We start from the raw sequence: 57,041 nt of genomic DNA, 5'->3' as shown, positions 1-57,041 counted from the left end.
CCGGCAGATGACGGCGCAGCCGAGGGTGACGAACGCGTGGTGGATGTCGTCGCGGATCTCCCAGCGGATGCGCAGGCGGCGGAACCTGCCGACCAGGCCCGGGTGGCGCTGTGCGCCGCGCTGGAGGCAGCGCGCAAGAACGGCGGCAGCGGTCGTGCGGTGAAGCCGAAGCCGCGTATGGCGTCGGCCGTCCGGCACAGGGGGCGTGAGCCGCTGGACCCGGGCGCCGCGATCGGTGCGCTGGTGACCGAGCGGGCCTGGGAGCTCCCGGCGGCCGGCGCCACCTTGCGCGAGCGGTGGGAGGCCATCGCCCCCGAACTCGCCGGGCACGTCGTCGCGGTCGGCTGCGACGCCGATTCCGGCCGGCTGACGGTGTGCCCGGAGTCGGCGGCCTGGGCGACGAAGACCCGGCTGGAGCAGGCCCGGGTCATCGCGGCCGCCAACGCTTCAGCGGGCCGGACGGTCGTACGCCACCTGCGGATCCTTGCGCCCGGCTCGGTGCCCGCGCGCGCCGGACGACGTTGCCTCGGAGCCGGCGGCCGTGTCCAAGGGGCCAGTACGGACACGGAGTTGGCCAGCGACGGCTACCGTTGCGCGCTTGCCGCGCACCGGCAGACTGCCCCGCGCAGCCTGGTCGACCAGGACATTGTGGAGGCGGTCGAACGGCGGACCCGGGCGATGCGCGAGCTCGGCGCCCGGGCGTTCCGAGCCGAGGAGCGCGCCGGACGATGCTCCGGCTTCCATCGAGACGGCCCACGCCCGGCGGCGGCGTGAGGGCCAAGCCTCGCGCGCGGCGGCCCTGCGTCGGGCCCGCGAAGAACGTGCGGCACGGGAGACGGGTGCGGTCGCCAGAGGGCAGGGAGTAAGGCGGAAGGTCGGTCGGCCACCGGGACAGACCTGACACTGGGCCGGCGCGACGGAGGAAACACGCCGGACCATCACGGGACCGAGCCTCGCTCCCGCCTTACTCGGGGCTCAGAGATCGACCCCATAATGGTCAAGCAACCTCGTGATAGCGGACCAAAGAGCTCGCGCCCCCACGGCAACCACTATCCGCGAAGCCACCTTACGTAACCGGCCAGATCTCACCTGGCCAGACTCCGCAGTGACCATCCCTGCACCTCATCTCATTGGGCCGGAACCTACGCGGACGACGCAGGCTCCTCCTGGTTGTCCTGGGCCTACGTATTCCGCTCGTCCATAGGCCCCGGCCCTGCCTTGAGATGAGGCTCCATCAGGCTAGCTTCAAGAGCATGATCACGGGGAGAGGTTTGCCAGTATTCGGGTCGGGGCCCTTCGGGGCTCGGAACCGGAGAAGTTCGAGGGGGGCACCCTGCATGGGCGTCCCTCCAGGGGGCTACACCCAAATCGGTTCCGGGATCAGTGAGCTCTTTCGGAGTTGCCGCTCCAGTGTGAGGACGGCTCCGGCGATTGACGACATTCGATTCGGTCTGCACCGGGCTCTTCGGAAGATCCGCCAGGACTTCAGACAGGCCACACCCTGCTCCACGGGCGCCCGTGCCGCGGAAAGCGCGCGGTTGACCGTGCGCTGGGCCGGCGACAAGTCGCCGCCGGGTGGGCGCCTGACCGGAGTCGTCACCCATGGACCGGTACCCAGGTAGGCGCGGTGGGGACGGTTCCGTTGCGGCCTGACAGACGCCCGGCTGGGAGGCCCGCTACGCGGTCCGCTCCGGAGTGGAGGGCACCAGCACCGAGTTCGCCCACGGACACGGCATGCGCCACCGCCGATACCGAGGACAGCCGAAAGCCCAGCTGCAACAGGTACTCACGGCCATCGCCGTGAACATCGAACGCCTCAGCAGCCGGTCAATGACCGAGGAAACCCCGTCACCGAGACCGCCGACCGCCTGCCAGACCTTCCTGGACCAGCAGGGGGTCCCCCGGTCGAAGTCCCGGCGGACCTTCGGCAGCCGACCTCGACGATCAAGAGCCCCGGCAGAGTCAAGCTAGCCCCGTCCCGAGGCCCGCGAGCGGTAGTCGCTGGGGGTCTCCCCGGTGTGGTGCCGGAAGAACTTCGAGAACGCCGTGTGATGGGGAAAGCCGAGCCGCTCGCCGATCGCCGAGGTCGGCAACTCGGTGTGGAGGAGGAGGCGTCTGGCCTCCAGGACGATCCGCTCGTCCAGATACCGCTTCGCGGTGACCCCCGTGGCCGCGAGGCAGGCGCGGGTCAGCGTCCGTGAGCTGTATCCGAGCGCCCGGGCGTAGTCGGCGACGGTGCGGCTCTCGGCGAAGTCGCGCTCGACCGCCGCGTGGAACGCTCGGAACGCCTCACTGGCCTCGCGCGCGCCCCGCTCGCGGACGTAGAGGTGCGAGAGCCGCAGGACCAGCGCCGCCAGCAGGTGCCGGACGAGCTCAATCTGCGCGTCCAGCCGCAGCGCGCCCGTCTCCCCGTACGCCTCCATGAGCAGCCCGAGCGTCCGGTCGATCGGCTCGGCCTCCTGCGCGGTCGGCAGCAGCGGGCCCCGCGAATAGGGCGGAACGATGCGGGCCGCGGCGATGGTCGCCGGGTCGAGGAGGCCAGGCTGGAAGAGGATCAGGGTGCCCTGCGCATGCTCGAGACTCTCGTCGAAGCGGTACACCTGTTCGGGCCGGATCCACAGCCAGGCGCTGGGCGGCACCGGCAGCGGCTCTCCGTCCACGGTGAGCCGGACGGTCCCCTCCTCGACCGTCAGCAGATGGTGGAAGTCGGCCCGCCCGGGCGTCCGCGGATCCAACCCGTGCTCAGCGGCCCGCCGAGGCAGTCGGGCCAGCGGCAGCACCTCCAGGCCGGGCAGCGCCCCGGCTGCCGGACGGAACGGAACTTCGGCAATCCTCAGCTGTCCGATTTTGAACACCTCCTGCCCAGACCATAACCCGAATGACCTGCGAACACGCCCTAGCGTGGAGAGCGAGGCAAGAATCGACTGACTGGTGAAGGAGGGCAGCGGCATGCGGCTGATCGTGGGGATGACCGGGGCGACCGGGGCACCGTTCGGGGTGCGGCTGCTGCAGGCGCTCAAGCAGCTTCCCGAGGTGGAGACCCATCTGGTGCTGTCCCGCTGGGCGCGCACCACCATCGAGCTGGAGACCGGCTTCTCGGCCCGCGAGGTGGCCGCGCTGGCCGATGCAGCGCACAACCCGGAGGACCAGGGCGCCACGATCTCCTCGGGCTCCTTCCGCACCGACGGCATGGTGATCGTGCCCTGCTCGATGAAGACCCTGGCCGGCATCCGCGCGGGATTCGCGGAGGGGTTGGTGGGGCGCGCCGCGGACGTCGTTCTCAAGGAGCGGCGCAAGTTGGTGCTGGTGCCCCGGGAGACCCCGCTGAGCGAGATCCATCTGGAGAACATGCTGGCACTGTCCCGGATGGGTGTGCAGATGGTGCCGCCGATGCCCGCCTTCTACAACCACCCGCAGTTCGTGGACGACATCGTGGATCACCTCACCGCCCGCGTGCTGGATCAGTTCGACCTGCCGTTCCCGGCCGCCAAGCGCTGGGAGGGGATGCGCTCAGCACGCGCGACCACGCCCGCTGCGGCTCCCACACCCAACGGTGTTCGCGCGTCCTGACACCTGACACCACCATTGGAGGAGAGACATGGCCTACGACGACCTTCGCAGCTTCCTTGACGCCTTGGACAAGGAAGGCCAACTGCTGCGCATCACCGAGGAGGTGATGCCGGAGCCGGACGTCGCCGCCGCCGCGAACGCCGCCAGCCGCATGGGGGAGGCGGCACCGGCGCTGTACTTCGACAACATCGCCGGTTTCGACAGCGCCCGGATCGCGATGAACGTCCACGGTTCCTGGGCCAACCACGCCCTGGCACTGGGCATGCCCAAGAGCACCGGCACCAAGGAGCAGGTGGACTAGTTCATCAACCGGTGGGCGGAGTTCCCGGTCAAGCCGGAGTGGCGGGACAACCCGCTGTGGGCGCAGAACTCCGTCGAGGGCGAGGACGTCAACATCTTCGACATCCTCCCCCTGGTCCGGCTCAACGACGGCGACGGCGGCTTCTACATCGACAAGGCCGGCATCGTCTCCAAGGACCCTGACGACCCGGACAACTCCGGGAAGCAGAATGTCGGCATCTACCGCATCGAGGTCCTGCCCACCGTCCTCGCCGACCCCGCCTGCCTCGACGCGGGCACCTACCTGGGCGGCCAGGACAGAGTCGTGCTCATCGCTCACTTCACCAGCGCCCCACCGCCCCTGCCCGCCCCACCGGACGACCTGCTGCTGCGCTCCGTCCACCAGTGGCCGTTCCGTCGGCACGCAACATGCCGTGGGTCTGCGGCTCACGCGTCGGCCGCCTCGGCCGCAGGATGACGACTGCAACGGGGAAGCAACAGGTCCGCCTCATAGGCTGTTGACGCCTCTGCCGTCGGGTCCGCGATCAGTGACGGAAGGCGTAAGGTCATCGCGGCCTGTTCGTCGGTCCCGGCGTCCAGGCGCGTCGCCTGGCTGACAGGCGCCCTGCCGACGGGATGCCGCCTTGCGTGACGAAGCCCTGACGGTCCTCGCGGCCGGCATCCGGCTGGTAGACCGGAACGATGCGACCGCGGCCCGGTCGTCCTGGGCGCCCGGGCTGGGGCCCGCATCCGCCAACTGCCTTGCGACACCGCAGGTTCGCACCATGACCGCGATAGACCTCGTCCACGGCCTGTGGGCCGGCGGCTCCTGCTGGAGCGAGACGGTCACCGAGTTTCACGCGCTCGGCCATGAGTCCGTTGCCGCGCAACTCCCGCTGGAGTCCAGGGCGGACGACATCGCAGCCAGACGGCGGGCACTGTCCACCCGGTGGCTTTGTCAGCGGGGCCTCACACCGACGTTCGCTCATGATCATGGACCGAGGTGGCGCCTCCGCATGGCGTCCGGCGAATCGCATGGTGCCGCGTATCCGACACCCCCCCGCATCCGGCCGCCCGTTCACGGACGGCCGGATCCGCGTCTGATCACTCCGTGGCGGCGGCGAGGGCGGCCAGTTCGCGGTTGACGGCAACTTGGTGGGCCTCAGCGTCCATGCGCGCCTTCTTCGGGCTCCAGCGACCCGCCATCACGAAGACGAAGGGCAGGAAGAGCACTTGGCCGCCGACGCAGATCCACCACCAGGTGCGCCATTCACCAGGCCCGTCCTTCGACGCCTTCTGGACCTTGGCGCCGTACTCCTGCAGCAGCTTCAGCTGCGGCGCCGCCTTCTGCACGACGGCGAGGTTCTCCGCGCCGACCTCCTTGGCGGCGCGGGCACCCAACGCGGGCGGCACGGTGGCCGGGGTGTACTTGTTCAGCTCGGCGAAGAGGTCCGGGTGCGCGTTGACGATGGCCAGCGCGGGCGCCGCCTGCGCCGAGGCGACCTTGACCTCGGCGCCGTGCTCCACCAGCGGGGTCACGGAGGTGACCAGTACCGGGATGAAGGCCGCGGACACGGCGACCACGATGCGCACCGTCCAGCCCCACACCGCCAGACCCGCTGCGGTCGCCGCCGGGTTGTGCTTCTCCACCGTCTCGGTGAAGCTCGCCATCCACGGCGCGTAGGCGATGCCGCTGAAGACGCCGATGCCGATGAACAGCCAGGCGAAGGTGTAGTAGTCGGTCGTCAGGTGGGTGGCGCGGGTGGCGAAGACCGCGGTCACCACGATGGAGCCGACCGCGCCGACGATCATGAAGGGCTTGCGCACCTTCAGCCGGTCCGAGAGCAGGCCGACCAGGACCAGGGCGATGGCGTTCGCGCCCCAGTACCAGTTGGCCAACGCGTTGGTGCGCTGCTCGCTGTAGCCGTAGACGGTCGAGAAGTAGACGACGAAGTTGCCGACCGCCGCGTAGTACAGCAGCAGGAACACGGCGATGGCGAAGGCCGATCCCAGCACGTCCAGGCGCATCATCTGCCGCCACTCGCCGCGGCGCAGCGCCTCGGTGTCCAGCCCCTTGGCGCGTGCCTCTACCAGCGCCCGGTCCCGCAGCGTCACCATGATCTGGTCGCGCAGTGCCGGGGACAGCTCGCGCAGTGCGAAGACCGCGATGACGAAGACGACGAACCCGGCGATCGCCGAATAGCGCAGTTCGTCCTGCCAGGTGGCGCTGTCGAGGGTGTTGCTGGTGACGGTGGTGACCACCAGGGAGCCGATGACCGGGCCCATCGTCCAGTACCCCATCGCGGTGGCCCGGCCGAGCTGCGGGGAGAAGTCCCTGATCAGCGCGGGGGTGGCGACCAGCACAATGCCCTCGATGAAGCTGACTAGCGCGAAGAGCACCAGATAGGTGGTCTTGTTCGCCGCGTTCGGCAACCCGAAGAAGACCAGCAGCGCGGCGATCAGCAGCCCGTAGACCACCAGATTCGCCCGGCCCCAGCGGTCCGCCAGACCCGCCACGAGCGAGGCGAAGGCCCCGACCGCGTTGCCGATCACCGAGACCCAGATGAAGTAGCGGTACGTCATACCGAAGTGCGTGATGATCGACGTCGCCACCGCGTACTGGATGTACAGCATGTAGTACAGGACGACAGTGGTGACGACCACGATCGCGAGGTAGGCCATACGGCGACCGGTGGGCGGGTAGTCCGTCAGTTCGCGGCGGTACAGCCAGGCCAGTGGCCCGCGGGCGTCCGCGGAGGGCACATCGGGCGCGGGTCTGTCGGCGTCGGACGGTGTCGTGGCGGCGGACATACGGCTCCTCCCAGGGATACCCGGAACCGGGTGCTCGCGTCGGTGCGACGAGGGTGCGCGGCGGCCCGGCTCCGAGAGCGTGGCCAGAGGCTAGTACCGACTAGTCGGTACGCCTAGGGGGTCTGCACGAGATCATGCACGGGGTTCATGCACGGGGTTCATCCCGAGCCTCCGACGGTGCGAGTGCCACTCCACAGAACGAGATCTGCGTGCAAGGAATCGACAATCAATCGCAGGATCCGTACTGATCGATGGAAAGAAGCGTCCGATGTCTTGTCCGGCCATCCTGCCGCGCCCTAATGTCCCGGTACGCAGCGGCACCGCCTGTTCCCGCCGTGCTGCCGTGCGCCGAGCTGCCCTCGGTGACCTCCGCTCCTAGAGAAACGAGAATCCGATGGCGCGGTACACCAACCACGAGGCTGCGGAGCGGCTGAGGGGCCGTGCGCGAAGACCGGCTCGGACCCTCGTGGCGCTGACCGCGGCCGCCGCCGGACTCGTGCTCGGGCTCGGCGCTCCGGCCCCGGCGGCGTCGGGGCACGGTGGCCGTGCGGGCACCCCGGCGGTGACCCGGGCCGGGCTCGATCCCGCCCTTGTCACGGGGCGTGGCGCCGCGGTGGACTTCGACGAACAGGAGGCGGAGAACGCGGCGACGAACGGCACCGTCATCGGCCCGGACCGCACCGCGTACACGCTGCCCTCGGAGGCATCCGGCCGCACGGCGGTGCGCCTGATGCCGGGCCAGTACGTCGATTTCACCCTGCCGCGCGCGGCCAACGCTCTCACCGTGCGGTACAGCATCCCCGACGCTCCCGAAGGCGGCGGCATCACCGCGCCCCTCGATGTCTCCGTGGGCGGCGGCCGCCGCACCACGATGACCCTCACCTCGCAGTACTCCTGGCTCTACAACCAGTACCCGTTCAGCAACGACCCCCACGGCGACCTGCTGCACCCCGACTGGTGGATCACCGAATGCGGTTGCGTTCCCGCTGCCACCACCCCGGCGCCCACCATCGACAAGCCGTTCAGGCCGAGCCACTTCTACGACGAGCAGAGACTGCTGCTCGGCAAGCGGTACGCGGCCGGCGACACCGTCCGCCTCACCGCGCCCAAGAACAGCACCGCGGCCTGGACCGTGATCGACCTGCTCGACACGCAACTCGTGGGCGCGCCCCACGTCGAGAAGCATGCCGCGAACGTCGTCGCGTTCGGGGCCGATCCCACCGGTCGGCGTGACGCGGGCGACGCCTTCGACCGGGCCATCGCCTACGCCAAGAAGCGGCACCTCAAGGTGTACCTGCCGCCGGGCACGTACCAGGTGAACCGTCACATCACCGTGGACGACGTGACGATCGTCGGGGCCGGCAGCTGGTACACGATCGTCAAGGGCCACCAGGTCACCCTCGACACACCCGCCCCCGACGGCTCGGTCCACACCGGGGTGGGCTTCTACGGCAAGGACGCCGCGGACGGCGGCAGCCACGACGTCCACCTGTCGGGCTTCGCCGTCGAGGGTGACGTGCGCGAACGCATCGACACCGACCAGGTCAACGCGCTCGGCGGGGCGCTCAGCGATTCGACGATCGACGGCCTCTACCTCCACCACACCAAGGTCGGCATGTGGTTCGACGGCCCGATGACCCGTCTGCGAGTCACCCGCACCCAGATCGCCGACCAGATCGCCGACGGCCTCAACTTCCACACCGGCGTCACTGATTCGAGTGTCTCCAACACCTTCGTCCGCAACACCGGCGACGACGGTCTGGCCATGTGGTCGGAGAAGACGGGCGACGCGCGCAACGTCTTCGCCCACAACACCGTGCAGACCCCGGTCCTCGCCAACGGCATCGCCTTGTACGGCGGCACCGACAACACGGTCACCGGCAACCTCATAGCCGACCCCATCAGAGAGGGCAGCGCCATCCAGGTCGGCTCCCGGTTCGGCGCGCAGCCGTTCACCGGACAGCTGAAGATCACGGACAACACCACAGTCCGTTCAGGGCCGTTCGAGCTCAACTGGAAGATCGGCCTGGGAGCCATCTGGTTCTACGCGCTGGAGCGGGACATCGACGCCGACATCCAGGTCACCGGCGACCATTTCCTCGACAACACCTACAACGCGATCATGCTGGTCTCCGACTTCCCGGTGAAGGACAAGTACGCGATCCGCGGCGTCCGTTTCAAGGACATCCGCGTGGACGGCACCGGCACCTCCGTGCTCAGCGCCCGTTCCGCCGGATCGGCGTCCTTCGAGAACGTGGACGCCCGTAACGTCGGCGCGGTCGGCATCAACAACTGCGGATCCTTCAACTTTCCCTCCTCCGGCTCCGAGTTCGCGGTGAACGACCTCGGCGGCAACGACGGAGGTGGCACGACCGGCCCCTGGCTGGCGACCTGGGAACTGCCGAACACCATCACCTGCGACGACCGTCCCCCGGTGGCCCCGCCACCGGCGCCGGCACCTTGGTGAGGCACGGCGGGCGAAGTAGTCACAGCATCGCTGGGAGAAGAACCGTGCCCACCGGTGGGAGGCCGACCGCGGCGCCGGGGGTCCTGCGAGACGAACCGGAGCAGGCCGCCGTGGAACCCCGCAGCCGATGCGCGCAGCTCCGCCGCCGGGCGGGTCGCAGGCGGCGGAGTGGTGACACGGCGCCTCGATGGCGCCGCGCGGGCGGTCAGTCCCGTCCGGTGCGTGGCAGGACCTGGACCGTGTCGCCGACGGCACGCTCGCCGGTGGCGTCGGACGTGACGTTGACGAGGCTGCCGTCGACGGCCATGGCGCTGGAGCCGCCGCCGTCCAGGTTGAGTGCCTGTACCGCACCGAGTGAGCGCATGAACCGGGCGGCCTCGGCGAGCGTGAAGCCCTCGCTGACACCGGGCTGCCGGCCGTCGACGGTCACGAGGAGCAGCCGCCCGCGACCGTCGACGCCGGCCAGGGTGCGCGGCTGGCGCACGTTGGACCAGGCGAACCCGAAGGAGAGGTCGAGCGGGTCGAGTGTGCCCTCGGCGGCCGCGTCGATGTGGACCCGGCCGTCCTCGACCAGGGTCGGGGCCGCGCTGACGACGCTGTCGTCGGGACCGAGCCGGACCTGCCTGCCCGAGGCGTCCCGGACCGTCTCCCGCAGCTCCAGCCGGCTGCCCGTTCCGGCGTGCTCGGTGAGCCAGGCGGCTGCGGCCCCGGTGCCCTGGAGGACCGAGCCGCCGGCGGGCACGGAGCCGCCCCGGTCGCCACGGGATACGACGACACCATGCCGGTCGAGGGCCACCTGGACGCCGGCGCCGGTCGGCAGTCGCGCCCCGAACTCGGAGGTGAACTTCACCAGGTCGACCGCGAGCGAGCAGGTGACGTCCTGGCGGGGGAGTTCGGTGGGCACGGCGCCGGGGCGGCCGCAGTTGCGTACCTTGCCCGGGACCCGGTTGATGCCCTCCATCGCGCGGACGGCGGAGCCGGACCCGACGGTCACGGTGGTGGACAGGTCCGCGACCCGGGCGTGCCGTCCACCGTCGGCGAGGATCAGCGCGGCACGGGAACCGGCCGCCATGGACTGCAACTCACCGCGCACCGCGGACAGCCCGGCCGAGGTGCCCTGGACGCCGTCCGCGTCGGAGGTGACGAAGAATCCGCCGTTGACGCCGACCAGGGAGCCCAGACGTGCGGCCACCGCCGAGGTCTTCTCGCGGTCGGCGGTGTCGCCGCCGTCGCTCACCTCGATCGTGCCGCGCAGCCGGGCCGGATCGACGACGGCGACGTGGATGCGTTCCGCGTCGGCGCGCTGGCGCCCGTCGTAGCCCGTCCACTCGACAGAGGTACGGAAACCGGCGGCCGACACCGCCGAGGCCAGTGTCCCCGCCTCGGCCTGCGTGGCGTACCGGCCGACTCTGACCTGCCACCCCATCGTGCCGTGCGGCGTGTCGGTGTACTGGTCCCACGTCACCCGCTCGACGCGCGGCGCGAGCCCGGCGGCCCGCAACTGCCCGGCGGTGGTGTCGGCCCAGCCGCGGTCACCCAGCGGGGCCCAGGTGGCGGCACCCGTGAGGCGGTTGACGGCCGGAGCCTGGACGGTGACCGTCCACACGCCGGCGGCCCGAGGGTCACTGAGCACCCCGGTACGGACCTCGACCCCGGGCGCCACGTACCGAGTGGTCCACGCGACGGCGTCCGCGGCGGTGTCCCCGGCCCGGGCGCTCGCGTCGGCCGGCGGAACGAACGCGACCAGGGCCAGCACGGTCCCCAGCGCGAATCCCCGTCCCGCCCTCCGGCGCACACCCCGTACCGCGCACCCGAACGTCTCGGCTCTGACAGACATGCCTCTCCTGACGTACGACTCGCCTGCGCGGCGCCACCCGTCATACCCGCACCGCCCCGCCATCCCACGCCGACACGAAGACCCCTGCGTGAAGCGGCGGACACCTGGTGGAAAAGCCTGTACGACATCCGACACACCCTCGTGTCCTTGGTGGGTTCGGGTGGCGCGCCGCCGTGCGTACGTGGCCCTGGAAGGACTCACTCCCAGATATGGACGGCACGTTCATTTCGTGGTTATATGAACGTGTCGTTCATTTGGACGCACCTGAAAAGGAGACCCCCATGAGCACCCCCACCACCGACCGTGTCGCCCTGGTCACCGGAGGCTCGGGCGGCATCGGCCGCACCGCGGCCGAGCGGCTCGCCAAGGACGGTTTCGCGGTCGCCGTGCAGTACGCGGGAAACAGGACCAGGGCCGAGGAGACCGTGGCCGTGATCACCGCCGCCGGCGGCAGGGCCCTGGCAGTGGGAGGCGATGTCGCCGACGAGAGTGCGATGAGCGCGGCGTTCGACGCGGTCGAGTCGGCCTTCGGCGGCATCGACGTGGTCGTGAACACCGCCGGCATCATGATCCTGGCACCGATCGCGACGTTCGACCTCGCCGACCTGGACCGGATGCACCGCACGAACATCCGCGGCACCTTCGTCGTCTCCCAGCAGGCGGCGCACAGGCTCCGCCCGGGTGGCGCGATCGTCAACTTCTCGACCTCGGTGGTCCGCACCCAGCTGCCGGGCTACGGCGCCTACGTCGCCAGCAAGGCCGCGGTCGAGGGCCTGACCCTCGTCCTGGCCCGTGAGCTGCGCGGCCGGGACATCACCGTCAACGCCGTCGCGCCCGGCCCCACCGCCACACCGTTGTTCCTGGACGGCAAGGACGACGCCACCATCGCGAACTTCGCCAAGGCGACCCCGCTCGAACGGCTGGGCCGGCCCGAGGACATCGCCGAGGTCGTCTCGTTCCTGGCCGGCCCCGCGCGCTGGGTCAACGGACAGGTCCTCTACGCCAACGGCGGACTCGCCTGACCCCCGCCGCACCCGCACCACCCCGCCCCTGCACTGTCATCGCGGAAAGGAACCACGTCCATGTCCACCACCGGCAACGTCGTCGTCATCACCGGCGCCTCCAGCGGTTTCGGAGCACTCACCGCCCGTGCGCTGGCGGACGCCGGCCACACCGTCTACGCCGGCATGCGCCAGACCACCGGCCGCAACGCGCCCCAGGTCCGGGCCGCCGCCCACTACGCCGACGAGCACCACGCCGACCTGCGGCCCATCGAGCTCGACGTGAACTCCCAGCTTTCGGTCGACACCGCCGTCGCCCAGATCGAAGCCGAGCACGGCCGCGTCGACGTGCTGATCCACAACGCCGGGCACATGGTGACCGGGCCGGCCGAAGCCTTCACCTCCGACCAGCTCGCCGAGCTCTACAACGTGAACGTCCTGTCCACCCAGCGCGTCAACCGCGCCGTGCTGCCGGGTATGCGCCGGCGCCGGCAAGGACTGGTGCTCTGGGTGTCCAGCACCAGCGTCAAAGGCGGCACACCGCCCTACCTCGCCCCCTACTTCGCGGCCAAGGCGGCCATGGATTCCCTCGCGGTGTCCTACGCCGGCGAACTCGCCCGCTGGGGGGTGGAGACTTCGATCGTCGTCCCCGGCTCGTTCACCAGCGGCACCAACCACTTCGCTCACTCCGGCCACCCCGACGACACCGCCGTCGAGGCCGAGTACGAGAGCCGGTACCCGGGCCTCATGGACCAGATGGCGACAAAGCTCGCCGCCCTCGCCCCCGAGGACGCACCCGCGTCGCTCGTCTCCGAGGAGATCGCACGCATCGTCGCCCTGCCCGCCGGAAAGCGCCCCTACCGCGTGCATATCGACCCCGCCGACGACGGATCCGAGGAGGTCTCCGAGACCGCCGACCGTATCCGCCGCGGCTTCCTCACCCGCATCGGCCTTGCCGACCTGCTCGCCGTTCGGAGCTGATAACCCCTGACCCGGGGCGGCAGGGAGACGTCAGGCCTAGCGTCCCCGCCCCACTCACGGAGGAGGCGTTTACCATGAACATCATCGAGATCCCCGCCGCCATCCAGACCTTCGTCGAGGCGACCAACCGAGGTGACGCCGCCGCGTTCGCCGCCGCGTTCACCCACGACACCGAGCTCAACGACTGGGGGCGTGAGTACCACGGCCGCGACGGCGTGCGCGCCTGGGACCGGACCGACAACATCGGCGTACGGACACACTTCGCACTGGACGCGGTCGAGCCCGGCGCGTCATCCGACACCTATGTCGCCACCCTGACCGTGACCGGCAACGGCTGCAACGGCACCGGCCCCATGACCTTCCGCCTGCGCGACGGGCTGATCGCGAGCCTGCGGATCGCTCCGTGACACCGCGCGTGACATGACACGCGCAGACTCGACGCGGGCAGTCCCACCTGGAAACCGACACGACTCGACCCCGGCAACCGAGCAGGAGCACACATGGCGAACGATGCGAACCGACCCGCTGCCGGGGAGGGCAGCGGTCGCGGACGGGGGCGCCGGCCCGCGGACGAGGTCCGTGCAGACGTTCTGCGCACCGTCGGGAACCTGCTGCTCAGCGAAGGCGTCGGCGACCTCACCTTCGAACGTGTCGCCCGGGCATCGGGCGTCAGCAAGACCACCCTCTACAAATGGTGGCCCTCCAGAGGTGCGCTCTCCCTGGACGGCTACTTCCACGCCGTCGAGGACACGCTCGCCTTCCCCGACACCGGGGACATCCGCGCCGACCTGCTCGCCCAGCTCCGCGCCTTCGCCCAGGTCATGACCCAGACCCCGGGCGGTCGCATACTGGCCGAGCTCATCGGCGAGTCACAGACGGACCAGGACCTGGCCACCGCCTACCGGAAGCTGTACTCGTCGCAGCGGCGCCGGCTGGCGGGAGAACGCCTCCACCGAGCCCAGGAACTCGGCCAGATCCGCGCCGACATCGACGTGCAGATCCTCGTCGACCAGCTCTGGGGCGCCGTCTACCACCGACTGCTCATCCCCGACGAACCCGTCACCGACGACTTCATCACCGGACTTGTGAACAACCTGCTGGACGGAGTGCGCCCGAAGTAGTCCGGTGATGACTCCGGTGACTGCGGCGAGAGCGCGGTCCGCCGCCGTTCGGACGGCGGCGGACCGCACCCCTTTCAAGGACGGCGCAGGACACTCGGCACAGCGCGGGGAGGCGTTCGCCGATTCAGGGCGGGTGTCAGGCGCACCCGGCCGGGGTGGCCCGTGAGGCGTCGGAGATCAGCGCCTGCTGGGCCGTCCTGAGCCGCTGGACGTCGGGCTTGACGACCCTGCGGTCGTACGTCAGCAGGCCGTTGAGCTCACCCTCGACGTCCGAGATCTGGGTGTACACCGCGCCGTTGCCGCCCTGGCAGGCCAGCGCGTGGACCTCGGCGAGCTTGGCCAGGTAGTCGTCGGTGTAGGTCGCCGGGTCGACGTCCACGTACGACTGCTGCACGGACCAGGCGTGTCCCGGTACGGCAAGACCGAGGCCGCCGTACTCACCGCTGACCAGGGCACGTCGGCCGTCGGGGTGGGGCGGCAGGGCCGGACTGGGATAACCGTGTTCGTCCATGATGTCGCCGGTGCCGCCGTCCTCGCCGAGGTTGAGCCCGGACATGGAGTTGACCAGCCGGGTCGGGTCCCAGGACTTGGCCTGGTCGGCGATGCGGGCCATGTCGTACTGGCCCCAGCCCTCGTTGAAGGTGACCCACATGACGACCGACGGGCTGCTGTAGTGCTCGTCGATCATCTGCTTCATCTCGTGCTCGTACTCGGCGCGCGCCTGCGCGGACGGGTTCACCCCGGCCGTCATCGCGGGCATGTCCTGCCACACCATCAGTCCGAGCCGATCGGCCCAGTAGAACCAGCGGTCGGGCTCGACCTTGATGTGCTTGCGCACCGCGTTGAAGCCCATGCTCTTGTGCATCTTCAGGTCGTAGGCGAGTGCCTCGTCCGTCGGGGCGGTGTACAGGCCGTCCGGCCAGAAGCCCTGGTCCAGCGTGGCCATCATGAAGACCGGCTTGCCGTTGAGGAGGGTGCGCGGGACACCGTTCACCTTCTCGACCTTGACCGACCGCATCCCGAAGTAGCTGCCGACGCGGTCGGCTCCGACGCTCACCTTCAGGTCGTAGAGGAACGGGTCGTCGGGCGACCACAGACGCGGGTTCCGGATGCGCAGGGTCAGAGGTGTGCCGCTGCGGCCGGAAACGGTGCCCACCTTGCGCTTGCCCTCGTAGGCCGTCGCCGTGACCGGCAGGCCGTCGCGGACGCCCTGCGGCTCGACGGTGAGAGTGCCGGCGTCGACGTCCGGGGTGAGCCTGAGCTGGTCGACGTGGTCGGCGGCCACCGGCTCCATCCACACCGTCTGCCAGATACCGGAGGTCGGCGTGTACCAGATGCCGCTGGGGTCAAGGCGCTGCTTGCCGACCGGCGGGTTCTCGCCGTCGGCCGCGTCGGTGGGGTCGTAGACGCCGACGATCAGCTCCTGGGTGCGGCCGGGCTTGAGGGCGTCGGTGACGTCGGCGCTGAACTTGTCGTATCCGCCCTGGTGTTCGGCCACCTTGGTGCCGTTGACATACACCTCCGCTCGCCAGTCGACCGCGCCGAAGTTCAGCTGCAGCCGCTTGCCGGAGCCGATCTTCCAGCCGGCCGGGACGGTGAAGGTACGCCGATACCACATGCGGTCCTCGTGCCGTTCGAGCCCGGACAGCTGCGACTCGACGGGGTACGGGACGAGGATCTTCTCGCCGAGCTTCCTGCCCACCGGCGGCTGCTCGCCCGCCGTGGCCGCGGCGAACTGCCAGGTGCCGTTGAGGTTCTGCCAGGCACCACGCGTGAGTTGGGGCCTCGGATACTCCGGGTGGGCGTTGCCCGGCCCGACCTGGTCGGCCCACTTGGTGCGCAACTCGTACGTCGACCTGTTGGCACCGCTGCTCCAGAAGGAGCTGACAACGTTGCCATCCGTGCCGGTCAAGCCGCCTTGACCGTCGTAGCGCAGGTCGGCGAGACCGGACGCGGTGCCGGTCTTGTTGCCGACGACGGGCTCCTTCAGCGTGATCAGCAGCTTCCGGGGGTCGGCGGAGTCCAGCCGGGCCTTCCCCAGGGGCCAGGTGGCGCCCCCGATCACGGCGTCGAGGTGCTCGCCGAGACCGGCCGGCGGCGCGCTGAGCGGCTGTGCGAACTCGAGGGCGAGGGTACGGCCGGTCGCCAGGACTGCCGTCGAGACGGCTCCGTCGTAGTCGTAGCCGTCGGGCAGGCGGAACGCGGACTGCGGTACGGCGGTCTTGGTGCCGCCGGGCGGGGTCCAGCGCAGGTGGAGGTTGGAGCCGCCGTAGTGCTCGAAGTACTCGACCTTGATGTCGTAGGCCTTGTTCGCTGTCAACTCGACCGGCTGGCCCGTCTGTTCGCGGTCCCAGTCGTCCACCCAGTGATCGATGACCGCCTTCCCGTCGACCCACAGCCGGAAGCCGTTGTCGCCGATGATCGAGAAGGTGGTCGGACCGGTCTTCTCCGGGACGATCTTCCCGGTCCAGCGGACGCTGACGTCGTCCGACTGGCCGGTGGCGAAGTTCAGACGCGGCTCCAGGGTGTCGAAGTCGAGGTTCGGGTCGAACCCGGTGGCTTTGAGCTCGTGGAAGTCGAAGGCGCCGGGGGCGGACTGGGTGTAGTACTCGCCCTTGAGGCCGTGGACTTCGACGGGATCGTCGGCCGCGGTGGCGGCGGGTGCCGCGGTGAGGCCGGCAAGGCCCAGTGCCGCGGCGAGCAGCAGGGCGAGGCGCTGTGCGAGAGGTCTGATGCGCACGAATCCTCCTTGGGTGAGGAAGGGTGGCGGCTCGTTGCTTCAGTCTGTACAACGTTGGAAGGAACGGCAGTTGGCATGAGAGCACGGCTCTCGGTCTCTGTCCAGGGCCATGACAATCCCCGGGGTACGGGACACTTATCGATGCTGAGGAGATCCCTTGCGGGTCAGCCTGAGGGACGTGGCGGAACGCGCGGGCGTTTCGATCAAGACCGTGTCCAACGTTGTGAACAACTATCCGCACGTCACCCCGGCCACGCGCGCCCGGGTGCAGGCGGCGATCGACGAGCTCGGCTACCGGCCCAATCTGACCGCGCGACATCTGCGCAAGGGCCGGACGGGGATCATCGCGCTCGCCGTTCCCGAGCTCGGTAACCCGTACTTCGCGGAGCTGGCCGGCGCCGTGATCGACGCGGCCGCGGAGCACGAGTTCACCGTCCTGCTCGACCACACGGGGGGCGAGCGCGAACAGGAGATCCTGGTCAGCCAAGGGTTCCGGGGCGGGGTGATCGACGGGCTGATCCTCAGCCCGCTGACCCTGGAGGCCGAGGATCTGCGGGGCCGGTCCGGCGACGTACCGCTGGTCCTGCTCGGTGAGCGCGAGTACGGCCTGCCCTTCGACCACATCGCGATCGACAACGTGGCGGCGGCCCGGTGCGCGGTGCGTCATCTGCTGGGCCGCGGCCGGACCCGGATCGCCTACCTCGGCGTGCGCACCGACTCCGTGAACCAGCCCGCCCACCTGCGACTGGACGGCTGGCGCGCGGAGTTGGCGGCGGCCGGGGTGCCCGCGCCGGACAGCCTGGTGGTGCCGGTCGGCGGCTGGGACCGGGACGACGGGGCGCGTGCGATGGCCGAGTTGCTGGACTCCGGCGTACGTCCGGACGCCGTCTTCGCCTTCAACGACCTGATCGCGATCGGGGCGATGCGGGTGCTGCACGAGCGGGGTCTGCGGGTGCCCTGGGACGTGGCGGTGGTGGGTTTCGACGACATCGCGGAGGGGCGTTTCGGTGCCGTCACCCTGACGACGGTGTCGCCCGACAAGCAAGCCATCGCGAAGATGGCCGTGGCCTCGCTGCTGCGCAGCCTGTCGGGCCGCGCGGAGCCCGGCGGCCGCGAACTGACCGCGAAATTCGAGCTGGTGGAGCGGGAGAGCACCTTGGGCCGACGGTGACGAGATTTCGGACGGAAGGCTTTACACGCCTCTTCCAACGATGTAAAAACCTCCCCTGAACGACGAGCACGCCGAGTTGACGCAAGAGCAAGCCTCCCCGAGAGCGCTCTCAGCTCCGGGGCCGTGCCGTTTGGGGACACTCATGAAGCCCACCGCACTTGCCCGTCGCACCTCCGCGCGAACGCTTCTCGCCGCCGGCCTGGTGACGAGCCTCGCGCTCGCGACCGGATGCACCAAGTCCGAGGACGACTCGGGCACGAAGCCCTCCGCCTCGAAGCAGGACGATGCCGGCCAAGTGGTCGCCTCGCCCGGCACCGCCTCCGGCCCGACCTGCACCATCGACGCCTACGGCGGGCGGAAACTCGATCTGAAGAGCGCCACCGTCGGCTTCTCCCAGTCCGAGAAGGAGGCCAACCCCTTCCGTATCGCGGAGACCGCCTCGATCAAGGCCGAAGCCAAGGCGGAGGGTGTCAAACTGCTCACCGCCAACGCCCAGTCGCAGTTCTCCAAGCAGATCAGCGACGTGCAGGACCTCATCGCCAAGGGCGCGAACCTGCTGGTCATCGCCCCGCTCAACTCCGACGGCTGGGAGCCGGTGCTGCGCGCCGCGGCCGCCAGGCACATCCCGATCGTGACCATCGACCGCAAGATCAACGCAGCGGCCTGCAAGGACTATGTGAGCTTCATCGGCTCCGACTTCACCGAGCAGGGCAGTCGGGCCGCGGACCAGATGATCGAAGCGACCGGCGGCAAGGGGGAGATCGCCATCCTCCTCGGCGCGGCCGGCAACAACGTGACCACCGAGCGCACCAAGGGCTTCGAGGACCGCATCAAGGAGAAGGCACCCGGCCTGAAGGTCGTGTTCCGTCAGACCGGTGAATTCGCCCGCGAGAAGGGCCAGTCGGTCACCGAGAACCTCATCCAGTCCAAGCCCGGCATCACCGGGATCTACGCCGAGAACGACGAGATGGGCCTCGGCGCCGTCAACGCCCTCAAGGGCGCGGGCAAGAAGGCCGGCGACGTCAAGATCGTGACCATCGACGGAACCCGCAACGCCGTACAGAGCATCGTGGACGGCTGGATCTACGCGGTGATCGAGTCCAACCCGCGCTTCGGGCCGCTCGCCTTCCAGACCCTCGACACCTTCACCAAGGGCGAGAAGGTCGGCCAGGACATCGTTATCAAGGACAGCGCATACGACAAGAGCAACGCCCGGTCGGACCTCGGCAAGGCCTACTGACGTGCTCTCGGTCACCCAGCTGTCCAAGACATTCCCCGGCGTGCGCGCGCTGTCCGACGTGGACTTCACCGCGCGCGCCGGCGAGGTGCACGCGCTCGTCGGCGAGAACGGCGCGGGCAAGTCGACGCTCATCAAGGTGCTCACGGGGGTCTACCGGCCCGACCACGGCGAGGTGACGTACGACGGAGAACCGGTCCGCTTCACCACACCGCTGCAGGCCCAGCGGGCGGGCATCTCCACCATCTACCAGGAGGTCAACCTCGTCCCGCTGATGAGCGTGGCCCGCAACCTGTTCCTCGGCCGCGAACCGCTGGGCCGGCTGGGCCTGATCGACTTCCGGCGCATGCACCGCGAGGCCGACGAGGCGCTGCGCGGACTCGGCATCCGGGTCGACGTGCACCGGCCGCTGCGCGAACTCGGCGTCGGCGCCCAGCAGATGGTCGCGCTCGCCCGCGCCGTCGCCGTCGAGGCCCGCGTCGTCATCATGGACGAGCCGACCTCCTCCCTCGAACCACGCGAGGTGCAGACCCTGTTCGAGGTGATCCGCATGCTCCGCGAACGCGGCGTCGCGGTGATCTACGTCAGCCACCGCATGGACGAGCTGTACGAACTCTGCGACACGATCACCGTCCTGCGCGACGGCCGCGTCGTGCACACCGGCCCGCTCGCCGAGCTCGACCGGCTGCGGCTGGTGGCGATGATGCTCGGCCGGGAGATCGGCGAGGTACGCGCGGAAGGCCTGACCAGGTTCTCCGGCTCGCACGACACCGACGCCGAACCGGTGCTGACCGCGACCGAGTTGACGGTACGTCATACTCTGCGGAACGTGTCGCTGTCGGTCCGCCCCGGCGAAGTCGTCGGCCTGGGCGGGCTGCTCGGCTCCGGCCGCAGCGAGACCGCGAAGGCCGTCGCCGGGGCCCTGCCCACCGACACCGGCCGGGTCGTCGTCGCCGGCGTCCCGGTACGGGCGGGCTCGACCGCCGCCGCGATCCGCGCCGGCATCAGCCTGCTGCCGGAGGACCGCAAGAGTGAGGGCATCATGCCGGGTCTGTCGGTCCGCGAGAACATCGCGCTCGCCGCGCTGCCCGGACTGTCCCGCTTCGGCCTCGTCGACGACGCCCGCGTCGACCGGATCGTGGACACGTTCATGAAACGGCTCCGCATCAAGGCCGCGGGAGCGCACCAGAAGGTCGGTGAACTCTCCGGCGGCAACCAGCAGAAGGTCCTGCTGGCCCGCTGGCTCGCCCTGCACCCCAAGGTCCTGCTCCTGGACGAGCCGACCCGCGGCATCGACGTCGGCGCCAAGGCCGAGGTGCAGGCACTCATCGACGAACTCGCCGACGACGGCCTCGCCGTGCTGCTGATCTCCTCCGACACCGAGGAACTGATCGAGGGCAGCGACCGCGTGGTGGTCCTCAAGGAAGGCGTCGTGGTACGCGAGCTGACCGGTGACGCCGTCACCGAGGGCGATCTGATGCGCGCCATCGCCGCCGTACCCGCTGGAGAAAGCGATGACTGAACTCACCCTCGCGCGCGGCACGTTGGACCGTGCCCGGCTGCTGCGCCTGCTGCAGGACTACGGCGTGTACGCCGGCGTCCTGGCGCTGCTGTTGTTCAACTTCGCCTTCACCCCCCACTTCGCCTCCGCGGAGAACTTCCGCACCCAGGCCGTCCAGGTCGCCCCCGTCCTGATCGTCGCGCTGGGCATGGCGCTGGCGATCGGCACCGAGGGCGTCGATCTGTCGGTGGGCTCGGTGATGGCCCTGGCCACCTCCCTGCTCTCGCTCTACCTCGGCTACGGACCCTGGATCGCCACGCTGATCGCGGTGATCGCGGGCGCGGTGGTCGGCGTCGCGAACGGCGCGCTGATCGCGTTCGTCGGCGTCCAGCCCATCGTCGCCACCCTCGCCCTGATGGTCGCCGGACGCGGACTGGCCCTCGTCCTGCTGCCCCAGCTCAAGGACGTACGCGATCCGGGCCTCGCGGCACTCGGCTCCGGCGCCGTCCTCGGCGTGCCCTATCTGGTCCTCATCGCCGCGGCGCTCGCGGTGCTGGTCGCGTTCGTGATGCGCCGCACCACCTTCGGACGGCAGGTCCTGGCCATCGGCGACAGCCGGCCGGCGGCCCGGCTCGCCGGACTCCCGGTACGCCGGGTCCTGGTCGTGGTCTACGTCTGCTCCGGCGCCCTCGCCGCGATCGCGGGCGTGCTCGCCACCGCCCGCCTCGCCGCGAGCGACCCCACCTCCCTCGGCACCCTGATGGAACTGTCCGCCATCACCGCCGTCGTCGTCGGCGGCACCCCGCTCAGCGGCGGACGGGTGCGCATCGGCGGCACCGTCGCGGGTGCCGTGCTCATCCAGCTGCTCACGACCACCCTCATCAAGCACGATCTGCCGCCGTCGTGGACCCAGATCGCCCAGGCCGTGGTGATCGTCCTCGCCGTCTACGCGGCCCGGGAACGAGGCAGGCGATGACCACCCAGACCGAAGAGGCCGGCGTGCCGACCGACACCGTGGGCCGCAAGGGCGCCGGTCCCGGGCGCGTGAACCGCTCCGAGCGGCTGAGCGGGCTCGCGCAGCAACACGGCGCCCTGGTCACCCTCGTGATCGCCATGACCGTGGCGTCGCTGAGCTTCGACACCTTCCTGACGGGCGACAACCTGGAGAACATGGCGCTGTCCTCGGCGTTCCTCGCCGTGGTCGCCCTCGGCATGACGTTCGTGATCGTCACCGGCGGCATCGACCTGTCGGTGGGCTCGCTGTTCGCCCTCGGAGGCGTCCTCGCCGCCTGGGGCTCGCAGTACGGCACGGCGGTGGCCCTGCTGCTGCCGCTCGCCGTCTGCGGACTGATCGGCCTGGTCAACGGAGTACTGATCGCACGGTTCCGGCTGGCGCCGTTCATCGTCACCCTGGCGGCGATGCTGGGCGCCAGGGGCATTCTGCTGGCCATCACCGACGAGGGCTCGAAGACGTATCTCGTCGACAAGGACTCCTTCTTCGCCACTCTCGGACAGGGCTCCCTGGGCGGCATCGGAGTGCCCGTGTGGATCACCGTGGCGCTGTTCGTGCTCGGCGCCGTCGTGCTGCGCCGCACCAGATTCGGGCAGTACGTCTACGCGGTCGGCGGCAACGAGGACGCGGGAGCCCTGATGGGGGCACCGGTGGCCCGTACGAAGATCTCCGTCTACACGCTCTCGGGCCTGTGCGCCGGGCTCGCCGGCGCCCTCAACGCGGCCTGGCTGCTGTCCGGCGTGACCATTCTCGGCAGCGGCATGGAGCTGGAGGCCATCTCGGCCGTGGTCATCGGGGGCACCCTGCTCAGCGGCGGTTTCGGTTTCATCAGCGGCTCCCTCGTCGGGGTGCTGCTGCTGAAGGTCATCCAGAACGTGATCAACCAGATCGGCTCGCTCGACTCTGCCTACCAGCAGGTCGTCAGCGGAGCCTTCCTGGCCGTGGTGGTGGTTGCCCAGACATGGCTGGGCCGGAGACGGAGAGTGCTGTGAAACCATCCTTGCCGAGATTTCGCCGCAGACTGGACCGCCCCGTCGTCGTCGGGACGGTGGCCATAGCGGCACTGGGGCTCTGCCTGGCCACGCCGGGCGTGGGGGCCGCGGACGCCGGGAGCCGGCCGGCCCACCGCTCCGCCGTGACCGTGCAGGACGCCCGCTTCGAAGTCCTGTCACCGACGTTGATCCGGACGGAGTACGCGGGCGACGGCCGCTTCGAGGACAGCCCCACCTTCAACGCCGTCGGCCGGGACTCCTTCACCCCGCCCCCCTACTCCTCGTCCGTCAGCGGCGGCATCCTGACCATCACCACCAGCGCGATGACCCTGCGCTACCGGGTCGGCTCCGGCCCCTTCGACGCCGACAACCTGACGACCTCCTTCAAGGCAGGGCCGACGCCGGTGCTCGCGGCACCCTGGCAGCACGACGTCTGCACCGTCGGCGCCCTGTGCGAGGCGGAGGACCAGCTGTACGACGGTCCAGGCCTGGCCACGGACCACAGCGGGTTCACCGGCAAGGGCTTCCTCGCCGGGTTCGAGGTGGACAACAACTCCCTCGCCGCGGACGTGCAAACACCGTCCGCCGGCGCCTACGACCTCTCCGTGCGCTACGCCAACGCGGTGGGCGGCGACGGCCACCACGAGGCACGCACCCTCAGCCTCAGCGTGGACGGCGGCGCCGACAAGACATTCACGCTTCCCGCGACATCGGACTGGAACACCTGGGGCGTGGCCCGCCTGCCGCTGACGCTCGGCGCCGGTCCGCACACCGTCAGACTCCACCGCGCCGCCACCGACTCCGGCAGCGTCAACGTCGACAGCCTCGCCCTCCTCGCCACCGGAGCCACCTACCCCACCCGAGCGCGGACCACAGTCAACGGCTGCCGTTTCGGCACCAGTTGCGAGGCCGAGGACGCCCTCCTGTCGGGCTCCGCGATCATCGCCACCGATCACAAGGGCCACGCCGGCTACGGCTTCGCCGCCGAACTCAACCAGGGATCCGCCGTCTCGGACCGGATCACCGGCGTGCCCGCCGACGGCACCTACCTGCTGAACCTGCGCTACGCCAACGGCACCGGCGGCGACGGCCTGCACCAGTCACGGACGATCGAAGTCGGCACCGCCACCGGCGCCTCCCACGCCCTCACGCTCCCGGCCACCGACAACTGGGACACCTGGCAGTCGACCTCCGTCCCCGTCGAGTTGAAGGCGGGCACCGACCAAGTAACCCTGAACTGCCCGGAGTCCACCAGCTGCCACGTCAACCTGGACACCCTCGCCCTGAGCCGGCAAGGAGAGGCCGCCCCCGCACCCCACCTCGCCCTGGGCGGCTACCGCCGCAGCCTCGACGGACTCAACGGCGACAACGACCCCACCCCCTGGACCACACCCGGACTCCTGCACCGCGACGGCTGGTACCTGCTCGACGACACCCCCTCCGCGGTCTACGACACCGCCACCAAGAAGGCCACTCCACGCCCCGCCCACGGCGGCCGCCCCTACCAGGACGGCTACCTCTTCGGCTTCGGACACGACTACCAGCAGGGCCTGTCCGACCTGGCCACCCTGACCGGGCCGTCACAGCTGCTGCCCCGCTGGGCCTACGGCGTCTGGTACTCCGAATACATCGACCGCACCGCGAGCGACTACGAGAACACCATCCTGCCCGCGTTCCGCGCCGCGGACGTCCCGCTGGACGTGCTGGTCACGGACACCGACTTCAAGTCGCCCAACACCTGGAGCGGCTGGAACTTCGACCCGGCCAAGTTCCCCGACCCCAAGGCCTTCTTCGACTGGTCCACCGGCCAAGGGCTGCACAACACCCTGAACGTGCACCCGAGCATCCTCGGCACCGACCCGCAGTTCGCGAAGGCCCAGAGCACGGCCAAGGGCAAACTGAGAAAGGGCGGTTGCGCAGGCAGCGCCGGCTCGGACTGCTACACCTTCGACTTCGGCGACCCCGACCAGCTCAAGGCCTACCTCGACCTGCACCGGCCGATGGACCAGGCCGGCAACGACTTCTGGTGGCTGGACTGGTGCTGCGACGCCTCCCGCTCCTCGCAGTCCGGAACCACCCCGGACGCATGGATCAACCAGGAGTACGCCGACCTCACCTCCTCGGAGACCGGCGACCGCGGCTTCGTCCTGTCCCGCGCCTACGGCTCCCTCCAGGCCGGCGGCTACAGCGGAGGCGTAGGCCTGCCCACCGGCCCCTGGGCCGACAAGCGCAGTACCCTCCACTTCACCGGGGACACGACCTCGAACTGGGGCACCCTGCGCGCCGAAATCGGCTACACGCCGGGGGAGTCGGCCGCCACCGGCCTGGCCGCCGTCAGCCATGACATCGGCGGCCACAACGACGGATACGGCATCCCCGGGGCCGAGACATACACCTCGAACGGCCAGACCCACCGCACCACCAAGCTGCCCGACGACCTGTACGCACGGTGGGTGCAGTTCGGCACCTTCCAGCCAGTCGACCGTCTGCACAGCAACCACAGCGACCGTCTGCCGTGGCAGTACGGCCCCGAAGCGCAGAAGTCCGCGGAGAAGTTCCTCCGGCTGCGCGAGGCGCTCGTGCCGTACACGTACACCCTGGCGCACGAGGCCAACACCACCGGCACCCCGATCGTCCGCCCGCTGTACCTGCAGTACCCGGAGGAGGAGAACGCCTACACCAAGGCGGACAGCGAGTACCTCTACGGCCCCGACATGCTGATCGCACCCGTCACCACACCCGGCACCGACACCACCACGTCGGTGTGGTTCCCTCCCGGCCAGTGGACGGACTACTTCACCGGCCGCACCTACACCGCACCCGCCGGCGGAGCCACGCACGACATCACGACCACCCTGGACACCATGCCGGTCTTCGTCCGAGCGGGCGGCATCGTCACCACCCGGTCCGACAACGTGCCCAACGACGGCCAGAGCCCGCTCGACAAGGTCAGCGTCACGGTGGCCCCAGGAGCATCCCGCGCCTTCTCCCTCTACGAGGACGACGGCACCGGCCCTGCTTCCGGGCGTACGGCAACCACCCGCATCCGCTACACCGAGCACAAGGGCACACACCTACTGAAGATCGCACCTGCCAAAGGAACCTTCCGCGGACAGGCGGCCCACCGAACCTGGACCGTGTCCTTCCTCGGCGTGACCGAACCACCCAGGCAAGTAACCGCGGGCGGCACCCGGTTGACCGCCTCGGCCTGGCACTGGGACGCCGACAGCCACGTACTCCGGATCACCATGCCCACGCGGAGCATCCGCGCTGCCACGGCCGTCGCGTACAAGTAGAAGGCCGGGACTGGTGCAGGCCCTGCCGCGCATGTCGTGCTTGGCGGCAGGGCCTGGTAGACCTCGTCATCACCCCTCGTCGGCCAGGGGTTTCTCCTCGGGGGCGGCCTCGGTGCCGGTGACGATACGGCGGATCGTCTCCAGTGGCAGCTTCGGCGAACCGTCCGTGTAGAGGAGGCCGTTGGTCTCCTGGGCGGTGTCCATGAACTGCGTGTAGCAGAAGCCCGCGACGATCGGGCTCGTGTGCAGTACTCCGAAGATCTCGGCGAGCAGGGCGGCGTACTGCGTGTCCGAGCTGGTCCGGGTGTAGGAGAACTCGTCCTCCTCGGCGCCCACCGAAAGACCGCCGAACTCCGTGACCATCAGAGGGACTTCACCGGCGCGGTAGCGCTCCGTCTGCCGTGCGTCGAGGGAGAGGGTCCGCCCGGCCGGGCCCGGCGAGGCCAGCAGCGCTTCGAACCCGGCGACGTCGCCGTAGCGGCGGGTGAGCAGCTCGGGGTCGGAGGAGTAGTCGTGCACACCCATGATGTCGCTGTCGGTGTGCTCCCAGCCCTCGTTGGACATGACCGGGCGGGTCGGGTCCAGGGCGCGGGTCAGGTTCGCGAGCGCGATCGTGTAGGCCTGCTGCGCCGGGTCGTTGGCGACGTCGGAGCAGCCCCAGCTCTCGTTGACCGGCACCCAGGTGACGATCGAGGGGTGGCTGCGGTCACGCCGCACCATGTCCAGCCACTCACGGGTGAGCAGCTCCACGGCCTCGGTTCCGTACTCGTACGCGGCCCCGGTCTCGCCCCACACCAGCAGGCCGAGCCGGTCGGCCCAGTACAGGAAGCGGGGATCCTCGGCCTTCTGGTGGATACGGACCGCGTTGAAGCCCATCGCCTTGATCAGCTCGACCTCGCGGCGCAGTTCTCCGGTGCCGGAGTTCGCGATCAGGGTGTCGGGGCGGTAGCCCTGGTTGAGGACCGAACGCACGTAGTAGGGGCGGTTGTTGAGCAGGAAGGCGCCTCGGCCGACGCCGGCGCTGCGCAGGCCGACGTAGCTGGCGACGGTGTCGAGCACCTGGGAGGTGGCGGCGTCGCGGACGGTCACCCGCGCGTCGATCAGCGTGGGCCGCTCGGGGATCCACAGCAGATCCTCGCGGTCGATGCCGTTGCGCAGGGCGGGTACGACGAGGTCGATGCGGCTGCGCGGAGTGCGGACGGCGGTGGTGCACTCGGCGAGCACCTCTCCGTCGTGGCTGAGGACGATGTCGACGCTGACCGGGGCGGCGGGCACCGAGGCGAGGGTGATCTCGGCCTCGACACCGCGCGTCGGGTCGGGGATCCAGGCCAGGTCGGTGACGTGCTGAGCGGAGACGGTCTCGGTCCACACGGTCTGCCAGATGCCGGTGGTCCGCTCGTACCAGACCGCGTGCGGCCGGTCCTGCCAGTCCTGCTTGCCGCGCGGCTGTGCCAGGTCGGCCGGGTGGTCCTCGGCACGGACGACGAGGACGTGCTCGGCGGTGCCGGGGCGCAGGGCGTCGGTGACGTCGGCGGTGAAGGGCGTCTGACCGCCCACGTGCTCGGCGACCAGGCGGCCGTCGAGCCAGACCCTGGCCCGGTGGTCGACGGCGCCGAAGTGCACCAGGGCCCGGTCGTCGCCGCTGACGGCGAGGACCTCGTGGGGTATGCGGCGGCGGTACCAGACCACCGCGTGCGGCGCGGTCTCGCCGATGCCGGAGGCGGGGGCCTCGGGCGGGAAGGGCACGGTGATCTCCCGGTCGAACGCGCCGGCCGTCTCCTGGGAGAACCATGCGTCGCGCTCGCCCTGGCCGGCGTCGTCGTACCCGAAGTCCCAGACGCCGTCGAGGCTGTGCCACCGCTCCCGCCGCAGGATCGGCCTCGGATACGTCCCGTCCTGCTCGCTCGCGCTCACGGACCCTCCTCCTGCCTTTTCCGGAATTCCCGGCATAGGCGTTTCTACGACTCGAAGCCCTGCCATCATGAGTGATCATTTGCATCGATGCAAGGACCTGACGGGATGCGAGGCTGAGACGGGCCCCGGTGCGGCAGACTCTGAGGGCCTGCCGGGCGCCCGACCCGGGCCACCCGGCAGGCCCTGAGAGTGCCGGCACGACGGGAAGGAGGCCCCAGTGGCCAGAGTGCGGATGCGGGACGTGGCCGAGCACGCCGGGGTGTCGGTGCGGACGGTGTCGAACGTGGTCAGCGGCTACTCGCACGTGAGCCCCGAGACCCGCGCCAAGGTGCAGCGCTCGCTCGACGAACTGGGCTACCGCATGGACTACCTGGCCCGCGGCCTGCGCTCGGGCCGCACCGGCTTCATCGCCCTCGCCGTGCCCTTCCTCGCCGAGCCCTACTTCGCCGAGCTGGCCCAGGCCGTCATCCGGGCCGCGGGCCGGCGCGACATCACGGTGCTCGTCGAGTCGACGGCGGGCGACCGCGAGGTGGAGCGGCGGATCATCGAGGGCGGCCTGACCAATGTCGCCGACGGGGTGCTGCTGAGCGCCCTGACCCTGCCGGCCAGCGACATCGCCGCCAAGAGGCCGGACTTTCCGCTGGTCATGCTGGGTGAGCACAGCGTCGGCGACCAGTTCCCGCGGGTCGGCATCGACAACGTGGCGGCCGCGCGCACCGCGGTCGAGCACCTGCTGGAGCAGGGCTGCCGCTGGATCGTCGCGCTCGGCCGCAACGGCAGCGAGAACGGCCGCCAGCGCACCGAGGGGTACGAGCAGGCGATGTCGGCGGCCCGGGTGCGGCGGGTGAACTGGCTGGTCGTACCGGTCGAGGACTGGACCAGGGAGCAGGGCTACGCGGCCGTGCGGGACCTGCTGGAGGGCGACGGCCCGCTGCCCGACGCCATCTTCGCCTTCAACGACGCGCTCGCCGTCGGCGCGCTGCGGGCCCTGGACGCCTCCGGGGTGCGGGTGCCCGAGGAGGTCGCCGTCGTCGGCATCGACGCCATCCAGGAGTCGGCCTACACCCACCCGCCGCTCACCTCCATCGCCCCCGACCTCGACGCCATCGCCGAGCGTTCGCTGGCCCTGCTGGAGGCGCAGATGCAGCCTCCAGCGGAGCCCGAGGAGACCGAGCCGGGCAAGGACGCGCAGGTGGGAGCGGCGGTGGCGGCTCCTCAGGAGGCCACGCCGTACCGGCTGGTCGTGCGGGAGTCCTCGCGTCGCGAGCCCGCCCGGGAGTGACCGGGGCCCGGCGCGCAATGTGACACCTGTCGCTGTGTGAACCCCGTCGCGGTGGACGACGGTCCGACGGGTGCAGGGTGGGATCCGGCATGTCGAAGCTTCTTCCGAACGATCTATTGCATCGTTGCAAAACGTATGCGAGGGTCTGCGCCATCGAGTTCACATCGATGTAACGAGGTGAATACCCCCATGAGCGGAGCGATGGCGCGCCGACGGTTTCTGGCCCTCGGCGGTGGCCTTGCCCTGACCGGAGGGCTCGCGGCGTGCTCCTCCCCGCTCGCGTCCGGCCTGACGGGTTCGCAGCCGAACACGGCGGATGTCATCTTCTGGAACCTTTTCACCGGTGGTGACGGCGCCAACATGGTGCTGATGGAGAAGGCGTTCCAGAAGGCCAACCCGGGAACGACGGTCGAGGCGACCATCCTGGGCTGGGGCAATCCGTACTACACGAAGCTGGCACTGGCCACCGCGAGCGGCACACCGCCGGACGTCGGCATCACCCACCTGTCGCGGCTTCCGCTGCTGGCCGCCTCCGGCCTGCTGCAGCCGATCGAGCGGACCCCCCTCGGGGAGCTGGGTGTCACCGAGGACAAGTTCACCCCGGCGGCCTGGAACAACGCCACCGTGGACGGCACGGTGTACGCGATTCCCCTGGATACGCACCCCTTCGTGCTCTATTACAACGTCGACATCGCCCGCAAGGCGGGCCTGCTGAACTCCGCCGGCAACGGCCTCGTGCCCCTCAAGGGCAAGGCGGACTTCCTCGACGCGGTGAAGGCGATGAAGAACGCGGGCGGCGCCAAGTTCGGCGCGGTCATGTCGATCACCGCCGACCCGTCCACCGCCTGGCGCTTCTTCAGCATGGTCTACTCCGGCCTCGCCGGCCCGATCGTCACCGACTCCGGTACGAAGATCGCCATCGACGACGAGGCGATGCAGGAGACGGTCGCCTTCATGCAGAGCCTGACCGGCCCCGGCCTGATGCCGAAGAACCTCACCGGCGCCGGCGCCAACGCCCTCTTCAGCACGGGCAAGTCCGGCTTCCTCTTCGACGGCGAATGGCAGATCCCGTCGTACCGCGCGGTCAAGAACCTGAAGTTCAACGTGGTGCCGTTCCCGGCGCTGCTCGGCTCCAAGCCGGTGGCGTACGCCGACTCGCACGCGCTGATCCTGCCGCGCAACGACCGCGGTGACGAGACCCGCACCCGCAACGCGTCGAAGTTCGTCAAGAGCCTCCTCGACAGCAGCGCGGTGTGGGCCGAGGGCGGGCACATCCCCGCCTGGCTGCCCACGCAGCAGAGCAAGGCGTTCCTCGGCCAGTCGCCGCAGCGCAACTACGTCCAGGCCGCCTTCAACGCCCGGTACGACCCGGTCGCCTGGTACACCGGCGCCGGCTCGGACTTCCAGGGCGTGATCGGCGGCACGGTCATCGAGGCCCTCGCCGGGCGCATCTCGCCCAAGGGCATGGCGGCCTCGATGCGCTCCGCTCTGAAGCGGTACACCACGTCCCGACCGCCGGTCACGATGAAGTAGGAGGCAGTCACCATGACGACCGTCGTCTCGACGCGACCGGCACCCGCCGCAGCCCCCGCGGACCTTCCCGCCGACCGGCCCACCTCGTCCGAACGCTGGGCGGGTCGGCTCCTCACCGCCCCCTTCCTCGTCGTCTACCTGCTCTTCCTGGTCGGTCCCCTCCTCGTCGGCGTGGTGCTGAGCTTCTTCAACACCACCACCGTCAAGAGCGGCCTCGGTGACTTCGTCGGCCTCTCCAACTACCGCGAGGTCCTCGGCGACTCCCTCTTCTGGGAGAGCATGTGGCACTCGGTCCTCTTCACCCTGCTGACCACACCTCCGCTGGTCATCCTCGCGCTGGGCGTCGCCGTCCTGGCCTCGCGCCTGCGCCGCGGCCGGCTCTTTTACCGCATAGCCTTCTTCCTGCCTTACGTCGTGCCGTCCTCCGTGGTCACCCTGGTCTTCCTCTGGATGTACACCCCGCAGATCGGCCTCATACCGAAGGCATTCGGAGCCGTCGGACTGCCGGTGCCGGACTTCATCGGCAGCACCTCGGGCGGCTGGACCGCCGTCGTCCTGATGACCGTGTGGTGGACGTTCGGCTTCAACTTCGTCCTCTTCACCGCCGCGATCCAGGACGTCCCCGCGGACGTCTACGAGGCGGCGGCCATCGACGGCGCGAGCCCCTGGCAGCAGATCCGCCACATCACGGTGCCGCTGCTCGGCCGCACCACCAGCCTGGTACTGATCCTGCAGATCCTCGCCTCGCTGAAGGTGTTCGACCAGATCTACCAGCTGCTCGGCGGCGGACCCAACCAGTCCACCCGGCCGGTCATCGAGTACATCTACGACACCGGCTTCACGGCCTACCGGGGTGGCTACGGCGCGGCCGCCACCATGGTGTATTTCGTCATCATCGTCGCGATCTCGGCGGCCTGGTACGGGCTGCGGCGCCGTCGCGCGACCAGCAGCGCGGCCTGAGCGGAGGACCCATGACCACCATCACCCAGCCGCAGCCCGCCGAAGCGAAGGGCGCCGTCAACGGCGCCAAGCTCTTCAACCGGCTCTGCGCCGTGTGCCTGACCCTGTTCGCCCTGATCTGGCTCGTGCCCTTCGTCTGGGCACTGATCACCTCGCTGCGCGACGACGCGTCCATCACCCAGAGCCCCACGTCGATCTTCTCCGGCGGCTGGTCGCTGGACGCGTACTCGACGTCCTGGGACAACCATCCGATCGGTGCCTGGTATCTGAACAGCCTGGTGATCTCGGTACTCGCCGTGATCTTCACGGTGGCCTTCTGCTCGATGGCCGGATTCGCGCTGGCCTTCCTGCGCTTCCGGGGCCGGGGCGTGGTCATGGCCGTGGCCACGGCCGGCCTGATGCTGCCGACCGAGGCGCTGGTCCTGCCCCAGTTCATCGAGTACCGCTCGGTCCATCTGCTCGGCACGTTCTGGGCCCTGGTCCTGCCGTCGGTCGCGGCACCGATCTCGGTGTTCGTCTTCCACTCCTTCTTCCGCGGCATCCCCACGGCGCTGATCGAGGCGGCCCGGATCGACGGGGCGAGTTGGTGGCGCGTCTACGCCAACGTCTGCATGCCGATCTGCCGCCCGGCGGTGTCCACGGTCGCGATTCTCACCTTCATCAGCTCCTGGAACTCCTTCCTGTGGCCGCTGCTGGTCCTCAGCCAGACCAAGTCGCAGACCATCCCCGTGGGCCTCGCCTCACTGGTGGACCCCAGCAGCCCCCAGTACGCCGAGGTCATGGCCTCCTCGGTCCTCGGGTTCATCCCGCTCATCGCGGTCTTCCTGGTCTTCCAGCGCCAGATCGTCCAGGGGATCGCCACGACCGGCATCAAGTGACGCACCCGTCCCGCCGCTGCGGCGGTGCCACGTTCCGCGCCGGGAGACCCGGGCGGAAGACGGCACCGCCGCAGCGGCGTTCGAGGCCGGGAGCGCGGCCGGTTCGAGGGACACCATCGACGCGGCGTCCTTGCGGCGGCGCGGTCAACGGCGGGACGCAAGCCAGGGCGGGAGCGGGAAGCCGTGCCGGGAATCGATCCGCCGCACGGCTCGGACGACGTCGTCGCGGCGCGCGCCTTCCACGGGCTGGCTTCGTTGAGGTCCAGCGGTTCCGGCTCAGCTTCTGTGGTGCTGGCCGGCGGTCAGCGCGTCGGCGAGCCGCGCGGCCGGGTCGCCGTCGAATCGATGCTGCGACTGCCCGGTCGGCCAGGTGGAGATGCCGTCGTCGGGCCATCGCGGAACGACGTGGAAGTGCAGATGGGGTACCGACTGTTCCGAGCCTGGTCCACTCGCGTTGAGGACATTCACCCCCGTCGCGTTCAAACCCGAGCGCATGGCCCTTGCCAGACGCTGGACCAGGTCGACCGTCTCGGCCAGTACCTCGGTGGGCGTGTCGAAGACGTCGGCGTAGTGAGCCGTCGGCACCACCAGGGTGTGCCCTGGAGCGAGAGGGCCGAGCGGGGTGAACGCGCAGGCGGACGGGCCACGGGTCACCCATTGCGCACTGTCGTCGCGGATGAGCCGGCAGAAGGGGCACGACATGCGGACGACCCTGCCACAAGCCGACGGCTCGCGATTGACGGGCACCCGGCGCCACAGAAGCTGAGCCAGAGCCCGAGTTCTGACTGCACCGGGCTCCGCGGGGGGGGTCCGCCAGGCCCGCGAGGCGCTGTCACCGGCTGGGGCTAGGGTCCCTCGTGTGAGTGACTACTACGACCTGTTCCTGGCGGTGGACCTGCCGCCGGACCTGCCCGAGCCGGTCCTTCTGGAACTGAGGTGGCTCCTCGGGAAGGGGGACGTGCCGACAGAGTTGAAGTCGACCGACTGGGAGTCATGGGGCGGTCCCTGGCAGGCCTTCGCCGGTGGCTCGGCGAGCCACTCGTTCGACGGGGCCGATGTCTCCCTGCTGGTCCGTGCCGTGGACAGGCCGAATACGGACGGCAGCGAACCGTGGGCCCTGACCGTCCGGACCTGCGTCCACGAGGACGACTTCGGGGTGACGATGGACGTCGTCGGGTGGCTTCTTCGACACGCGACCACGCAAGGGTGGGTCGGGTTCGTCCGCGACTCCGGCCTGGGCCAGGTCCAACACCTCCTGCGCCGCGAGGACGGCTTCGATCTTGTCGATGTCCGCCCGGCCGTCATCCAGAGGAGCGTTCCCTGGTCATCGGGGTAGCCCGTCTCCAAGCGGCTCGGCTGGTGGCGAGGCGGTAGGAGTCGGTGCCGGTACCTGGGCCGGTTTCCGTCCCCGGGACGGGATATCCAATCTGCGTCAGATCCTTTCTGACGAACCGGGAGCTCTGCGAAATGGGTCAGTCTCCGCAGGTGTGGGGTGGGACACCTGGGTCAAGGGAGGTAAAGGTAGATGTCAACCCCTTCGAATAATGGCGTGAGTTCGAAGAATGGCGCGAGTTCCGTCGTCATGTTCAAATCCGATCGGACCTTCAGAGTCTGGCGTTATGGGGTCGGACATTCTCAACTGCTCCTTCGGGCCGTTCCCGACAGCGTGGATACCGCATGCCTGGACCTGCGTTTCGAAGGTGTGAGTGCCATGCAGTTGGTCCAGCACTACAAGTCGATCGAGCTCCGCTCCGCGAGCATGGCCGAGGCCGAGGAGATTCTCGGTTTCTCCGGAATCAGCCCGTCCGGCGGAGAGATCCATCTGCCTGTCGTCCTTCGATCCAGGAGCGGATCAGGTTTTGTGCTGTGCCGAAGCGTTACTGCTGAGCGCGGCGGAGAAGACCCCGTCGGATCCGACCTCGAATGCGAGCAGCGCAGCGTCATCTGGAGTAGTCGCCCACAGTCGTAGGCGGACGGCGAGACAGCCACGACGAGTAGCGCCCCGTCGGAGCAGCCGTGACGATGACGGGCAGGCTCAGCGCAGCACGACGTCGAACACCATGTGGAAGAACGCGTCGATGGGGGCGGAGGACTTGTCGGCGCGGGCCGCGATCAGGGCACCTTCCCAGGCGCTGAGGACGAAGAGCGAGGTCGCCGACACGTCGAGCGAGGCGCTGACTTCGCCCGATTCCTGGGCGTCGGCAAGCACGCGCTCGATGTGCGAGGCCCACTGCTGGAAGCCGCGCTGGACCGCCGAGCGGATCTCCTCGTAGTGGTCGGCCACCTCGGCGCCGAAATTGCCGACCAGGCATCCGCGGACGAAGCCGCTGTCCACCGTGTCCGAGCCCATGAACTCGAAGTGCGTCCGGAGCCGTTCCAGCGGAGGACGCCCGGCCGTGTCGAGCATGTCGAAGCGCAGACCGGCGGCATAGCGGTTGAGCGCCTCCAGGGCGCAGTCCTCCTTGCTGGCGAAGTGGTTATAGAAAGAACCCTTCGGGGCGCCGGCGGCCGAGGTGATGTCGCTGATGCCGGTGGCGTTGAAGCCCCGGGTACGGAACTGCTCCAGTGCCGCCTGCGCGATCTCCTCGCGCTTCGATGCGCGTGCCATTCTGATCACCTCGCCCTCAATATGTCCGGTCGTCTTGGCCGCTGTCAAGCCCGGATTGCGGGCCCGCGCACCTTTGCCCGTCCGGGCTTGACGCCATCTAAGACGACTGGTCATATTAGAAGTGTCATCGCCACAGAGCCCCGCCGGTCCGTGCCGGCCGGGCGGTACCGAGGAGCCTCAATGTCCACTGCCTACCGAGCCTTCGAGGCCACCGGAGTCCACAACCTCCGGCTGGTCGAGCGCGAGCTGGTCGACCCGGCGCCAGGACACGTCCGGCTCCGGGTGGAGACCTGCGGCGTCTGCCACACCGACGTCCTTGCCGTGGAGGGCCTGCGTGCCGACCCGTCGAGTCCGATCGTGCCCGGCCACGAGATCGTCGGCGTGATCGACGCCGTGGGGACGGGCGTCACCGCCTGGCACCCCGGCGACCGTGTCGGGGTCGGCTTCCTGAACGGACACTGCGGGGAGTGCGAGCCGTGCCGCCGGGGCGACTTCGTCAACTGCCTCGACCAGGCGCAGACCGGCACGAACATCGACGGCGGCTACGCCGAGGTGACCTACGCGCGTGCCAGCGGACTGGTCCGCATCCCCGACGGCATGTCCGCGGCCGAGGCCGCCCCGCTGCTGTGCGCCGGACTGACCACCTTCTCCGCGCTCCAGCAGGACTCCGTCCGGGCGGGCAGTCTGGTGGCCGTGCAGGGCATCGGCGGGCTGGGGCACCTCGCCCTTCAGTACGCGCGCAGCCTCGGATACCGGGTCGCCGCCGTCGCTCGTGGCAAGGACAAGGAGCCGCTCGCCCGTGAGCTGGGCGCTCATGAGTACATCGACAGCTCGGAGACCGACCCCGGCGCGGCGCTGGCCGACCTGGGCGGCGCCTCGCTCGTCGTCGCCACGGCGTCGAGCGGTGCGTCCATGAACCCGCTGCTGCGCGGTCTGGCCCCCGGTGGGAAGCTCGTCGTCGTGGGTGCCGCGCCCGACCCGCTGTCGGTGGCCACCGCCGACCTGATCTTCGGCACCCGGAGCATCGTCGGCAGCCTGACCGGCTCGTCGATCGAGAACGAGGACAACCTCGGCTTCAGCCTGGCCCACGGCATCCACCCCTCCATCGAGACGATGCCCTTCGAGCGGGCCATGGACGGCTACGAGCGGATGCTCTCCGGCAAGGCGCGGTTCCGCGTCGTCCTCGACGTCACCGCCTGAGCGTCCTCGACGTCACCGCCGGACCCGGCTCACCCACGTCACCTTCGACCTCCCTCGGTGTGTCCGGTCAGCCACGCCTGACTACAGGTCCAGCAGCGCCTGCTCGACGGCCTCCGTCAGAGCCGGGTGGATGTATAGGACGTCGTGCCCGATCCGGTCCACCGTCAGTCCCAGGGACATGGCCTGGATCAGGGGCTGGATGAGCGTCGCGGCCTGCGGCCCGATGATGTGCGCGCCCAGGAGCATACGATCGGCAGGACTCGCGAGGAGTTTGACGAAACTGGTGGTGTCCTCCAGGGCCCATCCGTAGGCGGTCTGGGCGTAGTCGCGAACGCTCACCAGGCAGTCGATGCCGCGCCGCCGCGCCTCCTGTTCCGTGAGACCGACACTGGCGATCTGCGGGCTGGTGAACACCGCGTGCGGTGCCACCTTGTTCGGCAGCGTCCGCACGTCCTGCGGATGGAGGATGTTGTGCCGCACCAGCCGCGACTCGGCGTTCGCCACGTGCTTGAGCTGGAAGTGGTTCACCACGTCGCCGAGTGCCCACACCCCGGGCACGGACGTGCGGTAGGCGTCGTCGGTGACGATGTGACCGTGTTCGTCCAGCTCAAGGCCGCCGTCGACGGCCCGCAGCCGGTCGGTGTTGGGTCGGCGCCCGACACACACCAGCAGCATGTCGGCCTCGACGGCGTGCTCACCGGCCGGACACGCCACCAGCGCCGCCACACCGTCCCCCTTCGGTGCGATCGAGGTGGCCTTGGCGCCGAGCAGTACACGGTGCCGCTGTGAGGCGAGCTCGGTGAAGCGCTGCGACACCTGCTCGTCCTCCGCCATGAGCAGGCGTGGCCCGCGCTGCACGATCGTGACGTCGACGCCGAACGAAGTGAACACGTGGCCGAACTCGGCCGCGATGAAGCCGCCGCCGAGCACCAGCATGGACGCGGGCAGGGCGTCGATCCGCATGATCGTGTCCGAGGTGTGGAAGGCGACGGTGTCGAGGCCGGGGATGTCCGGCACCACCGGCCGCGACCCGACCGCGACGACGAACGTCTCGGCGGTGATCTGCTCCGTCCCGACCTCCAGCACCTTCGGGGCGACGAATCGGGCCGCCTCGGTGAACACGTCGACGCCCTGTCCTCTGCGGTATTCCACCGCACTCTCGTGCAGTGGATCGATGCGGTCGAACACGCGGTCCCGGACGGACTTCCAGTCGACGTGCGAGACGCTCGCGTGGACACCGAGGCGCTGTGCCGCCCGCGCGCCCTCGGCGGCGTCCGCGGCGACGACGAACATCTTGCTCGGTATGCACCCCCGGTTCAGACAAGTGCCGCCGAAACGGTCCGGTTCGACGATGGCGGTCCGCAGACGATCGAATTCCTCGGACAGCAGCATGTTGCCGCTGCCCGCCCCCAGGATGACGAGATCGTAGTGCCGCATGTCTTCCACCTTCCGTGGGCGGGACACCGGCCTTGAGGTGTGTGGCTGTGAGAGTGCGGTCCTACTGATCACAATTCTGTCCGCATGCGCCGCTTTCCACCACTGCCGGACGTGAGGGCGGCTCCCGTCCCGCCGGTACGCCGATGTGACCGGATGGCGCTCATACATCGCCGAGCGCCGCAAGGCCCGTGAGCGGGTGGAACACGTCGGATCCGGTATCCCGCTTCAATGACAGGCACCTACTAGGTACCATCACGGGTATGCCATCCCTGAACGTGTCCTTCACAGAAGAGGAACTCGAAGGTGTGCGGGCCGCGGCCGCCGCCGAGGGCAAGAGCCTCAAGCAGTACCTGCACGACCTCGGAATCCGCGAGATGCAGCGCAAGCAGTTCGTCGCCGGCGCCACCGAATGGGCCGAACGACTGCGCGGCGAGTTCGACGAGGCCTTCCCCGACGAAGTACCGCCCGCCGAACGCGACGGGGCCGCTGCCGCCTGATGCCGCCCCTCTACATCGACGTCTCCTGGCTGCTGGACGTCCAGGAGAACGCGCTCGGCCACGACGACCTGACCGTGGCGGACTACTCCGCGCTGGTCGCCGCCGTCGCCCGCCACAAGACGCGGATGCCCACCCTCGCGACAGCCGACCCGGACACGGCCTGGCGCGCCGCGGCCCTGCTGCACACCATCGTGCGCCTGGAGCCGCTTCCGCACCGCAACAGCCTGTATGCCGCGTTCATCGCCGCCCAGTACATGGCGCAGGCCGGCGAAGGCATCGATCCTCCTTACGGCGCCCTGTCCGACCTGGTCCGCAAGGTCCGAGACACCCGAATCAGCGTCCAGGACGTTGCCGACCAGCTCCGAAGCTGGAAGCTGTAGCCACCCGCTCTGGTGCGGAATCATCCCGCGGTCACGGCGGTGAATACCCCCCGGGGCGCCTCAGTCCGCAGACCCGCCGGTGACCGGGATGCCCAGCCGGTGGGCCACGGTGGTCAGGGCCGACCCCAGGGGGAGCGCGACCCGGGTGAGGGCGTGCGGGTCGCCCCGGGTCGGGTCCTGGTTGACGATCAACACCGGCTTTCCCGCCTGGTGCGCCTGGCGAACGAACCGGAGCCCGGACATCACCGTCAGTGAGGAGCCCAGGACCAGCAGTGCGGATGCTTCACGGACCAGCCGTCGGCAGTGCTCGACGCGCTGTGGCGGAACCGCCTCGCCGAAGAACACCACGTCCGGTTTGAGCAGGCCGCCGCAGTCGGCGCAGGGCACGATGCGGAAATCCCCGACCTGTGCGTCGGTGAGGTCGGCGTCACCATCCGGGTTGATCCCGGCGGCCACCGGGTCGAAGCCCGGGTTCTCGGCCTCCAACCGCCGGGCGAGTTCGCGGCGCGGGCTGAAGGCGCCGCAAGAGAGGCAGACGACCCGGTCGAGGCTGCCGTGGAGTTCCACGACGCCCTCGCTGCCGGCGGCCTGGTGCAGGCCGTCGACGTTCTGGGTGATCACACCCGAGACATGGGCGTGCCGTGCGAAAGCGGCCACGGCCAGGTGCCCGGCGTTGGGGAGGGCGCGGCCGAAGGTGCGCCAGCCGAGGTGGCTGCGCGCCCAGTAGCGGCGCCGCGCGTGGGCGCTGCCGGTGAAGTCCTGGTAGGTCATCGGGGTGTGCCGGCTCAGGCTCCCGCCCTTGCCCCGGTAGTCCGGAATGCCTGATTCCGTGGAGATGCCCGCGCCGCTGAGCACCAGCACACCGCCGGTGCTCAGCGCGTCGACGACCGGTTCAAGGTCGGTGGTGCCCGGCGGCAGATCCGCGGCAGGGGTCCAGCTCAGCGTGGGGCGCATGCGCATGCCGCCAGGGTACGGAATCGGCGGCGGCTCAGGACCGGCGCAGGTGGTGCCGAAGAAGCGGATCGCAGTCCCCGGTGACGACCCGGATCACTGGATCGACCAGATCGCGCCCACCTCGCTGACGATGCTCGTCGCCACCGGCGACACGGTCGCCCCCACCGACCTGGCTCTGCGGGCCTACGAACGCGCCCTCGAACCGAAGGAACTGGTCCTCATACCCACGGGCCCCTTCGATCCATGCCTCGACGGCTTCGAGACGAGAGCCGCTGACAGCCCGATGCGGTCGGCGTCGACGCTCGGGAGCGTCTGGAGGTGTGAGACGACCCGTCGCCAGCCCTCGATCTGCCGGAGGGGGCGATGTCGTGACGGGGCTCGCCGCCACTACGTTCCGGGCAGCGGTTGTGGTGTGTGGCGCAGTTGTGCGGGTGGGAGCGACCGGTGCGGTCGGGCTGTGTGTCTGCGTCTGGAACGACTGGCCGCCATTGCTGCAAGCCGCCGCCGAGAGCAGGGCAACGCCCGCGAATGTGGACGCCAGGAGCCTGTCCATGATCGCCCCGATATCCCAGGCAATGCCCTCGGCCTAGCGCCGTCGCCGGTGGCCCCGTCCGCTGTGCCTCGGCCCGTGCCTTCCTGCGTCGGTGGTCCTTCGGTGCAGCGAGCGTTCGCGCAGGGCCCACTCTGGTTCGGCCAGCGTGTCGGGTCCCGCAGTGCACCGATTGCTGTCCGGTGTCTTGACACGTGGGGGAGGGATGCTCCTTGCGGCGCGGCGCCAATGAGCAGGCACTCCAGCGCATCCGTAGCAAAGGACCCTGCCAGACAGAAGATCAGGGAAGATCAGGGTTGGCGTGGTGTGTGGAGACTGTCTCGGAGCGCTGCGTCAGCAGTATCTGCTGGTGAGCCAGAAGCAGGTGCCGGCTGCCAGACCGAACGCCATGTGGGCGCTCAGGTCTTCAGCCAATGTCTTCGGGCTGTATTTCCAGATCGGCTTGTAGAGCCCGGCCTGGGGGAGGACCAGATATGCACTGGCCCACACAGTCGCGCCGAAGGGAATGCCGAGCAACGGGTTCGGGCGCCGGGCAGATCCGGCAGCAATGCCGTACAGCGCTCCCCAGGCGGACCCGTAGGACCAGTGCATCGCGGTGCTCGTGAGCCAAGCCCACCGGTCAGGGATCTCGCGCTGTGTGAACCCCTCCAGTAGCCGTTTTGCCACCTTGCCCGGATCCGGCGCCTCTTCCCAGCCTTCGACCGGCGCGAACTCCCACTCCTTGGGACTCTCGGTGCCTCCTGCGTGTCGATATCGCAGGTAGCGCGCGGCATCCATGCAGACCGTCCCCGCGACGCCGGCGGCGACGCCGTTGACGACGGCGGCCAGCGGCGTGAGGGGTCGTCGTCGTGGACGTCCTGTCCTCGTGATCCCCATCACTTCAACCACCTCGGGCAACTGCCGACGCCTAGGGCCGTGCTGTCGCCCCTTGGGTTCCAGGAAGTACAGAATCCCACTGGTCACCTTCGCCCGCACCCCAGGATTGCATCACCGCGGCGCCCGGGCCGACCGGTGGCGGACACGGTCGTATGCTCTTCGACGCGGGACTTCCTCGTCTTCCGCATCGGTGAGACCTACGCCGGCCGGCTGTTCCCGGCACCCCTGCACGCCGATTCGGGTGTCCCGCGAGTCACCTCGCACGGTGCCGTAGCCGGTCGACGCTTGCCGGTAGCCTCTTGACCAGCTTGTCCATCCAGAACGTGCCAACCGCCGAAGTGGTTGTTGCCGTGTTCCGGCTGATCAGCAGGTGCGGATTGGTGCTGTTCGGTCGGCGGCGGCTCCGGTAGGCCACCTAGTCGGTGATCGCCTCGGCGGTGTACTCGTCCAAAGGACGGTCCAGATCTTCCACTTGACGTGTGCGACTCCGTGTCGCGCCTTGAGGCGGTTGATCCCGCACATGTCGACGTCAGAAGTCGTCCAGGCTCGCTGGGCCTGCGACGCACATCCCGGTCTCGTCTACCACGTAGATGACGTCTCGGGTGCCTACTGCCCCCTCTGCTTTGCCGGGCTCGGGGTCGATGACTGGGCAGACCGACTCCACTCCCCGGACGACCACCTTGTATGTCACGGGCCATGCGTGTTCTTCGGTCCACCCAAGGTAGGCACCGCCGCCCCCGCCCGGCGTTCGGTCAGGATCTCCGTCGACCACAGCACCGCGTTCTTCGCATGGCGGACAACCGAGCACCCGAGCATCCCAGGCCGACTTATTGACCAACCGCACCGGCAGTCCTTCATCACCGGAACCTCCGCACCCCGTAACGAAGATGGCAGCGATGCCCAGCGCGGCCGGCAGAGCGATCCGTGGTCGTTTCACGCTCGGACTCCCCCTTGATCACGGATCGGGTTTGGATCATCGCAGGTCACAGGCCTATGAGCAACGGTCCGAGACTGCCTACCGGTTCTGCGGACGCCGGGTAGGGGAACACTGACCGCGGCCTCTGGACGTAGATGGCCGGCAGCGCCGCAAGCAGCCTGGCCGCCGGCCGCCGCATCGAACACTCGCGGCTTCCTCAGCCCGGCCCCGAAGCCATGCGGTCGAGCTCCCAAGCAACACCGGAACGCCGACGAGGCCAAGCGCGTTCTGCGGCAGGAAAACGGTGGTGCGCGAAGGGGGCCGCAAGTGGCACGTCGAAGCCGCGCCGGCAGAATGCGACGAGACAGGCGCAGGCCCACTTCACTCGTCCGCTGTGACCGAGCAGTCCTCGGCCGGGATACCGAGGAGTGCACAGGCGGCGGCGTCCTCCTCCGCCTCAGCACCCGCCTCGTCCTTGGACCGGGGTTTCTGCAGAAACGTCGCCGCCGCACGGGTCGCGCCACCGAAACAGGTCGGATTCTGCTCGACGATCAAGCTGAGGATCTGCACTTGCGCCGACTCCGCGTACGCGTTGATGGAGTTGAGGTAGTCCTCATCCTTGGCTTCGCGCTCTTTTTGCTTCCGGAGCTGACCGGCTTGTTTCACGAAGTCGTCGCGGGTCTGTCGGCACGCGGCTGACTGCTCGGACGCGCTGTCATGCTCCGTCGCTCCGACGGCGTACCCGCCTACGGTGAGCGTGAATACTCCTGCACTGACCAGCGCGATCATGGAACGCTTCATGGCTGGGGATCGTATATGTGCAGGTGACGGCGCCGACCGCCCATGGGGGTGGTCGTAGCCAGTCGATGCGGTGACGTGACCGCGCTGTGTTCTGCTGAAGTGCCGGCCCTACGTCCCACGCCGGTGGCCCCACTCACCGGACTTGCCCCGCAGGCGAGCGCGGAAAGAGCCGACCGCCGTCAGCGCCGCCGGCTGCCTCCTGCTCTTGACCGGCCGGAGCGCTCCTGGGTGAAGAGCTCCCCGTGTCCGCATGTCAGAGATGGCCTGGCTGTCTCGTCTCAGGCTGTGAAGACAGGTTCTGAGAAGAGTCCGCCTCGACAACAGGGAGCAGATGATGAGTGAGGAGAGCACGCACCGGGAGGTCGCGCTGATCACCGGGGCGAACAAGGGGATCGGCCGTGGCGTTGCTGAGCAACTCGCCGCGCTGGGCATGGTGGTCGTGATCGGGGCCAGAGACCCGCTGCGCGGCGAGGAGGCCGCTGCGGCGGTGCGCGCGGCCGGCGGCAATGCGCGCGCGGTCACCTTGGACGTCACTGACCGGGCCACCGTCCAGGAGGCCGCGAAGCAGCTTGAGGAGCGCTTGGGTCATCTCGACGTACTGATCAACAACGCCGGAATCACCGGCTCCGGACAGGTGTCGCCCGAAGACGCCCACGATCAGGTCCCCAGCTCCGTCGACCTGCACATGGTTCGGGCAGTGTTCGAGACCAACGTCTTCGGGGTGATCCAAGTGACCAATGCCATGCTGCCGCTGTTACGGCGGTCACCAGCGCCGCGCGTCGTCAACGTCAGCAGTCACGCCGCGTCGCTGACTCTCACCAGCGATCCGGACGGCCCCTTCACGGCACTGCTGCCGTCCGCCGCGTATGCGCCGTCCAAGACCGCGCTGACAGCCTTGACCGTGCAGTACGCCAATGAGCTACGGAGGGACGGCATCCTGGTCAACGCGGTCGCCCCCGGCTTCGTCGACACGGACAGCAACAACCACACCGGGTTCCTCACGGTCGCGCAGGGTGCCACAGCCGTGGTGCGGCTGGCCATGCTCGGCACGGACGGACCGGCCGGAGGGTTCTTCAGCGAGGAGGGTCCGGTGCCCTGGTGATGGTGGCCCCGGCCAGCTGCGCTGTATCGGTCCGGGGGCCCCTTGTTCGGCCCTGTTCCGGCGAAAGAACGCAGCTGCAGAGAGTGCGGGCTCCACCGTCGAACGTGCGAGTGGAGCCGGAACAAGTCCGTACACCAGGGCCGGTCAAGGCGCATACGAACAAGGAGGATCCGGCATGACGAAGACAGAGGAGTTCCAGGAGCTGCGGCCCCTGTTGTTCTCGGTCGCCTACCGGATCCTGGGCAGTGTGAGCGAGGCGGAGGACGCGGTCCAGGAGACATGGCTGCGCTGCGTGACCGCGAGCGACTGCCGGCCACAGTCGACGCCGACGACTGGGCGAAGCCGAGGCCCTACCCTCCGGCGCGGCGGATCAGACGCCTCCGCCGCCGGATCCGCCGCGTCAAGGACTCTGTCGGCGAGTTCTCTGAGGAAGAACGCGCAACGCGCCGAGATCGACCAGGTCACCGCTCTGGACCGACGCGTCCGCGATCACGTAGCAGTCGCTGAACTTCGTACCGCTGACGTCGTCCAGTCGCGCCGGGTGTGCCTGCGCCGGCTCACCGAGAACCGCGCACTCGACTGTGTGCCGGTGAACCCGCGCGTGCGCGACCCTCGTGGAGATGCGACGGTCAGGGCACGATGTAGTCGGCGGCGCGGAACAGTTCGTACCATTCTGCACGGGTCAGTGGTACGTCCGATCCGAGGGCGGCGTCCGCGACGCGCTGCGGTGTGGTCGTGCCGATGACCACCTGCATCCGGGCGGGGTGGCGGGTGATCCAGGCCGTCGCGATGGCAAGGGCCGGCACACCGTACTTCGCCGCCAGGCGATCGATGACGGCGTTGAGCTCGGTGTAGCGCTCCGAGCCGAGGAACGGCCCGTCGAAGAAGCCGGCCTGGAACGGTGACCAGGCCTGCACGGTGATGTCGTGCAGTCGGCAGTAGTCCAGGAGTCCGTCGTCACGGCTGACCGACTGGTCCAGGCCCTGCATGTTGGCCGCGACGCCTTGCGCGACGAGCGGGGCATGCGTGATCGACAGCTGGAGCTGGTTCGCCACCAGCGGCTGACTGACGTAGCGGCTCAGCAGATCGATCTGCCGGGGGGTGTGGTTCGAGACGCCGAAGGCCCGTACCTTGCCCGCCGTGGCGAGGTCGTCGAAGGCACGCGCGACTTCTTCGGGTTCGACCAGGGCGTCGGGACGGTGCAGCAGGAGGATGTCGAGGTAGTCGGTGCCGAGAGCCTCGAGCGAACCGTCCACTGACTCCACGATGTGTTCGTAGGAGAAGTCGAAGTAAGGGCCTTCGCGGACGATGCCCGCCTTCGACTGGATGATCAGCTTTTCACGCTGCGAGGAGCTCAGCTGCATCGCCTCGGCGAAACGCCGCTCGCAGCCGTGCAGCTCGCTGCCGTACACGTCGGCGTGATCGAGGAACGTGATGCCGGCGTCCACGGCGGTGGCGAGGAGTTCGCGCACCTCGGCGTCGCTCTTGTCCTGGATGCGCATCAGGCCGAGCACGATGTTCGGGACGACCATGTCGGTGCCGGGCAGTTTGAACGTCTTCACGATCGGGTCCTTGTCCATAAGTGGGTATTCGGTGCCGAGACCGGGCGCCTCAGGCCGCCGACAGGCGGGAAATGTGCTCGGGAGTGAGCTCGACATCGGTGGCGGCCGCTGAGTCGCGGATGCTTTCGGAGCGAGAGGACCCGGGAATCGGGACCACCACGGGCGCGAGGGCAAGCTCCCAGGCCAGGGTCACGCGGTGGACGCTGACGCCTACCTCGTCCGCGACCTCGCGGAAAGCGGCGTGGTGCGCCGACAGCTCGGGCGCGTTCGCTATGCCGCCCAGTGGACTCCAGGGCAGGAACGCGATCCCCAGTTCGGCGCAGTGTTCCAGCTCGCGCAGACTGGAGCGGAACCTGGGGGAGAACTGGTTCTGGACCGAGTCCAGGCGACCGCCCAGGATCCCGTTCGCCTCGTCGATCTGCTCCACGGTCGCGTTCGAGATGCCCGCCATGACGATCACGCCCTCGTCGAGCAGGTCACGGATCGCACCGATCGAATCGGCGTACGGGACGTGCGGGTCGGGGCGGTGGAACTGGTAGAGGCCGATCGCCTCGACGCCCAGGCGCTTGGCCGACTCCTTGGCGGCCCGCTTGAGATAGGCCGGATCGCCGTTCACGATCCAGCTGCCGTCGCCGGGCCGCAGGTGACCGCCCTTCGTCGCGACGAGCACGTCGTCCGCTCCCCGGCCATACGTGCGCAGAGCCTGGGCGATGAGCTCCTCGTTGTGTCCGACCTCGCCGGCGTCGCGGTGATACGCGTCCGCCGTGTCGATGAGCGTGACACCGGCGTCGAGCGCGGCGTGGATCGTCGCGATCGACCTGCGGGCGTCGGGGCGGCCCTCGATGGACATCGGCATGCCGCCGAGCCCGATCGCCGAAACGGTCTGTCCGCCGATCGTGCGTTGCTTCATCGGACGTCTCCTCCGGATGTGGAAGACAGGTGGTGGAGGTCTTCTCGTGCGGAAGGCCTGCCTGGCCGAGCCTAGGAATCGATGATTCAGAGGTCCAACAGTTGTTGGTCATGACATTGAGAAATGAAATCGATGAATATATCTGCGGCAGAGCGATACGTGCTCGCGCTTCTGGCGATTCGGCATCTTGACCCGCTCGGTATGCCCTTCGACCACGCCTGCTCGCACCAGCCCAGATACTCCGCCATCCCCCGCGCGTACGCGTCCAAGGTTCGCGGCGCACGACCGAGGTCCTCTCACGCTTGCAACCAGGTCGCCGCGTACTCATGCCGTGCCAGTACCGGCCACCTGGCCAGGAGTGCCGATGTGCTGTTCCAGCCGTTCCCCTGGTCCGGCGGCAAGTCATCGAGCATTTTTGTGTGACTGGGTGCCGTAGTTGGTTCTGGCCGCGCATCTGTGATGGCTAGGGTCGATGCTTCATCTGCCCCTGCCCCTGCCTCGTCGAGCGGGCAGTTCACGGAGCCACGGCCAGAACCGGCCTCGTGCGCGGTAGCCGAGGAGGGATCCGTCACCGCGGGTCGCGGAGCCGAAGAAGGTATGCGGCAGTCAGCGCAACAGCACGGTCCTCGTCATGCGACAGTTCCACGAGGGCACGTGCTGCCGTCGTCCCCGGAATGTCCGCCAGTGCCTGGGTCAGCCGCCCGCGTGCAGGTGCCTTGGTGGTGTCGTCGGCAAGGCGGCCGACGAGCCCGGTCGCGATCTGATCCGCCATAGCGGTGTCGCTCGCCAGCACGCTCAGTGCATCGGCTGCGTCGGTGTCGTTCCTTCCCTGCACGATCATGTCGATGAGCGCCGGAACCGCATCGGCCACACCACGTGTACCGAGCGCCAAAGCCGCATGCGCGCGGACCACGGCGTCGGGGTTCGCAAGTGCATCCCTCAGCTGCGCGGTAGCTTCATCGCCAGGCATTTCGACGAGGGCCTGAACGGCACGTTCCCGCACCGCGGCCACGGGTGAGCTTAGGCCCTCCGCCAGCAGCGCCCGGGCGCCGGCGTCCGATCGCGCAAGCGCCCATCGCAGAGCCCCTGCGACGTTCGGCTCCGTCTCGCTGAGTGCCGCCTCGACCAGGGCCTCCACCGGCACCTCGTCGCCCGAGGAGAGGACCGCGCGCTGACGCGCATCGGCGCTCTTGGACCCCAGTGCTTGGAGGATCGCGACGATCTGGAGCACGTCCTCCCAGCCGACGGGGTCCGCGGCATGGATCCGGCGGAGCTGCGTGAGCAGTTCGGTCTCGGCCGCGATGCGATCGCGCGTCTGACGGATGAGGTCGCCGACGAGCGCCGAGGGCGTGAAACCGGGATCGTCGAGCGCGCGCCCGATCTCACGCAGCGACAGGCCCAGCGACCGCAGGCTCTCGATGTGGAAGATCCGCCGAATGTCCTCCGCGGAGTACTCCCGATAACCGGATCCCGTACGACCCGAAGGTCGCACCAAGCCGAGGGATTCGTAGTGCCGGAGCATGCGGGCACTGACCCCGGACCGTCTCGACACCTCACCGATCAGCACAGTTCTCATCGTCCGTCTTGGGGGCCCCGGTGAGGGCCACGACGCGCTTGGCCTCCTCGATCGCCAACTCGAATCCGGTGTCCGGGTCGCGCAGCAGCCTCTGTGTTGCGAGCGCGTGCGCACGCACATGCGGGTCAGAGACCGTCGACGCAGCATGCAGAGCCGGCACGATCACTTCACCCAGCGCGACCAGCGCCTGGCTCAGACTCAGCTGGGTCTCCTGCTCGCCGCGCCCGAGTTGCGTTGCCAGCACCGTGGCCAAGGCGGACTCCTCGCCTCCCGGCACGAGCACGACCGCTGCCCGCCAGGCGCTCCTCGCCACCTCGTCGTCGGCGTCGGACAACAGTGCCCGTGTGATCGCCGGCCATGCCTGCCGGTCCCCGATCTTGGACAGCGTGTGCAGCGCCTGGCTGCGTGCCTGCGCACGCTCCGAGCGGACTTCGCGGAGCAGCTCGGGGAGCGTCAGGGACATCGGGTGGCGGGTGAGCGCCCAGGTCAGCATGTCTCGGACGAAGAACTCGGGCTCGATCGCGCATCGCTCGATGAGCTTGTCGACGAAGCACGGGTCAGGCGCCGTCCCGACCGCCAGAGCTGCCCGCAGTCGCACAGACGAACGCCTGTCCTCCAGCCCCTGGAGCGCTCGTATCGCATCCGTGTCCCGTCTCGTCATGGTCATCCGGACCACGTCCTTGGGAAGCAGTGAAGACGTTGTCACTGTGTCAAGGTCAAACGGCGTCAGCCGCCCGATGACGAGTCACTCTGCTCGACACGCACCCCGGACTCTCCCTGTCGTCGCCGGAGTACCTCGAAGGACTGGAACGGTTTCACCAAGCCCGCAAGGACCTTCAGGCCGCCATGCGTGCACGTCACAAATGCCGCCCGCGGGCAAGCCCATGCCGTCTGCCTGGCCAACGGCATGACTCGGTGTGGTCGTTCCCGCGCTTCCATGACGACTACGGCAGGGGGCCAACGATTTCATCGTCGACACCAGTGCAGGCTCCGTCACTGATATCGCCGCACCCGTGGTCAGCGTGGTCAGCTGGCAGTGAGCAATCGTCAAGGTTGTGGATGAGCTGAAGGAAAATCGGGTTGCCATCGCCGCGTAGCGGGCCGAACCATTGCGCCTTGTGATGACTGCTGATGAGAAGCCGCCGTTCGATGCCGCCAGGCCGGTCGCGTTGGTGACCGGCGTCGGCCGCTCCATCGGAATCGGTGCGGGGATCGCCCGCCGACTGGCCGAGGCAGGCTGGAACGTCGCCTTCACGTACTGGACGCCGTACGACGCGCGCATGGCCTGGGGCATCGAGACCGACGCCGCGGACACCATCGCCAAGGACCTGGAGGAACGGGGCGCCGACACGGTGGCGGTCGAGGCGGACCTCGCCGATCCTGAGGCCCCCGGGCGAGTCCTTGACCAGGCTCAGGGCCGGCTCGGCAACATCACCGCGTTGGTGATGTGCCACTGTGAGTCGGTGGACTCCGGCCTGCTCGACACCACCCTGGAGAGCTTCGACCGCCACTTCGCCGTCAATGCGCGTGCCACCTGGCTGCTGATCCGTGAGTTCGGCCGTCGCTTCAACGGGACTCCAGGAACCGGACGCGTGATCGCCCTCACCAGCGACCACACCGTCGGCAACCTGCCCTACGGGGCGAGCAAGGGCGCACTCGACCGCATCACCCTGGCCGCCGCGCACGAACTCGCTCACCTCGGGATGACCGCCAACGTGATCAACCCTGGCCCGGTCGACACCGGCTGGATGTCCGACGACATCCGCGACCACGTACTGCGCCAGACCCCGCTGGGACGTCTGGGCAGCCCGCAGGACACCGCTCACCTTGTCGACTTCCTGTGCTCACCACAGGGCCAGTGGATCAACGGCCAGCTGCTGAAGAGCAACGGCGGTCTCGCCGGCTGACCGGCCGGCCCGACGTCGCGGCCTCCGACCGCTCAACGAGGACACCGTTCTCGAACCGGGCCGCCGCCCGGACGAGCGGCACCAGGTGAGCACCGGTGTGATCGCACGCCATCGGGCCCGGGCGGACTCAAGGAGCTTGAACACCATCGCCAAGGCGGCGGGCGGACTGCCGGCCCCGCGGGAGGCTTTCGTTGCGGACCTTGTGGAGAGGTCGACTCGATGGGGTCGGCGGTCCGCAGGTGGACCCAGTGCTCGGCCGGGAAGTCGTAGCACGCCTGCAGCCCGCCTGCGTCATCGGTGATCTTCGCGACGGCCTTTGAAAGGCTCATTGCCAAGCCGCACCACGGTCGGCGTCACCGACCCGGCCCCGGACGCGGCAGTGGAAATCGACATCGCCGACATCCCCGACGTCCCGGATCCTCCCCGGGCTGCTGTCGGTCAGCGTGGGTCCGGAAAGGTGCCGAGCCGACTGATCGTGCCGGTGATCTCTTCCGTCAATGGCCAGTGGCGGGCGCATCGCAGGCGCCGTTGGCGTGCGGTCGCGATGAGTTGGGCAGCGGCGGAGAACAGCCGCAGCCTCCCACGGCAGCCGCGACCGGCAAGTCGAGGTCCGTGGCTTCCGGGGCGAGACAGCGTGACAGCGGTGGTGCCGGCCGGGCCGGCACCAGTCGCGGTCACGTCATCACCCCACCACTCGCTCCCGACTGTTGGATCCAGGACCGGCCTTCGGAGACGGGTCGTGGTCTCGGATATAAACGGTGACTCGCGCCCCGTTGACATGGGTTGTTCCGTACTTGCGGAAGTGGCGCCGCAGGGTGCTTGTTTTCGCTTCCTCCTGCGGGTCGGTCGGCGAGTGCGCACCCGCCGGGTCGCGGACCGCGACGATCCGGTCGAATTCCAGCATGCGTGCCGCAATGTCCTGGGCGGGAACCTCGACACCGGCAAGTGTGTTGGACGAAACGGGGTCTTGAGCCAGGGCCAGATCCGTCAGGAAACGGGTGTCCTCGGGGTTGGCCGCGGTCCAGGCCCGGTACCGGGCGGAGAGATAGAGCAGCCCGTCGCCGGGACGGCCTTCCTTGCGTACGGTGGCGCCGATGGCGGTGACGTCATTGCTCCGGCTCTCGGGAGTCCTCAGCGACATGCTCGGCTGGACGAGGGCGGCCAGTACGGCAACCGCCGCGATCCACGCGATGCGGGAAGACCGCGGCCGCCGAAGGAAGTAATCCGTCCAAGCGCCCAGCAGCAACGCGATTCCGATACTGCTGTAGAGCACATACCGGTCGACGAAGAGGGGCTTGACCAGTGAGGCGGTCAGCAGCAGAAGGCCCGGAAGCACAACAATCGGCACCGCCAGCACGGAAAGCCGCACGGGCCCCCGCACCCCCAGGGGCACCAGGGCACACGCCACGCCCACGACCGCCATGGCCAGGACACCAGGAAGCCGCACAGGTCCGCCGATCCAGGACACCTGCCCCGACTGCCCCGCACTACAGATCGCCAGCGGCAACAGCCCGGCCACAACGCCCGCGGCAGCCACACCCCACGCCCTCAGCACCGGTCGTGGAACACGAGAGACGACCAGTGTGACACCGTGTGCAACCAGGGCGAGGACCGCGAACTCATGCAGCAGACAGGCCAGCAGCATGGTGGAGCCATAGACCGCCCACCGCCATCGGGCGCGACGCGGGACGCTGACCACGAGCGCATAGGTGGCCCAGGTGACGAGGGCACAGACCATGGCATACGAGCGGCCTTCCTGAGCGTACTTCTGTACCTGGGGAAGGAGCGCGAACACCAGCCCGGCCAGCAGCCCGGCACGGGGTCCCGCCAGACGTAGCCCCAGCAGCCCGACTCCGCTCGCCGCCGCGGACATTGCGAGGACGGACGGCAGCCGCAACGTCAGCAGCCCTCCGCCGAAGAGACCGAAGAGCTCGTGCATCACGGCGTAATGGAGAGCATGGACCAGATCGACATGCTGGGCGGTGAGCCATATCTGCGAAAGATCGCGGTGCGCGAGCTGACAGGTGACGGCCTCGTCCCCCCACATACTGTTCTTCCTGCGGATACCCCAGAGCCCCAGAGCGATGGTCAGCGCCAAGGGCGCGATGACGACAACGGCTTTGGCCGTGCCCGGCGATAGTCGACGGGCGGGTAAGTGAGGGGAAACCGTCCTGGCCACGGCGGGGCCTCGTACATCAATGGACATCGGCGACAGGGCCTTTCAGCAGCGGCGAAGCAACTCCGCCAGCGTGCCCGGACCTCGTTGACCGGAGGCTGACCCAACCTGACCGGCCGATCAGGAAGGCGGGCGGGCGCTGTGCGAAGCTGCACCGCATGCGCATCCTGGTGGTCGAAGACGAGGTGGACCTTGCCCACACCCTGCACACCGGTCTGACCGCCGAGGGCTACAGCGTCGACCTCGCCCATGACGGCCGACAGGGGCTGTGGATGGCCCGGACCGGCGAATACGCCCTTCTCGTACTGGACTTGATGCTGCCCGGACTCAACGGCTACAAGGTCTGCGCCCAGTTGCGCCGGGAGGGCAACGCGACCCCCATCCTGGTACTCACCGCCAAGGGCGGGGAGTGGGACCAGGCGGAGGCCCTGGACACGGGGGCCGACGACTACCTGGCCAAACCCTTCTCCTACGTGGTGCTCGTCGCACGGCTGCGGGCCCTGGTCAGACGAGCGGCCACCGTCGCCCCGCCCGTCCTCGCCGTGGGCGACCTCTCGTTGGATGTCGCCGGCCGGGTCTGCCGCCGGGCCGGGACCCGGGTGGAACTCACCCCTCGGGAGTTCGCCGTCCTTGAGCTGCTGGCCCGCCGGGCGGGCCAGGCGGTCTCCAAAGCGGATCTCCTCTATCACGCGTGGCCCGACGAGGCCCTGGATCCCAACCTGGTGGAGGCGCGCGTGAGCGCACTGCGCAAGAAGGTGGACTCCGCGTTCGGCCGACGGTCCCTGGAGACCGTACGGGGTACCGGCTACCGGCTGGTGGACGACCGTGACCGCGACTGAGCCGCGACGCCGCTGGTGGCCGCGTTCGGTACGAGCCCGTACGGCCCTGGCCGCCGCCTCGGCCGCCGCCGTCATCCTGGTCGGCATCGGCTGGTGGCTGCACCACGACGTCTACCGCCAGGGCACACGGATCGCCGAAGGACAAGCCGAACAACAGGTCTGGGCACTCGTCGATCAGCTGAACGGGGGTGTGCTTCCCGCTCACAAAAGCATCGTGCTGCCGTACGAGGTCGTCGCGAGCGGCCGGCGCACCGCTGTCGCCTACGGCGGAGGCATGGAAGCCCTCGATCCCGGCACCCACCATGTGCTGCCCGCCCCATCGGAGGCCAGGGAGTCCGGAGTCCTGACGATCCTTCCCCTCCGCATACCGGAGCGCGGCTCCCACTCCAGGGACAGATTCGGCCTGGCCGGCGGGACCTTCACGGTCATGTTCGCCGATGTCGGCGTCGATGAACTCAGCAGGGACAAAGTCGCCGCTCTGGGCGTCGCCGCGGACGCCTACCTGCGGGTCTATGTGGTGGTGCTCCCGAAAACGGCCGAGGAGATCGCCAGGACCACCGACCTCCTGCTGCTGCGGGCCGGGCTCGTCAGCCTCGTACTGATCGCCGCCGCCGTCTACTTCACCGTCCGCAGGTCGCTGCGGCCGGTCGAAGCCATCCGCGTCCTCACCGCCTCGGTCACCGCGAACGACCCCCGCGAACGCGTCACGGTCCCTGCCACGGGACACGAGATCGCCGCCCTGGCCACCACCATCAACAGCACCCTCCAACGCCTCGACGACGCCGCCGCCCAGCAAAGCCGCTTCGTCGCGGACGCCGCCCACGAACTGCGCAGCCCCCTCACCACACTGCTCGCCAGCCTGGAAGTCGCGCTCGCCTACCCGGACCGCACCGACTGGCCCGCCGCGGCCACCACCGCCGCACGACAGACCCGCCGCCTCCAGTCCCTCGCCGAAGACCTGCTGCTCCTCGCCCGCCTCGACACCCGCACCCCCACAACCGGCCCCGAAACCGTCGACCTTGCAGCTCTCGCCTCCCGGCTGATCGAGCAATACCCCCTCACCGAACGGCCGTTGACCCTCACCTGCGACAGCACCGCCCCCGCACACGCAGACGGAAACCCCGACGAATACGAACGGCTGCTGCGCAACCTCATCGACAACGCCGCCCGCCACGCCGCACACCGCATCCAGATCACCATCCGAAACCAGGACGACTGGATCGTCCTCACAGTGCACGACGATGGACCGGGCGTGCCCACCGAGGACGCCGAGCGCGTCTTCGAACGCTTCGTCCGGCTCGACGACGCCCGTTCCCGCGACCAAGGCGGCACCGGCCTGGGCCTCGCCATCGCCCGCGACCTGGCCCACCGCCACCGAGGCACCCTCACCCTCACTCCCCGAACCCTCGGAGCATGCTTCCAACTGCGCCTTCCCCGAGCCCCCACCCCAGCCGAGAAATGACCCGCTTCACCGTGGCAGCCCTTCGGAATCGGAAGACCAGATCACCACGCCCACCGCCACTGCCGTAGAAGCGATCACCCACTTCACCCGCCACCTGGCTGAGCCCGGCTGCTGTGAACTTCCACCGCCCGACCCGCGCGCGGCTCGGAGATCACCGCCTGCCGCCACGACGACCTGGTCGGCCGACTCCGTGCGGCCGTGTCTGGCGCTCCTGGAGTGTCCCCTTGGCGGCAAGTGCCTTGGCCAGCACGTTGGCCCGGTAGGGGTTCGTGGCGCTCAGGGCCGACGCCACCGCCACCGCCTCGTCCAACAGCGCCAGCCGTTGCTCGGGCAGTTCCCGCACCAGCGACGAGGCGCTGGCCTCCACCAGAACGTACGCCAGCTTCGACCCGTACACTTCCGGCTCGACCTGCGTCAGCAGGCGGTAGATCCGCAACCCCTCGGTGCCGCGGACCACCCGCCGGTTGGCACTGAGCAACTGGACCCTCGCCCGCATGACCACGGACGTCGGAGAGTGGATGACGGCAAGTCTGCGGGCAGGCCACCACCTTGGACACCGCCACCGTCTTCGGCCTCTTCGAGGTGAGCAGCGCTCTGCACCTGTGGCATCACGGAGTGGAGAGCGCCGTCGCGAGCGCCTTCTACCGTGACGCGGCGATGCTCATGCTGGACGAGCCCACCTCAGCGATGGACCCCCGCGCCGAGTACCTGGTGATCGGCCGCTTCAAGGAACTCGCCGCCGGTAAAACCGCAATCTTCGTCACCCAGGGTCTGGAGAACACCCAGTCTCTGGGAGTTCGGCCTGTGGCGTTGACGACTTGCTCAGGTTGATACAGCTCAGCGTCGACGTACTGAGCGTATCCATCGCAACAGGTGTGGTGCTATCGCTGGATGGGTGGCTAGCTCTGAACGACTTCTCTGGCCCCGCCGGAACGACTTGGGTGCTAAAGGTGGTTGCACCGCGTGAATCCCGATGCATCACCATTGGTGCAGCTTCTCGGTCAAGGCGTTCGCTATTCGCCTTCCTCCCCAGCTAGGGAGGAAGAAGAGGTACTGGTGGTGCCGTTTCCACGATTAGCCGATCGTCTGTAAGGCGCGTTCCCTAGCACACCGCCATGATCGACGATCAGGAGTTCGACGTCTCCCTGCCTGCCGTGCACGAGCTCGTTAGGGAGTATGTGCGTGCGGCATGCTCCCGATGCGTGCAACGAAGTGCCCTCCATCCGCACGACAATGCCACCAGGCTGATGACTCTGCTTTGACCGGATGAACCCCTAGCTTATGCATGGGACACTCCGGCCATACGAGCCAAAATCGGTCAGCAATCTCGTCCTGCACTTCTTCCGCGACAGCAAGCAAAGAGTCGGCTGGATCATCCCCGGCTGCCGCAGGAACTCCATTTCCACTGCTGAGAAGTGACTGGTCAGGCAAAGCTACCCTTGCCCTGGCTCCGTATTCTTCTTCGTCGAACCTCAGATGCAGTCCGTCAAAGAACCGGACTCCGGATAGGTCCGCTTGGACCCCCTGAAGTGCCATCTTAAGGTTGTCGATCCGATGGGGCGCGAGTATGAAGCCGGGATCGAAATTAATGTCTTGCAGAAGCTTTACCGCCAATCCTGCTGACTGAGGTCCTGAAAGATCAGCGGGCCTCGTTTCGATCAGCTGACGGACCGCTGGAGTTGCGCGACCCCAGTCAAAGAGGAAGCATGCGAGTTCTAGAGCAAGACTTGCTACCGGCCGCCCCTCTTGAAGGGCAACATATATTTTGCCACCGAGGTCGTCCATCGTGCGCTGGAATTCCTCTGTATCCACGCTTGCTCCCTATCGGGACTTGAGGTGCCGTTAGAAATGCTCGGATGGTCGCCCATTTTTTGGGAAAACCGCTGGGCCGGCCAGGGATTTTGCACCCTGGCCAGCCCAGCCGTTCAGCCGATCAGTAGATCAGTAGATCAGTGGTAGCTTCCTCCTCCGGAGAAGTTTTGGCCAATACTGAAAACGTACTCTCTACCGCCATACCAGGCGTCACCCTCTGCCATGAAGAATATCGAGTCGCTGGGGTCGGACCAGCATGTACTTCCGTAGCAGCGGAAGTATCCGCGCTTGTCGGGGGCGTAGCCGTCATTTCCGTACCAGTTGGCATGGAATCCGTAGTCGCCCCACTCTGAGTGATTGTAGCTGCCTCCGCCGAGTTTGACTCCCCAGTCGTAGAGGTCCCATTTCCACCCGGCGGTGATTCGCGCGTTTCTCCACCAGCCCCGGAAGGAGAGGTTCCACTGGAGCGAGCACTTCATGTGCCGACTGGAGTCGCACATTCTCTTCAGTGTTACACAGTCGTATTTCGTGCATTGGCGAACTACGCGTTCCTTGATGCGCCGGCCGTCCAAGTCCAGGGAGTGTAAATCTAACGGCGGATCCGGAGATCATGGGAGAGACGTCAAGTGACTGACACCGCCGTGGAGTTGGGGACCGTGGAACCTGTCGAGAGTGTCCCGTCCGGGTAGCCTGCGCCTGTGTCTGACGAGCAACTGGTCGCGATGCTGGTGGAACGGGCCCGGTCGGAGGGACTGCAGCTGACCGGGCAGGGTGGGCTGCTGCAGCAGCTGACCAAAAGGGTCTTGGAATCTGCCCTGGAAGGCGAGATCACCGATCACCTCGGCTATGAACGCCACGATGCTGTCGGCCGGGGCAGCGGCAACTCCCGCAAC

At 68.8% G+C, this 57,041-nt stretch carries 48 protein-coding genes and 3 pseudogenes; 32 read left to right on the top strand and 19 right to left on the bottom strand.

Annotation, left to right across the window (positions count from 1 at the left end):
* Window positions 1-177 precede the first annotated feature (177 nt).
* On the top strand, window positions 178-774 hold the full coding sequence (locus ACGFZQ_RS48320) for a DciA family protein (RefSeq protein WP_393845890.1): 597 nt from the start codon (window positions 178-180) through the stop codon (window positions 772-774).
* Window positions 775-1,357: 583 nt separating this feature from the next.
* Here ACGFZQ_RS48320 and ACGFZQ_RS48315 read toward each other — a convergent pair.
* Window positions 1,358-1,627: pseudogene (locus ACGFZQ_RS48315) on the bottom strand (transposase family protein); the annotation flags it as partial.
* Window positions 1,628-1,668: 41 nt separating this feature from the next.
* Here ACGFZQ_RS48315 and ACGFZQ_RS48310 point away from each other — a divergent pair.
* A pseudogene (locus ACGFZQ_RS48310) lies at window positions 1,669-1,971 on the top strand (transposase); the annotation flags it as partial.
* On the opposite strand, the gene ACGFZQ_RS48305 reads toward ACGFZQ_RS48310, so the two are convergent.
* A complete protein-coding gene (locus ACGFZQ_RS48305; RefSeq protein WP_393845889.1) occupies window positions 1,968-2,855 on the bottom strand; it encodes an AraC family transcriptional regulator in 888 nt (295 codons plus the stop codon). The pseudogene ACGFZQ_RS48310 and the gene ACGFZQ_RS48305 sit on opposite strands and share 4 nt — an antisense overlap.
* A gap of 94 nt (window positions 2,856-2,949) precedes the next feature.
* On the opposite strand from ACGFZQ_RS48305, the gene ACGFZQ_RS48300 reads away from it, so the two are divergent.
* From ACGFZQ_RS48300 to ACGFZQ_RS48290, 3 genes are read left to right on the top strand one after another with little or no spacing between them, the layout of a single operon-like run.
* On the top strand, window positions 2,950-3,570 hold the full coding sequence (locus tag ACGFZQ_RS48300) for a non-oxidative hydroxyarylic acid decarboxylases subunit B (RefSeq protein ID WP_393845888.1): 621 nt from the start codon (window positions 2,950-2,952) through the stop codon (window positions 3,568-3,570).
* Between the two features lie 28 nt (window positions 3,571-3,598).
* Complete coding sequence (locus tag ACGFZQ_RS48295) at window positions 3,599-3,871, top strand: hypothetical protein (protein WP_393845887.1); 273 nt, start codon at window positions 3,599-3,601, stop codon at window positions 3,869-3,871.
* 3 nt (window positions 3,872-3,874) lie between these two features.
* The gene (locus tag ACGFZQ_RS48290; RefSeq protein ID WP_393845923.1) at window positions 3,875-4,327 is read left to right on the top strand and encodes a UbiD family decarboxylase domain-containing protein; all 453 of its coding nucleotides are present in this window, start codon (window positions 3,875-3,877) and stop codon (window positions 4,325-4,327) included.
* A gap of 626 nt (window positions 4,328-4,953) precedes the next feature.
* Here ACGFZQ_RS48290 and ACGFZQ_RS48285 read toward each other — a convergent pair.
* A complete protein-coding gene (locus tag ACGFZQ_RS48285; protein WP_393845886.1) occupies window positions 4,954-6,660 on the bottom strand; it encodes a nitrate/nitrite transporter in 1,707 nt (568 codons plus the stop codon).
* 394 nt (window positions 6,661-7,054) lie between these two features.
* Between ACGFZQ_RS48285 and ACGFZQ_RS48280 the strand changes: the two genes are divergently transcribed.
* Window positions 7,055-9,127, top strand: a complete 2,073-nt coding sequence (locus ACGFZQ_RS48280; protein ID WP_393845885.1) for a glycosyl hydrolase family 28-related protein — start codon at window positions 7,055-7,057, stop codon at window positions 9,125-9,127.
* 205 nt (window positions 9,128-9,332) lie between these two features.
* On the opposite strand, the gene ACGFZQ_RS48275 is transcribed toward ACGFZQ_RS48280, so the two are convergent.
* Window positions 9,333-10,964 (bottom strand): phosphodiester glycosidase family protein, encoded by a 1,632-nt coding sequence (locus ACGFZQ_RS48275; RefSeq protein WP_393845884.1) that lies wholly within the window; start codon window positions 10,962-10,964, stop codon window positions 9,333-9,335.
* 281 nt (window positions 10,965-11,245) lie between these two features.
* Between ACGFZQ_RS48275 and ACGFZQ_RS48270 the strand changes: the two genes are divergently transcribed.
* The 4 genes from ACGFZQ_RS48270 to ACGFZQ_RS48255 all read left to right on the top strand — a co-directional run bounded on the left by ACGFZQ_RS48270 (window position 11,246) and on the right by ACGFZQ_RS48255 (window position 14,067).
* Complete coding sequence (locus ACGFZQ_RS48270) at window positions 11,246-11,986, top strand: SDR family oxidoreductase (protein WP_393845883.1); 741 nt, start codon at window positions 11,246-11,248, stop codon at window positions 11,984-11,986.
* A 60-nt stretch (window positions 11,987-12,046) separates the two neighbouring features.
* On the top strand, window positions 12,047-12,946 hold the full coding sequence (locus ACGFZQ_RS48265) for an SDR family oxidoreductase (protein WP_393845882.1): 900 nt from the start codon (window positions 12,047-12,049) through the stop codon (window positions 12,944-12,946).
* A 74-nt stretch (window positions 12,947-13,020) separates the two neighbouring features.
* Complete coding sequence (locus tag ACGFZQ_RS48260; RefSeq protein ID WP_393845881.1) at window positions 13,021-13,353, top strand: nuclear transport factor 2 family protein; 333 nt, start codon at window positions 13,021-13,023, stop codon at window positions 13,351-13,353.
* Between the two features lie 93 nt (window positions 13,354-13,446).
* Window positions 13,447-14,067, top strand: a complete 621-nt coding sequence (locus ACGFZQ_RS48255) for a TetR/AcrR family transcriptional regulator C-terminal ligand-binding domain-containing protein (RefSeq protein ID WP_393845880.1) — start codon at window positions 13,447-13,449, stop codon at window positions 14,065-14,067.
* A gap of 136 nt (window positions 14,068-14,203) precedes the next feature.
* Here ACGFZQ_RS48255 and ACGFZQ_RS48250 read toward each other — a convergent pair whose 3' ends face one another.
* Window positions 14,204-16,807 carry a PA14 domain-containing protein gene (locus tag ACGFZQ_RS48250; protein WP_393845879.1) on the bottom strand — a complete coding sequence of 868 codons (2,604 nt, stop codon included), beginning with the start codon at window positions 16,805-16,807 and terminating at the stop codon, window positions 14,204-14,206.
* A 157-nt stretch (window positions 16,808-16,964) separates the two neighbouring features.
* On the opposite strand from ACGFZQ_RS48250, the gene ACGFZQ_RS48245 reads away from it, so the two are divergent.
* The 6 genes from ACGFZQ_RS48245 to ACGFZQ_RS48220 all read left to right on the top strand — a co-directional run bounded on the left by ACGFZQ_RS48245 (window position 16,965) and on the right by ACGFZQ_RS48220 (window position 26,016).
* Entirely contained in the window at window positions 16,965-17,978 is a 1,014-nt protein-coding gene (locus ACGFZQ_RS48245) for a LacI family DNA-binding transcriptional regulator (RefSeq protein ID WP_393845878.1), read from the top strand.
* Window positions 17,979-18,120: 142 nt separating this feature from the next.
* Complete coding sequence (locus ACGFZQ_RS48240; protein WP_393845877.1) at window positions 18,121-19,218, top strand: ABC transporter substrate-binding protein; 1,098 nt, start codon at window positions 18,121-18,123, stop codon at window positions 19,216-19,218.
* 1 nt (window position 19,219) lies between these two features.
* Window positions 19,220-20,737, top strand: a complete 1,518-nt coding sequence (locus ACGFZQ_RS48235; RefSeq protein WP_393845876.1) for a sugar ABC transporter ATP-binding protein — start codon at window positions 19,220-19,222, stop codon at window positions 20,735-20,737.
* Entirely contained in the window at window positions 20,730-21,692 is a 963-nt protein-coding gene (locus tag ACGFZQ_RS48230) for an ABC transporter permease (protein ID WP_393845875.1), read from the top strand. The genes ACGFZQ_RS48235 and ACGFZQ_RS48230 overlap by 8 nt, the downstream gene beginning before the upstream one ends.
* Window positions 21,689-22,720, top strand: a complete 1,032-nt coding sequence (locus tag ACGFZQ_RS48225) for an ABC transporter permease (RefSeq protein WP_393845874.1) — start codon at window positions 21,689-21,691, stop codon at window positions 22,718-22,720. Before ACGFZQ_RS48230 ends, ACGFZQ_RS48225 begins: the two co-directional genes overlap by 4 nt.
* A 71-nt stretch (window positions 22,721-22,791) precedes the next feature.
* Complete coding sequence (locus ACGFZQ_RS48220; protein WP_393845922.1) at window positions 22,792-26,016, top strand: TIM-barrel domain-containing protein; 3,225 nt, start codon at window positions 22,792-22,794, stop codon at window positions 26,014-26,016.
* Between the two features lie 69 nt (window positions 26,017-26,085).
* Here the strand turns inward: ACGFZQ_RS48220 and ACGFZQ_RS48215 are convergent, their stop codons facing one another.
* The gene (locus ACGFZQ_RS48215; RefSeq protein WP_393845873.1) at window positions 26,086-27,930 is read right to left on the bottom strand and encodes a glycoside hydrolase family 2 protein; all 1,845 of its coding nucleotides are present in this window, start codon (window positions 27,928-27,930) and stop codon (window positions 26,086-26,088) included.
* A 217-nt stretch (window positions 27,931-28,147) separates the two neighbouring features.
* Between ACGFZQ_RS48215 and ACGFZQ_RS48210 the strand changes: the two genes are divergently transcribed.
* From ACGFZQ_RS48210 to ACGFZQ_RS48195, 4 genes are all read left to right on the top strand, one after another.
* A complete protein-coding gene (locus ACGFZQ_RS48210; protein WP_382540587.1) occupies window positions 28,148-29,212 on the top strand; it encodes a LacI family DNA-binding transcriptional regulator in 1,065 nt (354 codons plus the stop codon).
* 189 nt (window positions 29,213-29,401) lie between these two features.
* Window positions 29,402-30,745, top strand: a complete 1,344-nt coding sequence (locus ACGFZQ_RS48205; RefSeq protein WP_393845872.1) for an extracellular solute-binding protein — start codon at window positions 29,402-29,404, stop codon at window positions 30,743-30,745.
* A 12-nt stretch (window positions 30,746-30,757) separates the two neighbouring features.
* Window positions 30,758-31,705 carry a carbohydrate ABC transporter permease gene (locus tag ACGFZQ_RS48200; protein ID WP_393845871.1) on the top strand — a complete coding sequence of 316 codons (948 nt, stop codon included), beginning with the start codon at window positions 30,758-30,760 and terminating at the stop codon, window positions 31,703-31,705.
* 11 nt (window positions 31,706-31,716) lie between these two features.
* Window positions 31,717-32,583, top strand: coding sequence for a carbohydrate ABC transporter permease (locus ACGFZQ_RS48195; protein ID WP_393845870.1), 867 nt, complete (start codon window positions 31,717-31,719; stop codon window positions 32,581-32,583).
* Window positions 32,584-32,859: 276 nt separating this feature from the next.
* Here the strand turns inward: ACGFZQ_RS48195 and ACGFZQ_RS48190 are convergent, their stop codons facing one another.
* Window positions 32,860-33,285 (bottom strand): HIT family protein, encoded by a 426-nt coding sequence (locus ACGFZQ_RS48190; protein ID WP_393845869.1) that lies wholly within the window; start codon window positions 33,283-33,285, stop codon window positions 32,860-32,862.
* 157 nt (window positions 33,286-33,442) lie between these two features.
* Between ACGFZQ_RS48190 and ACGFZQ_RS48185 the strand changes: the two genes are divergently transcribed.
* Together ACGFZQ_RS48185 and ACGFZQ_RS48180 are read left to right on the top strand one after the other, a co-directional pair.
* Complete coding sequence (locus tag ACGFZQ_RS48185; protein WP_393845868.1) at window positions 33,443-33,919, top strand: hypothetical protein; 477 nt, start codon at window positions 33,443-33,445, stop codon at window positions 33,917-33,919.
* A gap of 213 nt (window positions 33,920-34,132) precedes the next feature.
* Entirely contained in the window at window positions 34,133-34,552 is a 420-nt protein-coding gene (locus ACGFZQ_RS48180) for a hypothetical protein (protein ID WP_393845867.1), read from the top strand.
* 66 nt (window positions 34,553-34,618) lie between these two features.
* Here ACGFZQ_RS48180 and ACGFZQ_RS48175 read toward each other — a convergent pair whose 3' ends face one another.
* Window positions 34,619-35,191: a TetR family transcriptional regulator C-terminal domain-containing protein gene (locus ACGFZQ_RS48175; RefSeq protein ID WP_393845866.1), complete on the bottom strand. Its 573-nt coding sequence runs from the start codon at window positions 35,189-35,191 to the stop codon at window positions 34,619-34,621.
* Between the two features lie 180 nt (window positions 35,192-35,371).
* Between ACGFZQ_RS48175 and ACGFZQ_RS48170 the strand changes: the two genes are divergently transcribed.
* Complete coding sequence (locus ACGFZQ_RS48170; RefSeq protein ID WP_393845865.1) at window positions 35,372-36,391, top strand: alcohol dehydrogenase catalytic domain-containing protein; 1,020 nt, start codon at window positions 35,372-35,374, stop codon at window positions 36,389-36,391.
* 81 nt (window positions 36,392-36,472) lie between these two features.
* Here ACGFZQ_RS48170 and ACGFZQ_RS48165 read toward each other — a convergent pair whose 3' ends face one another.
* A complete protein-coding gene (locus ACGFZQ_RS48165) occupies window positions 36,473-37,828 on the bottom strand; it encodes a mycothione reductase (RefSeq protein ID WP_393845864.1) in 1,356 nt (451 codons plus the stop codon).
* 260 nt (window positions 37,829-38,088) lie between these two features.
* Here ACGFZQ_RS48165 and ACGFZQ_RS48160 point away from each other — a divergent pair, with 260 nt between their 5' ends.
* Window positions 38,089-38,325: a hypothetical protein gene (locus ACGFZQ_RS48160; RefSeq protein WP_351743758.1), complete on the top strand. Its 237-nt coding sequence runs from the start codon at window positions 38,089-38,091 to the stop codon at window positions 38,323-38,325.
* Complete coding sequence (locus ACGFZQ_RS48155; protein ID WP_351717028.1) at window positions 38,325-38,705, top strand: toxin Doc; 381 nt, start codon at window positions 38,325-38,327, stop codon at window positions 38,703-38,705. Before ACGFZQ_RS48160 ends, ACGFZQ_RS48155 begins: the two co-directional genes overlap by 1 nt.
* Before the next feature lie 60 nt (window positions 38,706-38,765).
* Here the strand turns inward: ACGFZQ_RS48155 and ACGFZQ_RS48150 are convergent, their stop codons facing one another.
* From ACGFZQ_RS48150 to ACGFZQ_RS48140, 3 genes are all read right to left on the bottom strand, one after another.
* Window positions 38,766-39,665 carry an NAD-dependent protein deacetylase gene (locus tag ACGFZQ_RS48150; RefSeq protein WP_393845863.1) on the bottom strand — a complete coding sequence of 300 codons (900 nt, stop codon included), beginning with the start codon at window positions 39,663-39,665 and terminating at the stop codon, window positions 38,766-38,768.
* 877 nt (window positions 39,666-40,542) lie between these two features.
* Complete coding sequence (locus tag ACGFZQ_RS48145; RefSeq protein ID WP_393845862.1) at window positions 40,543-41,184, bottom strand: hypothetical protein; 642 nt, start codon at window positions 41,182-41,184, stop codon at window positions 40,543-40,545.
* A 1,198-nt stretch (window positions 41,185-42,382) separates the two neighbouring features.
* A complete protein-coding gene (locus ACGFZQ_RS48140; protein ID WP_393845861.1) occupies window positions 42,383-42,802 on the bottom strand; it encodes a hypothetical protein in 420 nt (139 codons plus the stop codon).
* 334 nt (window positions 42,803-43,136) lie between these two features.
* Between ACGFZQ_RS48140 and ACGFZQ_RS48135 the strand changes: the two genes are divergently transcribed.
* Window positions 43,137-43,904 carry an SDR family NAD(P)-dependent oxidoreductase gene (locus tag ACGFZQ_RS48135; protein WP_393845860.1) on the top strand — a complete coding sequence of 256 codons (768 nt, stop codon included), beginning with the start codon at window positions 43,137-43,139 and terminating at the stop codon, window positions 43,902-43,904.
* Between the two features lie 175 nt (window positions 43,905-44,079).
* A pseudogene (locus tag ACGFZQ_RS48130) lies at window positions 44,080-44,229 on the top strand (sigma factor); the annotation flags it as partial.
* A 304-nt stretch (window positions 44,230-44,533) separates the two neighbouring features.
* Here ACGFZQ_RS48130 and ACGFZQ_RS48125 read toward each other — a convergent pair.
* The 4 genes from ACGFZQ_RS48125 to ACGFZQ_RS48110 form a co-directional block, all read right to left on the bottom strand.
* On the bottom strand, window positions 44,534-45,466 hold the full coding sequence (locus tag ACGFZQ_RS48125; protein ID WP_393845859.1) for an aldo/keto reductase family oxidoreductase: 933 nt from the start codon (window positions 45,464-45,466) through the stop codon (window positions 44,534-44,536).
* A 49-nt stretch (window positions 45,467-45,515) separates the two neighbouring features.
* Window positions 45,516-46,376: an aldo/keto reductase gene (locus ACGFZQ_RS48120; protein WP_393845858.1), complete on the bottom strand. Its 861-nt coding sequence runs from the start codon at window positions 46,374-46,376 to the stop codon at window positions 45,516-45,518.
* Between the two features lie 568 nt (window positions 46,377-46,944).
* The gene (locus ACGFZQ_RS48115; RefSeq protein WP_393845857.1) at window positions 46,945-47,943 is read right to left on the bottom strand and encodes a MerR family transcriptional regulator; all 999 of its coding nucleotides are present in this window, start codon (window positions 47,941-47,943) and stop codon (window positions 46,945-46,947) included.
* Entirely contained in the window at window positions 47,930-48,619 is a 690-nt protein-coding gene (locus ACGFZQ_RS48110; protein ID WP_393845856.1) for a HEAT repeat domain-containing protein, read from the bottom strand. The genes ACGFZQ_RS48115 and ACGFZQ_RS48110 overlap by 14 nt, the downstream gene beginning before the upstream one ends.
* A 454-nt stretch (window positions 48,620-49,073) precedes the next feature.
* Here ACGFZQ_RS48110 and ACGFZQ_RS48105 point away from each other — a divergent pair, with 454 nt between their 5' ends.
* A complete protein-coding gene (locus ACGFZQ_RS48105; RefSeq protein ID WP_393845855.1) occupies window positions 49,074-49,859 on the top strand; it encodes an SDR family oxidoreductase in 786 nt (261 codons plus the stop codon).
* 682 nt (window positions 49,860-50,541) lie between these two features.
* Here ACGFZQ_RS48105 and ACGFZQ_RS48100 read toward each other — a convergent pair.
* Window positions 50,542-52,065, bottom strand: a complete 1,524-nt coding sequence (locus tag ACGFZQ_RS48100; RefSeq protein WP_393845854.1) for a hypothetical protein — start codon at window positions 52,063-52,065, stop codon at window positions 50,542-50,544.
* 128 nt (window positions 52,066-52,193) lie between these two features.
* On the opposite strand from ACGFZQ_RS48100, the gene ACGFZQ_RS48095 reads away from it, so the two are divergent.
* Together ACGFZQ_RS48095 and ACGFZQ_RS48090 are read left to right on the top strand one after the other, a co-directional pair.
* Complete coding sequence (locus ACGFZQ_RS48095; RefSeq protein WP_393845853.1) at window positions 52,194-52,874, top strand: response regulator transcription factor; 681 nt, start codon at window positions 52,194-52,196, stop codon at window positions 52,872-52,874.
* Window positions 52,861-54,336 carry a sensor histidine kinase gene (locus ACGFZQ_RS48090; RefSeq protein WP_393845852.1) on the top strand — a complete coding sequence of 492 codons (1,476 nt, stop codon included), beginning with the start codon at window positions 52,861-52,863 and terminating at the stop codon, window positions 54,334-54,336. The genes ACGFZQ_RS48095 and ACGFZQ_RS48090 overlap by 14 nt, the downstream gene beginning before the upstream one ends.
* A gap of 151 nt (window positions 54,337-54,487) precedes the next feature.
* On the opposite strand, the gene ACGFZQ_RS48085 is transcribed toward ACGFZQ_RS48090, so the two are convergent.
* Complete coding sequence (locus ACGFZQ_RS48085; RefSeq protein ID WP_393845851.1) at window positions 54,488-54,832, bottom strand: hypothetical protein; 345 nt, start codon at window positions 54,830-54,832, stop codon at window positions 54,488-54,490.
* A 53-nt stretch (window positions 54,833-54,885) separates the two neighbouring features.
* On the opposite strand from ACGFZQ_RS48085, the gene ACGFZQ_RS48080 reads away from it, so the two are divergent.
* Window positions 54,886-55,167: a hypothetical protein gene (locus ACGFZQ_RS48080; protein ID WP_393845850.1), complete on the top strand. Its 282-nt coding sequence runs from the start codon at window positions 54,886-54,888 to the stop codon at window positions 55,165-55,167.
* Window positions 55,168-56,285: 1,118 nt separating this feature from the next.
* On the opposite strand, the gene ACGFZQ_RS48075 is transcribed toward ACGFZQ_RS48080, so the two are convergent.
* Window positions 56,286-56,627 carry a hypothetical protein gene (locus ACGFZQ_RS48075; protein ID WP_393845849.1) on the bottom strand — a complete coding sequence of 114 codons (342 nt, stop codon included), beginning with the start codon at window positions 56,625-56,627 and terminating at the stop codon, window positions 56,286-56,288.
* A 219-nt stretch (window positions 56,628-56,846) separates the two neighbouring features.
* Between ACGFZQ_RS48075 and ACGFZQ_RS48070 the strand changes: the two genes are divergently transcribed.
* The coding region (locus ACGFZQ_RS48070) for a transposase (protein ID WP_393845848.1) at window positions 56,847-57,041 on the top strand (195 nt) is incomplete at its 3' end.

The sequence above is a fragment of the Streptomyces sp. NPDC048254 genome, from assembly GCF_043201895.1.
Classification (GTDB): domain Bacteria; phylum Actinomycetota; class Actinomycetes; order Streptomycetales; family Streptomycetaceae; genus Streptomyces.
Note: the sequence above shows the minus strand (reverse complement) of the source record. Positions and strands in the feature narration are given on the sequence as shown.

Coding starts and splice junctions, on each gene's coding strand:
- ACGFZQ_RS48140 (WP_393845861.1), bottom strand. CDS start 42,802: ATGAAGCGTTCCATGATCGCGCTGGTCAGTGCAGGAGTATTCACGCTC.
- ACGFZQ_RS48260 (WP_393845881.1), top strand. CDS start 13,021: ATGAACATCATCGAGATCCCCGCCGCCATCCAGACCTTCGTCGAGGCG.
- ACGFZQ_RS48270 (WP_393845883.1), top strand. CDS start 11,246: ATGAGCACCCCCACCACCGACCGTGTCGCCCTGGTCACCGGAGGCTCG.
- ACGFZQ_RS48150 (WP_393845863.1), bottom strand. CDS start 39,665: ATGCGCATGCGCCCCACGCTGAGCTGGACCCCTGCCGCGGATCTGCCG.
- ACGFZQ_RS48195 (WP_393845870.1), top strand. CDS start 31,717: ATGACCACCATCACCCAGCCGCAGCCCGCCGAAGCGAAGGGCGCCGTC.
- ACGFZQ_RS48205 (WP_393845872.1), top strand. CDS start 29,402: ATGAGCGGAGCGATGGCGCGCCGACGGTTTCTGGCCCTCGGCGGTGGC.
- ACGFZQ_RS48285 (WP_393845886.1), bottom strand. CDS start 6,660: ATGTCCGCCGCCACGACACCGTCCGACGCCGACAGACCCGCGCCCGAT.
- ACGFZQ_RS48105 (WP_393845855.1), top strand. CDS start 49,074: ATGACTGCTGATGAGAAGCCGCCGTTCGATGCCGCCAGGCCGGTCGCG.
- ACGFZQ_RS48120 (WP_393845858.1), bottom strand. CDS start 46,376: ATGAAGCAACGCACGATCGGCGGACAGACCGTTTCGGCGATCGGGCTC.
- ACGFZQ_RS48095 (WP_393845853.1), top strand. CDS start 52,194: ATGCGCATCCTGGTGGTCGAAGACGAGGTGGACCTTGCCCACACCCTG.
- ACGFZQ_RS48265 (WP_393845882.1), top strand. CDS start 12,047: ATGTCCACCACCGGCAACGTCGTCGTCATCACCGGCGCCTCCAGCGGT.
- ACGFZQ_RS48300 (WP_393845888.1), top strand. CDS start 2,950: ATGCGGCTGATCGTGGGGATGACCGGGGCGACCGGGGCACCGTTCGGG.
- ACGFZQ_RS48200 (WP_393845871.1), top strand. CDS start 30,758: ATGACGACCGTCGTCTCGACGCGACCGGCACCCGCCGCAGCCCCCGCG.
- ACGFZQ_RS48085 (WP_393845851.1), bottom strand. CDS start 54,832: ATGCGGGCGAGGGTCCAGTTGCTCAGTGCCAACCGGCGGGTGGTCCGC.
- ACGFZQ_RS48255 (WP_393845880.1), top strand. CDS start 13,447: ATGGCGAACGATGCGAACCGACCCGCTGCCGGGGAGGGCAGCGGTCGC.
- ACGFZQ_RS48230 (WP_393845875.1), top strand. CDS start 20,730: ATGACTGAACTCACCCTCGCGCGCGGCACGTTGGACCGTGCCCGGCTG.
- ACGFZQ_RS48170 (WP_393845865.1), top strand. CDS start 35,372: ATGTCCACTGCCTACCGAGCCTTCGAGGCCACCGGAGTCCACAACCTC.
- ACGFZQ_RS48075 (WP_393845849.1), bottom strand. CDS start 56,627: ATGAAGTGCTCGCTCCAGTGGAACCTCTCCTTCCGGGGCTGGTGGAGA.
- ACGFZQ_RS48190 (WP_393845869.1), bottom strand. CDS start 33,285: ATGTCGTGCCCCTTCTGCCGGCTCATCCGCGACGACAGTGCGCAATGG.
- ACGFZQ_RS48280 (WP_393845885.1), top strand. CDS start 7,055: ATGGCGCGGTACACCAACCACGAGGCTGCGGAGCGGCTGAGGGGCCGT.
- ACGFZQ_RS48100 (WP_393845854.1), bottom strand. CDS start 52,065: ATGTCCATTGATGTACGAGGCCCCGCCGTGGCCAGGACGGTTTCCCCT.
- ACGFZQ_RS48155 (WP_351717028.1), top strand. CDS start 38,325: ATGCCGCCCCTCTACATCGACGTCTCCTGGCTGCTGGACGTCCAGGAG.
- ACGFZQ_RS48225 (WP_393845874.1), top strand. CDS start 21,689: ATGACCACCCAGACCGAAGAGGCCGGCGTGCCGACCGACACCGTGGGC.
- ACGFZQ_RS48175 (WP_393845866.1), bottom strand. CDS start 35,191: ATGGCACGCGCATCGAAGCGCGAGGAGATCGCGCAGGCGGCACTGGAG.
- ACGFZQ_RS48275 (WP_393845884.1), bottom strand. CDS start 10,964: ATGTCTGTCAGAGCCGAGACGTTCGGGTGCGCGGTACGGGGTGTGCGC.
- ACGFZQ_RS48160 (WP_351743758.1), top strand. CDS start 38,089: ATGCCATCCCTGAACGTGTCCTTCACAGAAGAGGAACTCGAAGGTGTG.
- ACGFZQ_RS48295 (WP_393845887.1), top strand. CDS start 3,599: ATGGCCTACGACGACCTTCGCAGCTTCCTTGACGCCTTGGACAAGGAA.
- ACGFZQ_RS48240 (WP_393845877.1), top strand. CDS start 18,121: ATGAAGCCCACCGCACTTGCCCGTCGCACCTCCGCGCGAACGCTTCTC.
- ACGFZQ_RS48110 (WP_393845856.1), bottom strand. CDS start 48,619: ATGACCATGACGAGACGGGACACGGATGCGATACGAGCGCTCCAGGGG.
- ACGFZQ_RS48320 (WP_393845890.1), top strand. CDS start 178: ATGGCGTCGGCCGTCCGGCACAGGGGGCGTGAGCCGCTGGACCCGGGC.
- ACGFZQ_RS48135 (WP_393845860.1), top strand. CDS start 43,137: ATGAGTGAGGAGAGCACGCACCGGGAGGTCGCGCTGATCACCGGGGCG.
- ACGFZQ_RS48165 (WP_393845864.1), bottom strand. CDS start 37,828: ATGCGGCACTACGATCTCGTCATCCTGGGGGCGGGCAGCGGCAACATG.